This window comes from Parabacteroides sp. AM17-47, from assembly GCF_003434625.1.
Classification (GTDB): Bacteria; Bacteroidota; Bacteroidia; order Bacteroidales; family Tannerellaceae; genus Parabacteroides; species Parabacteroides distasonis.
Window position 1 is genome coordinate 1 of sequence record NZ_QTLI01000018.1, and the last position, 57,671, is coordinate 57,671.

Sequence of the window (57,671 nt, forward strand, 5' to 3'; positions counted from 1 at the left end):
TTTTGGTTTGGATAACTTTTACTCGCCACGCTTGCCTACAACGTGGGTCCATACCGGCTTTTGGGTAGCAAGACAATCCCCAAAAGCACCTTGATAAAGAAGTTGGAGGCTGGCGACAGGAACATCTACCATGAATATATTGCTTTTTGCAGTTACAAGGGAAAACGCCATGCCATGCTGCTCACACGGAGAAAGGTGGAGTTTGCGCTGCTGTATATCCCGTGATTGATGCAAAATTCGTAAAAAAAATAATTACCTCTGTTTTATAATTCAAGAGCAGGGGTAATTATGTATCACCTCAATATTACTTTAGTTGTATTATTTTATGATAACATTTTGTCATTCAGTATAAAATGCCTAATTTTGCGTCCAAAGACAGAACAATTATGAATAATAAATTAAATATAAAAATAGAACAATTAAAGAACATCAATAATATTGAGTTAAATCTACCAATAGAAACAGGACTTTATGCTATAACTGGAGCTAATGGAACAGGCAAAAGTACTATCATGACAGTCATTTCTAAGGTTGTACGTAACTCTGCATTCAATGTTTTTCAACCTCATGATTATTCATCTAATAGTAAAATCACAATATCCTATGATGGAAAAGAAAATTCTTGGACAAAAGCCAGTAGAGGATGGAGTTGTAGTTCAACTGATATAATATCTCTAAAAGGTTTTTATGAAGGTAGCATAATACATGGAATGCGTTTTATAGATGCAAATTATGATACATTACTAAAAGCTGAAAGAGTTAATAATACAATTTTAACTGATGCAGATTCGTTTGTTTCGCGCAATTTAAGTTATATTTTGCATGGAAATTATGATTTCTATACAAATCTTAAACGCATTAAAAATAGAACATTAGCACAACTTAAAGCGTTCAAAGGAATTCCATATTTCATTGAAGGAACTAATGGAATAGTTAATCAGTTTTGTATGAGTGCAGGAGAAAATATGTTGATTAGCTTATTGCATATGTTGAATGTTGTCATTGTTCGCCCTGCAAAGTCTGAAGATGTACGGCTTATATTGATAGATGAAATTGAATTAGCATTGCATCCATCTGCAATCATGAGGTTAGTTGATTTTTTGCAAAAATTGGCTACAGAGTATAATCTTGCTATATATTTTTCAAGTCATTCAATAGAATTACTTAGGAAAATAAAGCCTTCAAATATTTTTCATTTACAAAAGGAGTTGGATAATATCGCTATTGTAAATCCATGTTATCCATCATATGCAACACGAGATATTTATCAACATTCGGGATACGATTTTCTTATTTTAGTAGAGGATGTGTTGGCTAAATATATATTGGAGAATATAATTGATGAAAATGCCTTGTATAAAAGTAAATTGATTAATATTCTACCAAGTGGTGGTTGGGAGAATGTGTTAAAAATGCAAGATGATATTTGTAAGTCAAATTTAGCAGGGGTTGGAACAAAAGTATTAAGTGTTCTTGATGGTGATGTAAAACCGGATTTTGAACAACTATATAAGCAAAAGGGATTATATACTAATTTAACAATAAATTTTCTGCCAATACATAGTTTGGAAAAATACCTACATGAAAAAATTATTGTAAATAAAGATGCTGATTTTTTCAAGGAAATAGGTGACCGTTTTTTCAAAGTTAAATCACTAAAAGAAGTGGTGGATAGTTTAATCAAAAAGAATGACGACAAGGCGTTTTATAATTACCTCATTAAAAACTTAAAAGAACAAGGAATAGAAGAAAATGTATTTGTTCAAAAAGTTTGTGAAATGATATATCGAAAGGAAGATATGTCTAAACTACTAACATTCTTACAAAAAACATTTCAAAATTAAAATACTTAATGATTATTTCGGAAAAATCCGATGAAGCCGCCAACTTCATTGGATTTTCCGCTTTTCATACATTCGGGATTGTTCCCGTGTCTATCACGCCACCGTCCCTGCAATGCTCAATGCTACCGGGCGTAAACCCCATGCTCCCAATTGCGATGTGGCTAATATAGTCCGCATACTCCTGACCTTGAAAATTCCTTCCCGTAAGGTTTCTGAAAATCATCTTTATGCTTATGCCGTCGTTGCTGTGCAAGATGATTTTTCCGTTCTGTCTGATTGCTTCCATGATTAAAACTTGTTTTTGTAAATTGTATCACAGATTGGAACTTGGGCTTTTTGCTACTTTTGTGCCGCCCACTGCTCACTGACAAAAGTAGCGGGCGGCGATTTTACCGCCCGTTCCTCTTCTTAAAAGCGTGTGTAAAGTCCCGTCACCATCGTGAACATTTCCTCCAGCATATCAAAATAGATACCCTCGTGTACGGCAATGTCCTTCGTCCTGCACTCGAATGTCTTTTTGCTGAATGTCCTGCGGTAGAAGCGCATATTGTAGAGATCTGCCCCCGCATCATAGATGATGTCAAGGCGGTTGGCACTTGTCTTGTTCCTTGCAAGGCTCATCCGTAAGCCGTTGCCCATATTGATGTAATCTCGGCTACCTGTCATGGCGGTAAAGCGTTTTCCACCTATCTGCTGTAATATCGTCTGTGCTATCATATTCGTTGTTTTTAGGGTTTTAAGTGCTGGCGGTGCGGACACCGCCAACTTGTTCAAAATTCTCGCATCTCGGCAATGGGTGTCTGCCGTTGCAGCCACTCCTTCACACACTCCATATTGTACTCGCTCGTGATGACTGCCGTATGGCTGTCGGTGGCGGTGAAACGTGTGCTTTCGTAATCATCTATCCACCCTTTGAGGGTGTCCGTTCCCCACGCTTGGGCATCGTCAAAGATACCGTCCAATGCCGCGATAGGTTCGCTGAATTTGACTATCAGCGTTTGATAGGTCGTGTTCATCGGTTGCCCTCCTTTCCCTGCTTTGCGTTCAGCCACTTGTTCCTTGCGGTTCGGCACTCGTCCAATGTGGGTTTGACACAAGTGAACAGTTCTCCGTCCGTATGGCGGTAGTCGTACTGCACAAGTGTCCGCTTGCGTCTGCCGATACCCGATTGGAAACGCTCATATTTCTCCGTCCCTGCTTCCGTACAGGTGCTTACTCCGTTGATGGTCATTCGTGTTGCCATAATGTTGCTTTTTAGATGATTAAAAATGTACTGACAGAACTCTGTTCTTCATCACTATTTCGGGGTTGCTCGTGTAGCGTTGGTGCAGGTAGAAATGGTGAGAGCCGAAGCCGTAAAGGAAAAACTTGTCAAGTTCGTGCTTCTCGGCAAACTCCTTTACGCTCTTTCTTAATCCCTCCTCACTTGTTGAGAGAGTGAGGAGATTTACAAATTCAAGGAACAAGGTGGGGATTTTATCGTCCCACACACAAATCATGCTTTCGATTCTTACTTCCATATCAATGTTGTTTTAGGGTTTATGCTATGCCGCTTTCATCCGCTCACGGATAAGGTTGGCGTTCTTGTTCACAAGGTCTATGATGCGCTCGTGGTATTCGGTGTCTTGGTTGTACTTGCCGTGGCACTGCACCACCTTGAGTGTCCGCAAATCCACCTCTACGGTTTCAATTATCTCACCGCCAATCCTTGCCGAGAGTATGAGGGTGTCGGCTTTCTTGTAGTATTCACTGCCGAACACGCAGATGTTCTGTGCCTTGCCCTCGCTGTAATACTCGTCTATGCTTTCAAGTACCTTGACGATTATTTCCTCGTCAGTGATTACCAATCCGAAGAATTTGGATTTGTTGGCAATGAAATCCTCCGCATCTTTTTCCCTTTGCAGTTGCCGCTGTTGTTCACGCTCACGCCTTTCAATCTCCCAGCGGCGGCGTTGTTCGGCCCGTTCCTTCTCGTGTATGGCTTCAATCTTTCGAGTTGCGTTGTCGTGTGCCGCCATGAAATCTTCGGGGCAGATGTTCTTCGGGTTGCGGAGGTCTTGACCGAGTTTGTTGAGCATACGCAGATAGTCGCACCACATGGAGAAGTTGTCTATCCGATACTTGTGACGCTTGGCAATCAGATATGATGCCCAGCATTCATCGGCAGTACGGGCATTGAAAAGAAAGTGTTTCATGACCTCAATCTCATCGCCTTTCATAAGGGTTTCAATTCTTGGGTCTGAAAGCAAGGCTTTGAAAAGACGCACGGGGGAAATGCCGTGGAAATCGCCCTTGAAGCCGTTGCGTCTGAGTTGGGGTAATACCCTCATCTTAGGATATGCACAGCTTCTTGCCACAACATCATCGTATAGGCTGTTGTGCGGTCTTATCTCCATCGCGCTGCACAATGCCCATACATCGCAGTAATAGAATGTGAAGCCACGGAGCAACGCCATGTCCGTAACCTTACCGTCGGGTGAAATCCAACGCTGCACAACCTCGTGGCAATAGAAGTGCATCGGCTCGCCTTTCCTGCTCTCGCATCTGACCTGCGCCACACGGATTACCTGATAGCCTTTGCAGGTGGTTATCACGCTGAAATACTGCGTTTCCTTGTAGATACGTTTGCGTGTGTCCTGCACTTTGAGTTTGGCATAGCATTTGGGGCAGGTACAGCCTTCAAGGGTGTCGCACAGTACGCTGTTGCTGTACCACTCGTGACCGCAGTCGGAGCAGGTAATGTTCCCTTTCTTGGTGCGGTAGCCGATATGTTCAATACAGTGGCGGTATGCCCAATCTATTTGTGTCGCTGATATGGGGCGAAGGTTGGCTGAAAGTCTTGCCACCTTTTTCTGTATCTTGGTCTTCGGTTTCATAAGCCTAAATCAAATAATGAGGGTTGGGATTGGGTTACTTTTCTCGCTGGCGGTCTGTTGCGGTTTTGCAACTTGCGGAGTTCCTCCTCTTGGTATCTGCGAGCTGCGTTCTGACGTGCCTCCGCCTTTTCCTCTTCCGTGAGTTCCACAACATGGTTCACCACCACTTGGCAGTTCATAGGTTTGCCCACCTCTATCTCGTTTTCCTCATAGTAGTGGATGGCTTGCCCGAATATCTCTCCGTCCGTGAAGCCGCTGCAACCGCTTTTCTGCACATAGTTCAGAATGTGGGTCACGCACTCGTCTATGTTTTTGGCAGGGTTGCGGTACTTCTTCGCAAAGAGCGTATCTTCCTCCGCCCGCTGTTCCAGATACATTTGTATCGTTCTTTTGAAATGGTCTGTTCCTTTCATATCGCTGTCGTTTTTAGATTGTCTGTTTAAGTCTCTCTCTCCAATAGGTCGGCTCTACCTCGCTGAGAAGGAAGTCCATGAAGTCCCTCCGTGTGTCCTTGTTCAGTTCGTGGTACAATCTTCGGAAAGTTTCAAAATTACCGTTGATGTACGTTTCCACCATATACACGAAGATGTTGTCCACCTCGTAATATCTGCACTGCTGCGCTACCGTCTTGCTGTTTCTCTTTGCCATGTCGGTAAGGGTTAAAGGGTGAATAACCAAAGGATGAAGCCGAAGTAGGCAATGGTGGAAAGGATAGCCACGATTACACCTATCGCCACTCGGAACACTCCGTTTATAATCTCTCTGATGATGTCCCAAAGGATGCCGAACACCCCGAAGGCGGTGCGCATCATCAAGCCGCATATCGCCAACCCGATGTATTGCGCCACTTGTCTGAAATTTGCCGTTGCCGTCATATCTTCGCTGTTTTTGATTTTTTTGTTTTTTATGCGGATTCAAGAGCTGAGGGAGTTGAGTTTCAAACTATCTTATCTGCTTCTCGTTTATCCGACATTTTTTTTAATGCGTCTTTCTGTCGCATCGGTCGTTTTCGTTTCGGGTGCTTGAAAAGGTAGGGATTAGGGAATGCAAGGTTTTTCGGGGAAATACTACCCGAAGGGCTGGAGATTTCCGCAGAAAACAGGAGGCTTGACCTTGCTTTCCCGTCCAATCCCGGAATTACCTTTGCGCCCTGAACGAAAATGACTGACTGATGCGGCTCACTGAAAGGCGCAAAATGGAGGTAAACGAAACCAGAGGCAGATTGGGTAGAAAAAACTTCAGGGGAAAATCCGTAAAAAAGGAATCACCAAAAGGAAAAAGACATCACCGGAAGCGTGAAAAGGGCAAACCACAACAAAGGGAGTATGATTGTTTTCCGATCCGACGGGACTTGTCCAGCCGGGTGGCAACAATCATTCTTCCCGGATTGCCCGCTGTGTGTGGCCGCTTGTTTCATTTATGGGGCAGGCTGACACTCTCTGCATTCACTTTCCGCTTCCGGCACAAAAAACAGCTAAAAAAGAAAAATCATCTGGTAGCCCGTAAAAGCACCTCTTGGCATAGACGCAAAAGAAAGGGGCATTGCTTCATCAGTCTAAACATCGTTTAGGCGTGAGGCAATGCCCTTTTCTCTGGCTATGCGGTAGTCGGCACACGTTTGTTCTAAACTCGTTTTGGGCAATGGTGTTCCGACGAACAATACCGCTTTTACGGAAAAACTAATGAATGAGGTGATAAAAAATCCGGGAGTTTATATCAAAATCTCGGATAAAATAGCTACTTTTGCATACAAAGAGTTCTTTGAAGGTTACGCGACGCGCAGAAGGATAATGCAGTAGATAACTAACTAAATCGTAACCTATTACTATCAAGAGCAATTAACCTACGCTCATTTTCAATAAATTACACTCTTTTCGTAACTTCTTTTTGCAAAAATACAAAACAGTTGACAATTGACAGTTGGCAATTGACAATTATTTAGTTTTCTCTATTAATTTGTCAATTTACTTCTCTAACTGTCAATTGCCAACTACTAACGGTCAACTATTAAAACAAACTCCAAGCCACCGTCAATCCCGCCATCACGATCGCTACCATGCTCATCAGCTTGATAAGGATATTCAAACTCGGGCCGGAAGTGTCTTTGAACGGATCGCCAACCGTATCGCCGACAACGGTTGCCTTATGCGCCTCGCTACCCTTGCCGCCGTGGTTTCCTTCCTCGATGAATTTCTTCGCGTTATCCCATGCTCCTCCGGCGTTCGCCATGAATACGGCTAATACGAAGCCCGTGCTTAATCCACCGATCAATAATCCGACAACACCCGTCACACCAAATATGAGTCCGGTTAAGATGGGGGCGATAATAGCTAAAACGGAGGGAAGTACCATTTCGTGTTGCGCTCCTTTCGTCGAGATCTCAACGCAACGGGCATAATCCGGTTGTGCCTCTCCAGTCAGAATACCCTTGATTTCCTTGAACTGACGGCGAACTTCTTCCACCATGTGCCCGGCCGCACGCCCTACAGCATTCATCGTAAGGCCACAGAACATGAATGCCATCATGGAACCTAGGAACATTCCGGCTAAAACCTTAGGATTCATTAAGGTAACATCATAATATACCATAAAGTCCGAGAATGAGGCTTTAGATATTTCGATACTCCTGCCATCGGTAAAGTTCAGGACGGTCTCTCCTAAACGGAGCAAACCGATCTTGATCTCTTCTACATAAGAGGCCAACAGAGCCAAGCCGGTTAACGCGGCGGAACCGATAGCGAAACCTTTACCTGTAGCGGCAGTCGTATTTCCTAATGAATCCAATGCGTCTGTACGCTTGCGGACTTCTTTCCCTAGGTTACACATCTCGGCGTTGCCTCCGGCATTATCCGCTATGGGACCGTAAGCGTCTGTAGCCAACGTAATACCTAAGGTCGATAGCATACCTACGGCCGCTATACCGATTCCGTATAATCCCATGCCCACGTTCGTGAAGTCGAATCCGGAGGCGAACAAGAAGGAACAAATAATACCGACCACGACGGCAAGTACCGGGATGGCCGTAGAGAGCATCCCTAGTCCGAGACCGGAGATAATAACCGTTGCCGGGCCTGTCAGCCCCGATTCGGAAACCAGCCGGGTCGGCTTATAGGATTGGGAGGTATAATACTCCGTCGCTTGCCCGATCACGATTCCGACTAGCAGACCTACGATCACGGAACAACCGATCCAGAACCAATTCTCCATGCCTAATACATAAAGAATCCCGAACGTGGAGATAGCGATCAATACGGAACTCAAGTTCGTTCCTATGGCTAAGGCTTTCAATAGTTGCTTGATCGTTGCGTTCTCATTCGTACGGACGGCGAAAATACCAATAATAGATAAAATGATACCGACAGCGGCGATAAGCATTGGGGCGACAACCGCCTTATATTGTAATTCTACGCTTCCGGAAGAAACGAACGCGGCGGCTCCCAATGCGGCGGTCGCTAGGATAGAACCGCAATAAGATTCATATAGGTCGGCTCCCATACCGGCGACGTCACCTACATTGTCGCCTACGTTATCGGCGATTGTCGCCGGGTTACGAGGATCATCCTCCGGGATCCCAGCCTCAACTTTACCTACTAAATCCGCTCCGACATCGGCGGCTTTCGTATAGATTCCTCCTCCCACACGTGCGAACAAGGCTTGCGTGGAGGCACCCATTCCGAATGTAAGCATGGTTGTCGTGATAATGGTGAGTTTATGGGTCGGGTCCAAAGCCTCGTCTGGGATGAAAGCATTTAACAGGATATACCAGAATGAGATATCCAGCAATCCAAGTCCTACGACTACTAAGCCCATGACCGCCCCGCTTCGAAAAGCGACTTGTAAGCCTTTGTTCAAGGAAGTGCGGGCCGCGTTCGCCGTACGGGCCGAGGCATAAGTCGCTGTCTTCATGCCTAAGAAACCCGCTAATCCGGAAAAGAAACCTCCTGTCAGGAAGGCGATCGGGACCCATTCGTTTTGCACATGGAAGCCATAGGCCATAATAGAGAATAAGATTACTAGGACAACGAAAACCGAGGCGACTACTTTGTATTGCTGTTTCAGATACGACATCGCCCCTTCACGCACAAAGGAGGCGATCTTTTTCATCAACTCAGTTCCTTCACTCTCTTTCATCATCTGCCTGAAGAAGTACCAGGCAAATGCTAGCGCTAGGACAGACGCTAACGGAATAATCCAGAAAATACTCGTAATCATAACATGGTAGATTTAATGTTATACTTAAGAAAACAACGTGACAACACCTTTGCTTTCCGTGTAAATGTAGCAAAAATAAAAGAGGATGGAAACTTTTTCCCTAATAATAATGTTTCTAATTAAAAAAAACAGCATATTTGTTACCAGATTAAGAGACAAGAAATAAATGGCAGAAGAGACAAACCATAAACCCTATAGGTTGGGCTTGGCGCTTAGCGGAGGCGGAGCGAAAGGTTTTGCGCATATCGGAGTATTCCGGATGATGGAGGAATGCGGGCTGAAGCCGGATATCATAGCCGGTACCAGTGTCGGATCCTTAATGGGCACCTTGTTTGCCGATGGCTATTCGGCGGCGGAGATCCAAGAGCTTTTTACCGGACGTGAGTTCTCGGAATTCGCCCAGTTGCAGATTCCTAAGGCGGGTTTGTTCGATAGTAAGCGCTTTCGTTATTTCTTGAGGCGACACTTGCGGACCAAGAACATCGAGGACTTGCAGATTCCGATGGTGATTGTCGCGACTGATTTGGATAATGGCGAAAGCCATGAATTTAGGAGTGGTCCTATTGTTGAGGCGGTGACAGCTTCTTGTAGTATCCCGATTATTTTCAGTCCTGTAGTCATCAATGGCGTTCATTATGTGGATGGAGGATTATTTCACAACTTTCCGGTCTCCATCATCCGTGAGGAATGTGAGCGTATTATCGGGGTGAACGTAAGCCCGTTGATCCCGCAAAAATATAAGCAGACCATATTCCATATCGCCGAGCGCTCTTATCATTATATGTTCCGGGCAAATACGCTGGAGGATCGAGAGATGTGTGATGTCTTAATAGAGGCGGAGGAGTTTGGCTTATATAAGACATTCGATCTTGAGAATGTAGACGTGATTTGTAATATTGGCTATTCCGCCGCTGCCCGTTGCTTTGAGAAAGTGTTGGATGAGAATAAATATGAAACCTTGGTGAAAGCGATCGCGGCAAGAAAGAAAGGCCTGATGCCGTGACAAATCGTCTGTCTGGACAAAGCGCTTTCCCACAAAAACTTTATATATAGATGAACGCAATGGAACAAAAAAACAAGATGGTAATTTATCAGGTATTCCCGCGTTGGTTTGGGAATCTGCGACCATCTCCTGTAATGAATGGTAGTTTAGCCGAGAATGGAGTGGGTAAGTTTTCGGCTTTTACTCCTTTGGCTTTATCCAAAATCAAAGAACTAGGTGTTACTCATGTATGGTATACAGGGGTGATAGAGCACGCTACAAAAACCGATTACACCATGTTTGGCATCCGGAAAGACCATTCTGCCGTAGTAAAAGGTAAGGCCGGATCTCCATATGCTATAAAAGATTACTATGATATAGATCCGGATTTGGCGGATAATATCCAGAACCGTATGAGTGAGTTCGAGGATTTGGTGAAACGTACGCATGAGGCTGGGATGAAGGTTATTATCGATTTTGTACCCAACCATGTGGCACGTCAATATTTCTCGGACGCACGGGAACCTTTCGTGGAGGACTTAGGTCAAACGGATAATGTGTCCAAGGCTTTTGATGTGAATAATAACTTTTATTATCTTCCGGGACAGACCTTGACGCTTCGTTTTGATCCGCAGCGTGAGGAGGATTTTGCCTATAGTGAGTTTCCGGCGAAGGTGACCGGTAACAATCATTTCGATGCCTATCCAAGCCAGAACGATTGGTATGAGACGGTGAAGCTGAACTACGGCGTGGATTATATGCACGGTGGTGCTTGCCATTTCAATACCATTCCCAATACGTGGGAGAAAATGTTGGAGATCTTGTTGTTCTGGGCTGATAAGGGGGTGGATGGTTTTCGTTGTGATATGGCTGAGATGGTCCCGGTAGAGTTTTGGAACTGGGTGATTCCTCAGGTGAAGAAGGTGCGTGATGTGATCTTTATAGCGGAGGTGTATAATCCGGATGAGTATAGGAATTATATTTATACGGGACACTTTGATTATTTGTATGACAAGGTTGGTCTTTATGATACGGTTCGTGCGGTGATGTGCGGACAGGCTCCGGCTAGTAATATATCGCATTGTTGGCAATCGTTGGAGGGAATCCAGAAAAATATGTTGAATTTCTTGGAGAATCACGATGAACAGCGTGTCGCTTCTGATTTCTTTGCGGGGGATGCTCGTCCGGGTATTCCGGGCATGATTGTCTCCGCTGCCATGAATACGAATCCGGTTATGATCTATAGTGGTCAGGAACTTGGCGAAAGAGGAATGGACGCTGAAGGTTTCAGTGGACGTGATGGCCGTACGACCATCTTCGATTATTGGAGCGTCGAGAGTTTGCGAAACTGGAATAATAATGGACTCTTTGACGGGGCTAAATTAACGCCGGCAGAACGCTCGTTGCGTGAGATGTACGCTAAGTTATTGAATGTGGTACGATCCGAGCCGGTTATTGTCGAGGGAGCGTTTTATGATTTGATGTACGCGAACTCCGGTAATCCTTATTTCAATCCGAACCGTCAGTATGCGTTCTTGCGCAAATGGAAGAACGAGGTACTTCTGGTTGTCGTGAATTTCGACCGTGCCGACCAATGTGTATGGGTAAATATCCCGGTCGAGGCATTCAAGGCTCTTGATTTTGAGGATAACAAACCGGCTGAATTGACCGACTTGTTAACCGGGGAAACGACTATCAGTACGCTAACAGACGCTTATCCTTATCAAGTGAAACTCCCTGCTTATTCCGGTAAGATGCTAAAGTTCTCTTTTCTCCATAAATAAGAGCTTTCTTGAAAAGTTTAGGTGTGCTGTATAGATAATTCGTTGGTGGAGTTAGGTGGTTGATACGGGACATCTAGCTTCATCGGGCAAGTAACTTAAGTGAAATGGCAAAGTAACTTAACATACTTGCCCGATGAAGCTAGATGACTTTTTTCTTTGATTTAAATGAAAAGAAGGGAAGCCATATAATAAATGCCAGCTGCTAAAAGCCCACTTACCGGGATCGTAAGAACCCATGCGGTCATCAAGCTTTGAGTTACTCCCCAACGAACGGCTGAAAGACGTTTGGTCGCACCAACTCCGATAATAGCCCCTGTAATTGTATGCGTGGTACTGACTGGGATCTTCAGAAACTCCGTAAGGTACAAAGTGAAGGCACCGGCTGTCTCAGCGATAACCCCTTCCAAGGGGGTTACCTTCGTGATTTTAGTACCCATTGTCTTTACTATTTTCCAGCCACCGGACATGGTTCCAAGTGAGATAGCGGTGAAACAAGAGAACGCTACCCAGTCGGGTAAATCGGAAATACTATTTATCCCCATTCCCAATCCCTCGGAGTGGGCTGCGATTAGGGCCGCGGCGATAATACCCATCACTTTTTGGGAATCATTCAATCCATGCCCGATACTGAATAAGGCGGAAGATACGAGTTGGAGTTTCTTGAACCATACCTCTGCCGTATGAGGGTGCACTCTTTTGCACATATGAAGCACTAATAAGGTAAACCCGAAAGCGACAATCATGCCTATGAAGGGAGCAAGGAAAATGAAAGCCGCTATTTTTAGGATAATGTTCAATTGGATCGCTTCAAAGCCGTGTGCCATGATAGCCGCTCCGGCGAATCCTCCGATAAGGGTGTGGGAAGAAGAGGAAGGAATACCTTTCCACCAAGTGAACAGGTTCCATGCGATAGCGGCGATTACCCCGGACAGGATAATCGGTAATGTGATATACTGCTCTACTACGGTTTTTGATACGGTATTGGCGATACCGAATCCCCCGATTATATACTTAGCGATGAAAAATGCGACGAAATTAAAGAATGCTGCCCATATTACAGCCTGAAAAGGGGTAAGGACCTTGGTCGATACAATGGTCGCTATCGAATTTGCCGCATCATGAAAGCCATTGATATAATCGAATATCAGAGACAGAATGATGATAATCACTAATAATTCCATAATATAGCCCTGTTTTATGCGTACTTTACGATCAAGTTCCTTAATATTTTACCGACATGTTCGGCGGCATCCGTTGTCTTTTCCAACTCATGCATGATTTCTTTGATTTTGATAAGCTCTATACTATCTTTTTCTTCCTCGAAAAGCTTCGTGATAAAAAGCTCATATACGTCGTCCGCTTGGTTTTCTATGTCATGTAGCTTGGTACAGTAATCACGTAACGTAGTCGGTTTCTTGCGAAAAGTCTCGAGTTCATCCATCGCTTTGCTGATATAGTGCGCCTCTTGTTGAATGAGTAAACTCAATTCTTTTCCGCTATCAGAGATGGGGCGTGGGTTATAGATGGTAATACGTTTGGCGGAACTGTTTATTCCATCAATAACATCATCTATGGATGAGGCTAAGTCGTGAATGTCTTCCCGATCGAAGGGGGTTATAAATGTCGTTCCTAGTTCATCAAAGATCAGATGGGTCAGTTTGTCCCCCTCCCGTTCCTTATCCTTGATTAGCTTATAATAATTAGCTCTTTCCGTAGGAGAATCATGTCGTAAGCTTTCTACCAGAATGCTGGAAGAGGCGGATAATATTTCAGACAATTGCTTTAAGAGTGGAAAGAACTTGGGTTCTTTGGGGGTGAATCGACTAAAAAAAGAATTTTTCATACATGTATATATTAAATCGTTTTTAAATACTTGGTTGTTGAATGAAAGTTTGTTATCTCTGTTTCCGTGCTTTTAGTTTTGCCCGTACTACCTCTATTACGGCAGGAAGTATGGATATGAATATAATTGCTATGATCAATAGCTTGAGGTTCTGCTGTACGAAAGGAAGATCTCCGAAAAAGTATCCTGCATAGCAGAAAAGCAGTACCCAGAAAGCGCCGCCTATCAGGTTGTAGATCATGAAATAGTAATAGTGCATTTTACCCATTCCGGCTACAAAGGGAGCGAAAGTACGGACAATCGGTACGAATCGGGCGATGATTATGGTTTTGCCTCCATATTTTTTGTAGAACTCATGCGTTTTGTCCAAATGGCTTTTCTTGAATATCTTGGAGTTGGGATTGTTAAATAGTTTACGACCAAAAAAATGACCTATCATATAATTACAGGAGTCTCCCAATACTGCCGCCGCGAATAATATCAAGGCTAAAAGATTTATCTCTAAAGGCATACCGGGTAACGCTGTTATCGCTCCGGCGACGAACAAGAGGGAATCCCCGGGCAAGAATGGGGTGGCTACCAATCCCGTTTCACAAAAAATGATTAGGAATAATATCGCGTAGGCCCAAGTATGATATTCTTGTACGATCTCGATCATATGCTGATCGATATGTAAGATGAAGTCTAATAAAAATTCCATTTTAGATTGATTATTAATTGATAAGAACTATCCTATATGACCCAATAAGAAAACAAAATAGATGTTTATTCTATTCCCTTTGAGAAATCTAGAAAATAAGAATAGTGAGAATGCAGACATTAAAGTGCTATCTTCTACTTTTTTGATGGAAATAAGGGGGAAAGAGAGTTTAAATGAGAATACGTCTTAGAGTATAGATATAGTACCCATAGGAGAACTTAAGGGGATTTATACAAAATGAAATGAATGTTTGTCTTTCTTTAGGATATTGAGTTTTTATAAACCGTACGATCCTTTCCGCGGATGAGGATAGGTTTGTCCTTGAGTTTTTTGATGTGGAGATGTTGCGGAATAGTGAAGCCCTGATATAGCCATCTTCCATCTTATAGCTTTGTTTTCCGTTGTATAGCTCTTTTTCGTATCGTTCGATATCTGCTTGGGGGATATTGTATTCCGTCTTGTCTTCATTCGGAGAGTACATGGTGTAAATATCGTTGTATTTCTGTTGGTTCTCGGGAGTTGATGAAGAACCCGAAGTCAGAAATACACTTACCAATACGAAGAAATAGAGTAAATACTTCATCATTGCGGTTGCAAATATAGAAAGTTTTCCAAATATAAAGAGGTTATTGTAAATAAGTTTTGTACTTTTGCGGCACAATTTAAATCTATTCACTTTAAGATAAATATTCGGAATAATGAGTGCACAAACTCCTTTCTTGGTGTTTTCGGGAACGAACTCCCGGTATCTTGCAGAGAAAATTTGCAACAGTTTAGGTTGTCCTCTGGGACAGATGAATATCCAGCACTTTGCCGATGGTGAGTTCTCTGTTTCTTATGAAGAGTCTATCCGCGGTAGAGATGTATTCTTAGTACAATCTACATTCCCTAATTCAGACAATCTGATGGAGTTGCTTCTGATGATTGACGCGGCTAAACGTGCTTCCGCACATTCAATCATCGCTGTAGTCCCTTACTTCGGTTGGGCTCGTCAGGATAGAAAGGATAAGCCTCGTGTTTCTATTGGCGCTAAGTTGATCGCTGATATGTTGAGTACGGCAGGTATCAATCGTTTGATTACGATGGACCTTCATGCGGATCAGATCCAAGGATTCTTTAATGTTCCGGTGGATCACTTATATGCTTCTTCCGTATTCTTGGATTATATCAAGACGTCTTTGCCTTTGGATAACTTGTGTATCGCGACTCCGGATGTTGGTGGTACGAAACGTGCCAGCAGCTATTCTAAGTATTTAGGCTTGCCGATGGTCATTTGCCACAAATCTCGTTTGCGTGCCAATGAGGTGGCCGAGATGCGTATTATCGGTGATGTGACGGGCTTGGATGTCCTTTTGGTTGATGACATGGTGGATACGGCCGGAACAATTACGAAAGCCGCGAACTTGATGTTGGAGAATGGCGCTAAGTCTGTTCGTGCTATCGCCAGCCACGCTGTGATGTCTGATCCGGCTTCTACTCGTGTAGATCAGTCCGCTTTAGCGGAAATGATCTTTACGGATTCTATTCCTTACGCTAAGAAATGCGAGAAAGTAAAGGTATTATCTGTCGCTGACATGTTCGCTGAGGCGATCCGTCGTGTATGTAGTGGAGAGTCTATCAGCTCTTTGTATGCTATTTAATAGAATAAGATAGAAAAATAAAAACGGTCGCTTCCTTTTGAGGCGACCGTTTTTTATTTAGAATAAATCTGAATATGCGTTACTTGGTCTCATCAATAATCATGCCGCTGCCCAGACATAAGTGATGGTCTTTGTCGTAGATTACACTGTATTGGCCGGGAGCGATACCTTGAATCTTTTCGTCGGATTCTACACGATATAGATCTCCGATACGACGGATGTAGCCATGCGTAAATTCCGGGGTATGACGGATCTTGAAAGTGATTTCTTTCTCACCCTCAAATTCTCCCCATGGATCTTCCGTGATGAAATCGAAACCTTGCATATTAATCACCTTGCCATATTGCGTTTCCGGGTCGTAGCCGTTGGAGACATAAATGATATTTCGCTTAATGTCTTTTTGGATAACGAACCAAGGGCCGCCACTTAATCCCAATCCCTTACGTTGGCCGATCGTATGGAACCAATATCCATTGTGTTTACCCAAGACCTTACCCGTCTCTAGTTCCACGATTTTTCCCGGGCGTTTCCCTAAATAACGCTCTATAAAGTCGTTGTAGTTAATCTTGCCTAAGAAGCAAATGCCTTGGCTATCTTTACGCTTGGCGCTCGGCAATTTCTGGGCCTCGGCGATGGCACGTACCTCACTTTTCATTAAATGCCCGATCGGAAACATGAGTTTCTGTATCTGTAGGCGGGTGATTTGCCCTAAGAAATCAGTCTGATCTTTTACCGGGTCCTTGGCGGTAGAAAGCCATATCTTGCCGTCTATCTCCGTGGTCGTGGCATAATGACCGGTAGCGATCTTATCGAAATCCTTGCCCCATTTTTCCTCGAAACAACCGAACTTGATATATTTATTACACATCATATCCGGGTTAGGGGTAAGACCGCGTTTGACAGATTCGATCGTATAGCTTACCACCCGATCCCAATACTCGTCGTGTAGGGAGACGATCTCGAACCGGCATCCATACTTGCGGGCGATATATGAGGTGATCTCGATATCCTCTTCCGCCGGGCAATCGATATAGCCATCCTTGTCTTCCATACCGATACGGATATAGAAGATGGTCGGATCGTATCCTGCCTCTTTGAGTTGATGCACTACGACAGAGCTGTCTACTCCTCCTGAAACTAATGCCGCTATTTCCATTCTCTTTTTTGTCTTTGCTTTTGAACTTACAAAAGTAGAGAAAAAATCTCAAACCTTTGATATTGACTGTATATTCTCTATCTTTGCAGTTGGCCCTTATTGGAATGCGGGCCTTCAAACTATGTACTTTAGATGTAATATATTATAGGAAAAGCAAATCGTAGTAAGTATGAAAGAAATAATGTTATCGCTTATGACAGCTATGGTTATGACGGCTTGTACAGGCCAACAGTCGGATACGGCATCTCAAAATTCCGATAAGGAGTTCAATTATGTAGTGGATCAGTTCGCTGATCTGGAGATTCTTCGTTATAAAGTTCCGGGTTTCGAATCCCTGTCCTTGCGACAAAAGCAACTATTATATCATCTTTCCGAAGCGGCCTTGATGGGACGTGATATATTCTTCGATCAGAATGGACGCTATAATCTGGCGATCCGCAGGACATTGGAGGCTATTTATACGAATTATAAGGGAGATCGGGAGGACCCTCAATTCAAGGCTTTGGAAACCTATTTGAAACGGGTGTGGTTCTCCAGTGGTATCCATCATCATTATGCGTTGGACAAGTTTGCCCCGGGGTTTTCTCCTGAGTTCTTGATGGATTGTATTCACCAAATCGACGCTAAGAAGTTACCTCTTCGTGAGAATCAAAACGTGGATCAATTCATGATCGAGATCGCTCCGGTAATCTTTGATCCGGGCGTTATGCCAAAGCGTAGCGTACAAAGCGGTGACGGTGATCTGATCAAAGCTTCTTCTAATAATTATTACGGGGGAGGCATCAGTCAAAAAGAGGTAGAGGACTTCTATGCGCAAATGAAAATGGGAAAGGATACCATTTCCCCGATTTCTTACGGGTTGAATAGCCGTTTGGTAAAAGAGAACGGTACGGTCGTTGAAAAGGTTTGGAAAGTAGGAGGGCTTTATTCCGCCGCGATAGAAAAAATCGTAGATCAATTGCGACAAGCCTTGCCTTTCGCCGAGAATGATACGCAGAAAGCGATCATCGGGAAATTGATCGAATATTATCAAACGGGCGATTTGAAGACTTTCGATGCTTATTCGATCCTTTGGGTAGAGGATACAGCTTCGGAGGTGGATTTTGTGAATGGCTTTATCGAGACTTATGGGGATCCGTTAGGAATGAAAGCAAGCTGGGAGTCTACCGTGAATTTTACGAATAAGGAGGCGACTAAGCGTACAAAAATCATCAGTGATAATGCGCAATGGTTTGAGGATCATTCTCCGGTAGATAAGCGTTTCAAGAAAGAGAAGGTGAAAGGAGTTAGCGCTAAGGTAATCACGGTATCTATGTTGGGAGGTGATTGCTATCCGGCTACCCCGATCGGTATCAATTTGCCAAATGCGGATTGGATTCGTAGGGATCATGGCTCGAAGTCTGTTACGATAGAGAATATCACGGAGGCTTATGATAAGGCGTCTCAAGGAAATGGCTTTAGCGAAGAGTTTGTTTGGAGTGACGTGGAGCGGAACGGTATGAGGCAGTACGGTTTCTTAACGGATAATCTACATACGGATTTACATGAGTGTCTGGGACATGGTTCCGGTAAATTGCTGGAAAATACGGACCCGGATGCGCTGAAAGCCTATAGCTCTACACTGGAGGAAACCCGTGCGGATTTGTTTGGCCTGTATTATTTGGCAGATCCAAAGCTGGTGGAACTGGGATTGCTTCCGGACGGCGAGGCTTATAAATCGGAATACTATAAATATATAATGAATGGCTTGATGACCCAGTTGGTTCGCATCGAGCTAGGCAAGAATGTAGAAGAGGCGCATATGCGTAACCGTCAGTTGATCGCTAAGTGGGCTTACGAGAAAGGGAAGGAAGCGAATGTGATCGAACTGAAAAAACGGGATGGCAAGACCTATGTGGTTGTGAATGACTATCCGAGGTTACGTGAGTTGTTTGGGACATTGCTTGCTGAGATTCAACGTATCAAGAGTGAGGGTGACTATGCGGCCGGAAAGAATCTTGTTGAAGGATACGGCGTGAAAGTAGATCCGGAGCTGCATGCGGAGGTCTTGGAGCGCTATGCTAAGTTAAACTTGGCTCCCTATAAAGGTTTTGTCAATCCTGTGATGAAAGAGGTAAAGAACTCTAACGGTGAGGTTACTGATATTGTCTTGGACTACACGGAAGGTTATACAGATCAGATGCTTCGTTATGGCCGTGATTATTCTTTCTTGCCGACTTATAATAATTAATAGATGGAAAGTTTACAAGACGAGATAAGGGAGATCCGTAAGGAACTTCGTTTGGCGATGAACGGGGTGATTTCTACGAGTATGCGTGAGAAAGGTATCGTATATAAGTTAAATTTCGGGGTTCCGTACCCCGAAATAAAGGGAATCGCCCGTAAGCATAAACCGAATGGAGAGCTAGCGGCGGCTTTATGGAAAGAAGACATCCGTGAGTTTAAGATATTGGCGACCTTTCTCCAACCCGCCGAGACGTTGCCTTTGGATGAGGCGAAACGTTGGGTCAAGGAGATTCCTTATTTAGAGATCGCGGAGCATTGTTGCCGGAACTTGTTCGTTCATCTGCCTTATATGGAGGACTTCACGTCTGATCTGGTTGCTGATAAGAAAAATGAGTTCGCTCGCACGGTCGCCTTTCTTACTTGGGCCGAGAATTTCAAGCGAGGTGGCAGCTTATCTTCTGTGGTTTTAGGATCTTTCTTGGCAGAAACCTTAAGTAGTCTAGCGGAGACTAAGGATTTTAAATCTACGCTGAAAGAGAAACAAGCGTCTATTCAAGCCATGAAGTTTTATGGGCGTCAATCCGAGGGGAATGCGGAAAGGATCCTAGACGGTTTCAAGGAATTTCAGGAGGCTGCGGGAAACACGCCGGAATTACAAGAAATCTATAATGAATTAAAATTCGAGTTTGAATATTATCGGTAAGGCTTTGCGTTTAAAATAAATGCGCTAACTTTGTCGTTTGTGCGGTCTTTAGGAGATGGAAGCGAAAGTTTATACGGAAATACGTGCGTTGTTTACCGAATATCTAACGGAGAAGAAACTGCGGAAAACCGAGGAGAGATATGCTATATTCAAGGAGATATGTGCTTTTCCCGGTCATTTTGATGTGTGTATGCTTTCGGATCGGTTGGAGCAAGACAACTTCCATGTCAGTAAGGCAACACTCTATAATACGTTGGATGTACTGGTTGATGCCGGTTTGGTGGTGCGTCATCAAATAACCGTCCAGTCGGTGCAATATGAGTTGAGGATTTATGCTGATACGCATTTGCATTTGGTTTGTACGAGATGCGGGACCATGCGGGAGCTGCGAAATAGTGCGTTGAAAGCGGATATGAGAAACTTGAAAGTCTCTCGTTTTACGCCGGAGTATTATTGTTTGTACATTTATGGCCTGTGCAGTAAATGCAAGTTTAAGCAGCAAAGGTCAGTTAAATAAGAATATTAATAGCCTATAATAAATATAGAAAAGATGAAAGTAGACGTTTTGTTAGGATTGCAATGGGGCGACGAGGGCAAAGGCAAGGTTGTCGATGTGCTGACTCCGAATTACGATGTGGTAACTCGTTTTCAAGGAGGCCCTAATGCCGGACATACATTGGAGTTTAACGGGGAAAAGTATGTGTTACGTTCGATTCCTTCCGGTATTTTCCAAGGTGGAAAAATAAACGTAATCGGTAACGGTGTCGTTCTGGACCCGTTATTGTTCAAGCAGGAAGCGGAATCATTGGCAGCGAGTGGTCACGATATCACCAAGCAGCTTTATATCTCTAAGAAAGCTCACCTAATTTTACCTACTCACCGGATCTTGGATGCCGCTTATGAGGCCGCAAAAGGTTCCGGAAAGATCGGTACGACAGGAAAGGGTATCGGCCCGACTTATACGGATAAGATTAGCCGTAACGGTGTTCGTGTGGGCGATTTATTGCATAACTTCGAAGAGAAATATGCGGCCGCTAAAGCAAAACATGAAGCGATCTTGCGTTCATTGAACTATGAATATGATATAACCGAGATGGAGGCTCAATGGATGGAGGCCTTGAACTACCTCAAACAATTCAAATTGATTGATAGCGAGCATGTCATCAATAACTATTTGAAGGAAGGTAAGTCGGTCTTGGCGGAAGGCGCTCAAGGTACGATGCTGGATATAGACTTCGGTTCTTATCCATTCGTGACTTCCTCTAACACGATCTGTGCCGGATGTTGTACGGGACTGGGGGTTTCTCCCCGGAATATCGGTGAGGTATATGGAATCTTCAAGGCTTATTGTACACGTGTAGGTAGCGGTCCGTTCCCGACCGAGTTGTTTGATGAGGTGGGAGATAAGATCGGTCAATTAGGCCATGAGTTCGGTGCGGTTACGGGACGTAAACGTCGTTGTGGCTGGATTGATTTGGTAGCCTTGAAATATGCCGTGATGATCAACGGTGTAAGCCAATTGATCATGATGAAGAGTGATGTGTTGGATACCTTCGATACGATCAAGGCTTGCGTGGCTTATAAGATGAATGGTGTCGAGACTAATGAGTTCCCGTATGAGATCGATGATACGATCGAACCTGTATACGTGGAGTTACCGGGTTGGAAGACGGACATGACGAAGATGCAGAGCGAGGACGAGTTCCCGGAGGAGTTCAACGCTTACCTTTCTTTCTTGGAGGAAGAACTGGGTGTGCCTGTGAAGATCGTTTCCGTAGGACCGGATCGTGAACAGACGATTGTCAGATATACAGAAGAATAAACTCGTTATAAATCGTACAAAATGGCAGAAGACCACATTCCTCAAGGGGTGTCTCCTGCCATTTTTGTCTTTGGCAAACTTTTTGTCGTTGTTTTATAAAACTAAATAAGATAGAAATTTATGAGTATGTATTGGATTATATTTATTGGATTTGCGCTATTGAGTTGGCTGGTGTCATCCCGCCTTCAGGGCAAGTTTGAGAAGTATTCGAAAATCCCTATGCCGAATGGCATGACAGGAAAAGATGTCGCTGAGAAGATGTTGCATGACAATGGTATCTATGATGTAAAGGTGATTTCTACACCCGGACATCTGACGGACCATTACAATCCCGCTAACCAGACGGTGAACTTGAGTGAGTCGGTTTATTATAGCAATAGTATCGCCGCCGCTGCGGTTGCCGCCCATGAGTGCGGTCACGCCGTGCAGCATGCTACCGCTTACGCTCCGTTACGGATGCGTTCGGCTTTGGTTCCGGTTGTTAGTTTCGCCTCTAATATCATGACATGGGTGTTGCTGGGTGGTATGTTATTATTGCATACGTTTCCTCAGCTATTGTTATTCGGTATAATCTTGTTCGCTACGACTACGCTATTTAGCTTTATCACGCTTCCGGTCGAGATCAATGCCAGCCAACGTGCTTTAGCGTGGTTGAGCAATGCCGGTATAACAAATGCTTATACGCATGATAAGGCAGAGGACGCTTTACGTTCCGCCGCTTATACGTACGTGGTCGCAGCGTTAGGTTCGCTTGCTACATTATTATATTATATAATGATATTCTTGGGGGGAAGAAGCAGGGATTGATAAGTCTCGGAGGAGGCTTTCCTCGAATGCCCATTATAAAGATGTTAGAATGCCCATTGTAAGATGCTTATAACTGCGATTGTAAGCTCCTTACAGTGGGCATTGTTATTTTCTTATTTATTTCGAGCAAAAACATTACCTTTGCGGACAGAATAATCATTTAAAACATAAGATCATGCAAAAACCTTCCATACCCAAAGGTACCCGGGATTTTTCGCCGGAGGAAATGGCGAAACGTAATTATATATTCAACACGATCCGTGAAGTATTTCACTTGTATGGCTTCCAGCAAATAGAGACTCCTGCCATGGAAAACCTTTCTACATTGATGGGGAAATATGGTGAGGAAGGGGATAAGCTCCTTTTCAAGATATTGAATTCCGGAGATTGTTTCGCGGGCATCTCAGATGAGGAGTTAATGGAAAAGAACCCGTTGAGATTTGCTGCTAAGGCTTGTGAGAAAGGCTTGCGTTATGATTTGACCGTTCCGTTCGCTCGTTACGTGGTACAACATCGTAATGAGATCAGTTTTCCGTTCAAACGTTACCAGATCCAACCGGTTTGGCGTGCAGATCGTCCGCAAAAGGGACGTTACCGGGAGTTCTACCAATGTGATGGCGACGTTGTGGGGTCTGATTCCTTGATCAATGAGGTGGAGCTGATCCAGATTATGGACGAGGTGTTCCATCGCTTTGGCATTCGTGTGTGTATCAAGATGAACAATCGTAAGATCCTTTCCGGTATTGCCGAAATCATAGGCGAGGCGGATAAGATCGTAGATATTACGGTAGCTATCGACAAATTGGATAAGATTGGCTTGGACAATGTGAATGAAGAGCTTCGTTCTAAGGGGTTGCCCGAAGAAGCGATCGAACGTTTGCAGCCAATCATTATGTTGCAGGGTTCAAATCAAGAAAAGATCGCTACCTTGAAAGAGGTATTATCTGCGTCTGAGACTGGTTTGAAAGGTGTAGCCGAATTGGATTTTATCTTGGAGCGCATCTCTCATACGCCAATCCGTGCGGAATTAGAGCTTGATCTGACATTGGCTCGTGGCTTAAACTATTATACAGGTGCGATTTTCGAGGTGAAAGCCTTGGACGTACAGATCGGTAGTATCACAGGTGGTGGTCGCTATGACAACCTGACAGGGGTATTTGGCATGGAAGGCGTATCTGGTGTCGGTTTCTCTTTCGGCGCTGATCGTATCTTTGATGTATTGAACCAATTGGATTTATATCCGGAAGGGTCTTTGAAGACTACACAGCTTCTATTCGTGAACTTCGGACAGAAAGAGGAGATTCATTTATTGCCGCTGATCGCTAAGGTTCGCAAGGCCGGTATTCGTACGGAGCTATATCCGGAGCCTGCTAAGATGAAAAAGCAAATGGGATATGCGGACGCTAAGAAAATCCCGTTCGTCGCGATAGTCGGAGAGAATGAGATGGCCGAGAATAAAATCAACTTAAAGAATATGCTCACGGGTGAGCAAACCCTTGTGACTATCGAGGAGTTGATAGAACGCTTTTAGAGAATAGTGGATTATGGAACACGGACTACACGGATGACACGGAACACACGGATAAATACTAATACCGTGTGTTCCGTGTCATCCGTGTAGTCCGTGTTCAAATGGTTCTAAACTTATAAATTAATGAAACGACCATGAAAATACCTGTTTTTATACTCTCAATATCTTTATACTTTTCTTCCTGCTCTTTCACCCCCCGTGCCGAGTGGGTAACGACAACCGAGAATACCCCTTGGGCTGAGCAACCCGATCTGATCTCCGCCCTTGCGGATACGATACCTAATATTGATATAACAATTCTAACAGAAAAGCATCAACAACAAATTGATGGTTTCGGAGCCTGTTTTAATGAATTAGGTTGGCTTTCCTTGAGTAAGCTGGAGCCAAGTGTACGTGAGGAAATCATGGAAGAGCTTTTCTTCCCCGGAGTCGGAGCCAACTTCACGATTTGCCGGATGCCTGTAGGAGCAAATGATTTCTCCCGTGATTGGTATTCGTATGACGAGGTAGATGGTGATTTCACGATGGAACATTTTACCATCGCCAATGACCAACAAACCTTGATCCCTTTTATCAAGAACGCCCAAAAGTATCAACCAGATTTACGCTTGTGGGCTTCTCCGTGGTGCCCTCCCGCTTGGATGAAATATAACAAACACTATGCCTCTGCCTATACGGGTGAGAATTATGACGAGAAGTATCGAAATGGTTTGCCGGCCGATAAGGTCGGCCATGAAGGTACGGATATGTTTATCCAAGACCCTCTTTACCTGAAAGCCTATGCCCTCTATTTCTCTAAATTTATCGAGGCCTATAAGAAACAAGGAATTCCAATCTTTGCCGTAATGCCCCAAAACGAGTTCAACTCTGCGCAAATATTCCCGAGTTGTTGTTGGACATCGGCTTCTTTGGCTAATTTTATCGGTAATTATCTCGGGCCGGCCATGCAGGTTCAAGGAGTGGAAATTATGTTCGGCACGATGGAACGTGCGAATGAGTCGCTTGTTGATACGGTATTGACAGATCCTGTTAGTGGTAAATATGTAAAAGGTGTCGGTTTCCAATGGGCGGGGAAGGGAGCTATCACCGGAATCCACAAACGTTATCCCGGGTTGAAGCTTTACCAAACCGAGCAAGAATGTGGAGATGGCAAGAACGATTGGAAGGGTGCCATGTATTCTTGGGGGTTGATGCGACATTTTCTGGATAATGGCGTTTCTGCCTATATGTATTGGAATATATCTTTGGAAAATGGAGGGATCAGTCGTTGGGGATGGGAGCAAAACTCATTGGTTGTCGTAGATCCGCAAACCAAGAGCTATCGATATACTCCGGAATACTACGTGATGAAACATGTCAGCCATTATGTCCAGCCCGGTGCGTATAAATTAGAAACGGAAGGAGCTTATACGAATCTGCTGGCATTCCGTAACCCGGATAACAGTATCGCCTTGATTATCGCCAATGAGACCAGTGATGATCATTCTCTTTCCATTCGCATCGGCGATCGAGTCTATACTCCGATCGTAAAAGCATATTCCATGAATACGCTGCTGGTCGATTGATTATCCTTTTGAGAGATGCAAAAAGACAAGTTGTCAGTTATCTCTTCGGATATTTGTCCATTTCGTCCGAAATATTGTCAGTCGAACCCGGGTGAATTCGTTTGGCACACTATTCGCATAGGCTTAGGCGTGAACATAAAGTTCATAACTAAAAAAGTAATATTATTAACATTTAAAATACCAAGAAAATGAACATTAGACCATTAGCAGACCGCGTGCTGATTAAGCCGGCCGCTGCGGAAGAGAAAACATTAGGTGGAATTATTATTCCTGACTCAGCAAAGGAAAAACCTTTAAAGGGTGAGATTGTAGCCGTAGGTAACGGAACGAAAGACGAGGAGATGGTTGTAAAGGTTGGTGATAACGTATTGTATGGTAAGTATGCAGGTACGGAAATCGAACTAGACGGTGAGAAATACTTGATCATGCGCCAAGCAGACGTTTTAGCTATTATCTAATTCATTTTTATAAACAACAATATTAAAAAGAGATACAATCATGGCAAAAGAGATTAAATACGATATGGATGCCCGCGACCTTTTGAAGAAAGGTGTGGATGAGTTGGCTAATGCTGTTAAGGTAACATTAGGCCCGAAAGGTCGTAACGTAATTATCGAGAAGAAATTCGGAGCTCCTCACATCACGAAAGATGGTGTAACGGTTGCTAAAGAAGTTGAGTTGACTTGCCCGTTCGAGAACATGGGTGCTCAATTAGTTAAGGAAGTGGCTTCCAAGACAAACGATAACGCCGGTGACGGTACGACTACAGCTACGGTTTTGGCTCAGTCTATCATTGGTGTCGGTTTAAAGAACGTTACTGCCGGAGCGAACCCGATGGATTTGAAACGTGGTATCGACAAGGCTGTCGCTAAGGTTGTAGAGAGCATCGCTAACCAAGCTGAGGCTGTAGGTGATAAGTTCGAGAAGATCGAGCATGTAGCGAAGATCTCCGCAAATGGTGACGAGGCTATCGGTAAGTTGATCGCGGAGGCTATGCAACGTGTGAAGACTGAAGGTGTTATCACGGTTGAGGAAGCTAAAGGTACTGAAACTACAGTTGACGTAGTTGAGGGTATGCAGTTCGACCGCGGTTATATCTCTCCGTACTTCGTAACGGATACAGAGAAGATGGAGTGCCAGATGGAGAATCCGTATATCTTGATCTATGACAAGAAGATCTCCGTATTAAAAGACCTTCTTCCTATCCTTGAGCCGACCGTACAGAGCGGACGTCCTCTTTTGATCATCGCTGAGGATATCGACAGCGAGGCTTTGGCTACATTGGTAGTGAATCGTCTGCGTGGTTCCTTGAAGATCTGCGCTGTTAAGGCTCCGGGCTTCGGCGACCGTCGTAAGGCTATGTTGGAAGATATCGCTGTATTGACAGGCGGTACGGTTATCTCTGAGGAGAAAGGTTTGAAATTGGAAGGTGCTACAATGGATATGCTAGGTACCGCTGAGAAGATCACGGTAGACAAAGATACCACTACCATTGTAAATGGTGCTGGTGACAAGGAGGCTATCCAAGCTCGTATCGGCCAGATCAAGATCCAGATGGAGAATACGACATCTGATTATGATAAAGAGAAATTGCAAGAGCGTTTGGCTAAGATGGCCGGCGGTGTAGCTGTTCTTTACGTAGGTGCTCCTTCTGAGGTTGAGATGAAAGAGAAGAAAGACCGTGTGGATGACGCATTACACGCAACTCGTGCCGCTATCGAAGAAGGTACGGTGCCCGGTGGTGGTGTTGCCTATATCCGTGCTATCGATGCATTGGAAGGTATGAAGGGCGACAACGAGGACGAGACTACAGGTATCGAGATCGTTAAGCGCGCTATCGAGGAGCCGCTTCGCCAGATCGTAGCTAACGCTGGTAAGGAAGGTGCCGTTATCGTTCAGAAAGTGAAGGAAGGCAAGGGCGACTTCGGTTACAACGCTCGTAAGGACTGTTTCGAGAATTTGTGCGAGGCTGGTGTAATCGACCCAGCTAAGGTAACTCGCGTAGCATTGGAGAACGCTGCTTCTATCGCAGGTATGTTCTTGACTACTGAGTGCGTGATCGCTGAGAAAAAAGAAGAGACTCCTGCTATGCCTCCGATGAATCCGGGTATGGGCGGCGGAATGGGTGGTATGATGTAATCGACTCCCGTGATTAATGATATGGGCGGCCGTTCCGGAAGGGACGGTCGCTTTTTTTATTTTCATTTGCTTGCTAATTGGAAAAAACGATTACCTTTGTATGCGCAATACCGATAGGTTGCGCTTCAGAATGATTAAAAAAAGCCCAGGTGGCGGAATTGGTAGACGCGCTCGTTTCAGGTGCGAGTGGTTTTGCGATCGTGCAGGTTCGAGTCCTGTTCTGGGCACTTCCCAAAATAGAAAAAATGCAATCCTATACAGAAGACGAAATTGTAGTACAGCTCCGGGACCCGGCCCGACAACGTGAGGCCTTTGCCAAGGTCGTAAGCTTGTATGGCGAGAAGTTGTATTGGCATATACGAAAGATGGTACTGGATCATGAGGATGCGAACGACTTACTCCAAAATACATTTTTGAAAGCTTGGACGAACATCGAGCTTTTTCGTGGTGAGGCCAAATTATCTACATGGCTTTATAAGATCGCGATCAACGAGTGCATTACTTTCCTGAATAAACAGCGAAATATGAATAACGTATCTATCGACGATGCGGATACCTTTTTGCTGGATCGTTTGAAAGGTGATGAATACTTCGATGGTGACGAGATACAGGTAAGATTGCAAAACGCTATTCTTACCTTGCCGGAGAAACAACGCTTGGTTTTCAATATGAAGTATAACGAGGAGATGAAGTACGAGGAGATGTCCGAGATACTAGGTACCTCTGTCGGGGCTTTGAAGGCCTCGTATCATCATGCGGTGAAAAAAATCGAGGAGTTTTTAACAAAAGAGGTTTAAACCTTTTGCCCGAATCGCTGTCAAAGCAATATAAAAAGAGAAAAAGTATGAAAAAAGAAGAAAACAACCTAGATCGCTTGAAAGGAACTAATCCTTTCACTGTACCGGAAGGGTATATGGAAGGGCTTACGGAGCGGATCATGAGTCAGCTCCCCGAGAAGCAGGAGGAGAGGGCGAAACGGATTTCCTTGATGGATCGTGTTCGTCCGTGGTTGTACATGGCTGCGGTATTCGCTGGTCTTGGTTTGTTTTTCAAGGCTATCGTGGGAATAAACGGTTCCGATGGTAGTACTGCGTCTGATTCTTTACTGGTCCGGACGGAAGTCCCGACAACGGCTTTAGACGCTATTGAAGCGGAAGAAGATGAGGAGTATTTGGAGTATTTGGAAGTTCAGTACGCCAATTATCTCTTAGATGAGGAACTTTCCTATTCTGAATAAAGTTTAAAATAGTAATTTTATCGAAGATTTTTGTAATAATACTTGTATGAATAAAATATTTTTCATTACATTTGTAGCGATTTCGGTTCTACTCTCTTTCAATGCTACGGCACAAGAGAAGAAAGAGCAAAGACATTTTGATAGAGAAGCATTCGAAGCAAGGCGGAATGCTTTTATTACGGCTGAAGTTGGCCTTACACCTGAGGAAGCTGCACAATTTATTCCTTTATGCAATGAGTTGCGACAGAAAAAATTTGAGGTAGGTCGTGAATGTCGTAAGTTATCAAAAGAAATTCGACATAAGGAGAATCCGACAGATGCTGATTATAACAAAGTGATAGACGAATGTCTGGATGTTGAGATAAAAGAGGCACAGTTGGAAAAAGAGTATTTTGAGAGATTCAAGAAGATACTTTCTCCCGAAAAGGTCTATAAGTACCGAAATGCGGAATATAAGTTTGTCCGGAATTTTATGAAGAGTGGTCGGGACAACAAGAAGGAAGAAAAACAGAAAAAGTAAAATATTATCATTATTTGTGTTTTTTGTTTAGATTTAGTTTTGGCGTTTAAGTTAAGGGAGGGGTGGCGACGTGATGTCGGTTCCCCTTTTGTTTTGCCCTTATCCTAGCTTTATAAGCCTTTGGCCTTGGCCTCATTCCATAGTTGGTCCATTTCCTCCAATGTCATATCTTTCAAGGAACGACCTTCTTGGATCGTATGTTCCTCCAGATAATTAAAACGGCGGATAAACTTCTGGTTCGTGCGTTCCAATGCGTTGTCCGGATTTATTTTGTATAGGCGGGCAGCGTTGATCAAGCTAAAGAAGAGATCTCCGAACTCAGCTTCCATCTTATCTGCGTCCATCCTGTCTATCTCGGTTTTCAACTCATTAAATTCCTCCTGTACCTTATCCCATACTTGATCCCGTTGTTCCCAGTCGAAACCTACGTTACGGGCCTTATCTTGGATACGATGCGCTTTTACTACGGATGGGAGGGAAGCGGGAACACCTTCCAGCACGGTTTTGTTACCCCCCTTTTCTTTTAATTTAAGCTGCTCCCAGCTTTGCTCTACCTTTTGGGCGGTATCGGCGGAGGTATCTCCGAATACGTGTGGATGGCGGTAAATCAGTTTCTGGCAAAGGCTGTCGCAGACATCCTTGATATCGAAAGCTTCTTTTTCCTCGCCGATCTTGGAGTAAAAGACGATGTGCAATAACAGGTCTCCTAATTCCTTTTTTATGTTTGTGTTATCCTCACGCATCAGGGCCTCGCATAATTCATAGGTTTCCTCGATCGTATTCGTGCGGAGGCTCTCGTTTGTCTGTTTACGATCCCATGGGCATTTTACTCGTAATTCATCCAGAATGTCGAGTAATTGCCCGAAGGCTTCCATCTTCTCTTCTCTAGTTGCCATATTATTTACTTATTCGATAATGATTGTAAAAGAAAGAGGGCCGGGTTCTACCCTGCCCTCTGTATGTGTTTTATTGTTGTTCTTTCTTGAATTCTTTCAATCCGTTTTGAAGGAACTGGATGTATTTGGAAACATCCTCATTGAATGCGTATGAAGGTCCGAGCGGCTGTCCCTCGTCATTCAATAAGATGTAGAATGGCTGGGCGTTAGAACCGAACTTGCTTCGTTGCAAATAACTCCATTTATCACCGATCGTCTTCAACTTACGAGTCTTTCCGTTCTCTTGGATCTCGATGGGTTGCGGGAGTTTCGTTTTATCGTCTACCATGAGAGTGATTAGCACGTAATCATTTTCTAGCATTTGCTTCACCTTAGGATCCGTCCAAACGGAAGCCTCCATCTTACGGCAGTTTACGCAACCGAAACCGGAGAAGTCGATCATGACGGGTTTATTTACCTTCTTGGCATAAGCCATACCGGATTCATAATCGTCGAATGCGGCGTGTACCTCGTTTTTGTATAGATTGAAATCTTGTGTATACAACGGGGGAGCGAATGCGCTGATCGCCTTTAACGGAGCGCCCCAAAGTCCCGGAACCATGTAAATGGCGAAAGCGAAAGAGATAATCGCCATAAACAGACGAGGAACAGATACATATTTTACTTCGCTATCATGGCTAAACTTGATCTTTCCTAATAAATAAACACCCAATAAGCTGAAGATCACGATCCAAAGCACGATAAAAGCCTCACGGTCTAGTAAACGCCAACCATACGCTAAGTCCGCTACGGAAAGGAACTTCAAAGCCAATGCCAACTCCAAGAAGCCCAATACGACCTTCACTGAATTCAACCATCCGCCGGATTTCGGCATACTTTGCAGCATATTCGGGAAGATGGCGAAGACGCTGAACGGGATGGATAAAGCCAAGGCGAAACCGAACATACCGATAGCCGGTCCTACCGCCGTACCCATAGAAGCTGCCTGTACCAACAAGGTTCCGATAATCGGACCCGTACAAGAGAAAGATACCAATACCAACGTAAACGACATAAAGAAAATACTCAATATACCGGTCGTTGAATCGGCCTTGCTATCCAATTTACTGGTCCATGACGCAGGTAATACCAGCTCGAAGGCTCCGAAGAAGGAGACTGCGAATACTACCAACAGCAAGAAGAACAGGATATTAAAGATCGCGTTCGTTGATAAATCATTCAATGCACTCGCTCCGAAGATGCCGGTAATCAACAAGCCCATAACCAAATAGATTACGATAATAGATAATCCATAGGTGATAGCGTCGCGAATCGCTTTCTTACGATCTTTCGTACGTTTCAGGAAGAAGCTAACCGTCATAGGGATCATCGGCCAAACGCAAGGAGTCAATAAGGCGATCAAACCACCTAAGAAACCTGCGAAGAAGATGAATAACCAAGAGGTATCTGCCGCCGATACCGTAGAATCACCGAACGCTTTCAATTGGTCGATCACCGGAGACCAAAGATTCGGGCTGTCGGTTAAGCTGTCGGATGCTTTAGGAGATGTCGTAGCCGGTGTCTCTTTAGCGGTAGGGTCCGGAGTGTTCAACTCGCTAGCATCTTCCGCTACGACCTGCGTATCCGGCTGTACGGTCGTGGCGTCCTCTTTATCCACCTCTGTAGTCGAGCTATTAGCTGCCAGAGCTGGATCTACATGGATACTTTTCTTATCGAAAGAGAAAGGTATTTGATCTGGGGGAAGGCAAGTCTCGTCATTACAAGCCATAAATTCCACCTCGCCCTCTACCTTGAATTTAGCGGGATCGGTAACCTTTAGTTTTTGGATGAACGATACCGTACCCGGATACCAACGAAGGTTCATGGCGAATTGCTCGTCGTAAACCGTGGTCGGCTTTACAGAAGGAACCGGTTGGCCAATCAGTTCAGCTCCATTCAATGTCTCGAATGTGAAAGATGTAGATACAGGACCTCCTTCCGGCAGGTTCATGTCATACAGGTGCCAACCTTTGTCCGCCGTGGCGGTAAAGACGATCTCTTTCTCGGGTGCGCCCCCCTTGTCGTCTAGTTTAATTTTCCATTTGACAGGCGTAAGTATTTGTGCCTGCGCTACCAGCGCTATTAGCGCCAGCATGATTGAACTGATGAGCTTCTTCATTGTTTTGTCCTTTATTGATAGATTACTTTGCTGTCGATGTGAATTTCTCCGGGATCCGTGTCTCGAAGCGCATCTCCTCGCCTGTTACCGGGTGGATGAAACAGAGCCTGCGGGCATGGAGCATCAAGCGTCCGGCGGGATTTGTCTCCGCCCCGTATTTAGAGTCTCCGGCTATCGGATGGCCGATGGATTGCATCTGCGCACGGATTTGGTTCTTGCGTCCCGTCTCCAGATCGAGTTCCACGAGCGAATAGCGATTGTTCGTTTGCAGGAGGCGGTAGCGTGTGATCGCTTCCTTCCCGTCACCATCTTGTGTCACGTACACTTGCATATGCTTGTTCTCCACGAGGTTGGATACGATCAAATCCGTGTCTTTCTCCGGTCGTCCCTCTATCACGGCCACGTAGGTCCGTTGCGTGATAGCCTCGCTCCAGTTGGACTGTAGTTGCTCTTTTACCTTCTGGTTCTTGGCGAACATCATGATACCCGATGTGTCTCGGTCCAGACGGTGCAAGACGAATATCTTGTTGCGAGGGTCGCATTCTTTCACGTAATCGCTCAGTATACGGTAGGCCGTACGCTCCTTGATACGATCGGTAGATACGGATAGCAAACCTTCCCGCTTGTTGATCACGATGAGGTCGTCGTCTTCCCAAACAATTCTAAGTAACGGGTTGTTGAATTCCACCTTCCCTCTTCCATAGTTGATTCCGACCGTATCGTTAGGGTTCAGCGGGGCATCGAACTGCCGGGTGACTTTCCCGTTTACCGAGATCTGTCCCCTGCTCAATAATCCTTTCACGGATGAACGGCTCTGTTCTTTTAATAACTCGAACAGGAAAGGTAGCAAAGTGTTACTTTCACCCACCGTTACCCGTCGTTCTTTAGAGGGTTTACGTCGATTATCCCCTCCTTTATACTCAGATCGCTTTCTCATATCTATTTTTTATAGTACGCGAAGATACAGGCATTTACGCGAAACTGCAATAGCGCGGAATAGAAAAACCGTTATAAATAGTTTGCTTGTTATAGGAATAAACCTTCAAATCCCCGGATGTAAAAGTAATTGCCATTCACTCTATTTTCAAAATAGTGGCGTGGTCCTTATAAATCACGTCGTGATCTGTACAATCCACGGCTTGGTCTGTATAAACCACGTCGTGGTTTGTAGAATAGTGGCGTGTCCGACAGGGAATGCCTATTGTCTCGGCCGACTATATTTCCCGATGCTCAGCGTTTTTTGTCTATATTTTTTGTACTTTCGCGGATCGAGAAATGTGTAAAGACTAATTAGTTATAAAAATATGGAAATCGCTAGTAAGTACAATCCCGCTGAAGTAGAGGGGAAGTGGTATCAGTATTGGTTGGATAACGGCTTCTTTAAGTCAAAGCCAGACGGCCGTGAGCCGTATACGATTGTAATCCCGCCCCCTAACGTCACCGGCGTATTGCACATGGGACATATGCTTAACAATACGATCCAAGATATCTTGGTTCGCCGTGCCCGTATGATGGGTAAGAACGCTTGTTGGGTACCGGGTACGGACCATGCTTCGATCGCAACGGAGGCGAAAGTGGTGAATCGTTTGGCTGGGCAAGGAATCAAGAAGACCGATCTGACTCGCGACGAGTTTTTGCGGCATGCTTGGGAATGGAAAGAAGAGCATGGCGGCATTATCTTGAAGCAGCTTCGTAAATTGGGTGCTTCCTGCGATTGGGATCGTACGGCGTTCACGATGGACGAGAAACGTTCGGAGAGCGTTATCAAGGTTTTTGTCGATCTATATAAGAAAGGTTTGATCTACCGGGGTGTCCGTATGGTGAATTGGGACCCGAAGGCGTTGACGGCCCTGTCCGATGAGGAGGTTATCTATAAGGAAGAGCATAGTAAGTTGTACTATCTTCGCTATAAGATCGTAGGCGAGGAGGGATACGCCATTGTCGCCACTACCCGTCCGGAGACGATTATGGGAGATACGGCGATGTGTATCAACCCGAACGACCCGAAGAACCAACATCTGAGAGGAAAGAAAGTGATCGTTCCGCTGGTAGGCCGTGAGATTCCGGTGATCGAGGATGATTACGTAGATATAGAGTTCGGTACGGGCTGTTTGAAAGTGACCCCGGCACACGATGTAAACGACTATATGTTGGGCGAGAAATATAATTTGCCTTCTATCGATATATTCAACGATAACGGTACGCTGAGCGAGGCCGCTGGCCTGTACGTGGGCATGGATCGTTTTGATGTCCGCAAGCAAATCGAGGAAGACTTGCGTAACGCTGACCTTTTGGAGAAGGTAGAGGCTTACGAGAACAAGGTGGGTTTCTCGGAGCGTACGAACGTGCCTATCGAACCGAAATTGTCTATGCAATGGTTCTTGAAGATGGAACATCTAGCCCAGATCGCCTTGGAGCCGGTCATGAACGACGATATCAAGTTCTATCCGCCGAAATTCAAGAATACCTATCGCCATTGGATGGAGAATATCAAGGACTGGTGTATCAGCCGTCAGCTTTGGTGGGGGCACCGTATCCCGGCTTACTTCTTGCCGGAAGGCGGTTACGTGGTAGCCGAGACGGAAGAGAAAGCTTTGGAACTGGCGAAAGAGAAATGCGGTAACCCGAATCTGACCATGTCTGATTTGCGTCAGGACGAGGACGTATTGGACACTTGGTTCTCTTCTTGGCTGTGGCCGATCTCCCTGTTCGACGGTATCAATAACCCGGATAATGAGGAAATCAATTATTACTATCCGACCAGTGATTTGGTAACCGGACCGGATATTATTTTCTTCTGGGTAGCCCGTATGATTATGGCCGGCTATGAGTACAGAGGGAAAATGCCGTTTAAGAGCGTTTACTTTACGGGTATCGTTCGCGATAAGCTGGGACGTAAGATGTCCAAATCTTTAGGAAACTCTCCCGATCCGTTGCAATTGATCGAGCAATACGGTGCGGACGGCGTACGTATGGGCTTGATGCTCGCGGCTCCTGCCGGAAATGATATTCCTTTCGATGATGCTTTGTGCGAGCAAGGACGTAACTTCAATAATAAGATATGGAACGCTTTCCGCTTGGTGAAGGGCTGGACGGTAGACGATACGATCGCCCAGCCGGAGGCTTCCGCTATCGCCGTGAAATGGTTCAAGATGCAGCTGGATAAGACAATCGCCGAGGTAGACGATTCTTTCAGTAAATATCGTCTGAGCGAGGCGATGATGGCTGTCTATAAATTGTTCTGGGATGAGTTCTCCTCATGGTATCTGGAGATGGTAAAACCGGGGTATCAGCAGCCGATCGACAAGGCTACTTATGAGGCTACACTCGGTTTCTTCGATGCCTTGCTTCGTTTGCTTCATCCTTTCATGCCGTTTATTACCGAGGAATTATGGCAAGCCCTTGAGCCTCGTAAGGAAGGTGAGAGCTTGATGGTTGCCCAAATGCCGGAAGTAGCTGTTGCGGATAGCGCTTATTTGGATGCTTTCGAGATCGTGAAAGAGATCGTTGGCGGTGTCCGTACAATTCGTTTGCAAAAGAATATACCGAATAAGGATGCGCTGGAATTGCAGATCGTGGGTGAGCACAATGAGGCATTCAACGCTGTGATCGCTAAGATGTGTAACCTCTCTTCCATCTCCAAGGTAGAGGAGAAAGCGGCCGGCGCTGTATCGTTCTTGGTACGTACGACTGAATATGCCGTACCTTTAGGCAATCTGATCAATGTGGAAGAAGAGTTGGCTAAGCTTCAAGAAGAATTGAAATACCAAAAAGGTTTCTTGACTTCTGTCATGAAGAAATTAGGCAATGAGAATTTCGTAAGCAAAGCCCCGGCGAAAGTAATCGAGATGGAGAAGAAAAAGCAGGCCGATGCCGAATCGAAGATTAAGTCTATCGAGGAAAGTATCGCCGCCTTGACAAAATAAAGAGAACAGCTGTTTCTTTGAAATAAGAGCCTATATCAATCTTTCTTTGATTGATATAGGCTTTTTTGTTGATTGAGTTGAAAATTATAATATTAAACTTGTAAATAATGATACGCCGTTGTCTAAATTTTACTAACTTGCCACACATTAACTAATTGATGTCTATTTTGTAAACTTTAAATGCGAAACATACTGTTAATAATATATTTATCTCTTACCCCAATATTTGTAGCTACTGCGGCCACTGATATCGATAGCATGGAATGTGTGCTGGCAAAAATGCCTTCGGGTGACAGGCTTGTGAAGTTGGATGAACTTGCTAGTGATAAAGGACAAGGGCTGGATTATAAATATTATGCGGATAGATTGCTCAAGGAGGCGGAGTTGAGTAAGGATGATACTTATAAAGGCAACGCTTTGTTCCAGATCATCCGGTATTATTATTCCCGGAATATAGACAGTATGCATTTTTTCATAAAGAAAGCCGAGCCTATTTATTTAGCCCAAAAACGTTATGAGGATCTTTGCCGAGTTAAGGGATGGTATATTTACGCTTTATCGAGTAATGGCGAGAAGGAAAGGGTGCTAGAGAATGTACAGGCATTGAAAGATCTATCCAGCGAACTTGATTTTCCGGATGGTATCGATATGGCGAATCAAGCCCTGGCGGATTTTTACTTCAGTACGGGATTTGACGCGGAGGGAATCGCCTTGTATGAGGAGGTTTTCCTGGATATGGAGAAAAGGGATTCCCCATTGGCCAAAAGGATTACCGTTATCCGGCATTTACAAAATGAAAATATCCAAGCATCGAAGAGACTGTTTTATTTAAAGAAATTGAAAGAGTATATCGTGGAATGCGAAGAAAAAGGAATAGAGGAATTAGACGAAGATACTCCTTTATATTATGTTAAATACCTCTATCACCGTAGTTACGCCTTGCTGGGTATTGATAAGAAAGATGTCGCCCTCACATCTTACCTTCTAGTTCGTGCAGAGAAGTTGGTTAAAGACTGTAACATGAGGGATGAATATCTCTCGATTTCTAATATCCGTTTACTCTATTATCGGATATCGGGCGATTATGAGCGGGGGAAAGCATTGGCTAATGAGTTAATTGATTATTGCTTACAACGTAAGAGGGCGGTATCCGTATTGGGATTGATGAAGGATAAGGCCATAATATGCTATAATTCAGGCCATGGAATGGAGGCTGCGGATGCGTATCGCGAGTATATCAGTTTGAAGGATTCAGTGACTAATGCTGCATTTTATAATGATTTAGCGAATTTACGAGCTCGTCATGACGTGGATAAATTGGAATTGGCAAATAAGAAGATGGAATTGGAGGCGGCTCATTCACGTACGAAATTATTGGTGATGGGTGGAGGGCTTGTTCTATTGTTGCTGGTTTGTTGCTCTTTGGGGTATATTTCTTATTCACGGCATAAATATGGATTGCAATTGAAACAGGCAAAAGATAAGGCGGAGGAAGCCGATCGTCTGAAATCGGCTTTCCTTGCCAATATGAATCATGAGATACGTACTCCATTAAATGCCATTGTCGGTTTCTCACAAGTATTGGTTGATGAGGAGGATCGGGAAACAAGACAAGAGTTCGCGGACATTATCCAGAATAATAACGAGCTGTTGCAGCGGTTAATCGCGGATGTCCTGGACCTATCCAAGATCGAGTCAAATTCGATGCCTCTCATTTATAAGGACCAAGATATCCCTACCTTGATGAAAGAGATTTATAGCATGATCCTATTGCGTATGCATGAGGGGGTGGAGCTTGAATTATATGATTGTGAGGAGCTGGTTATGGAGACTGACCGGAATCGTCTGACTCAAATCCTGACAAATCTGTTGACGAATGCGATCAAGCATACACAAGAGGGATCTATTCGTTTCGGATATAAGAGATCGGCTTTATCCGTGGAGTTCTTCGTGCAAGATAGTGGAGAAGGAATACCGGAAGATAAGATCGATACGATATTCAGCCGTTTCGTGCAATTGGATAACTGGAGTAAGGGGGTTGGCTTGGGGCTCGCTATTTGCCAAGGCTTGGTTGAACAGATGGGTGGAAATATCCGGGTTACTTCGAGGGTAGGTGAAGGCTCTGTCTTCTATGTGACTTTGCCATTGATACGGCCGAGGATAAGCTCGTAGTGATAATTATTATAATCTTGCGGTATGAGACAACTACGTATTATTTTCCTATTCCTGCTTTTACTGTCATCCGTTCGTATATTGGCGGCGGGGAGTGATAGCTTGCGCCGGCAGGAGGCGGACGAATTGTATAGGCTAATTCGCTATTACTATTCGAAAAATACGGATAGTATGCGCTATTTCATACAAAAGGCGGAGCCTGTGTTTTTGGAGGTAGGACGTATTGAGGACCTGTTTCGGGTAAAAGGCTGGAATATCTATACCATGACGAGCCGCCGGGAGGATGATGGGGTTCTGCGGGAGGTGAATGCGTTGAAGGCCCTTTCTAAAGAATTGAATTTCCCGGAGGGTGCCGATATGGCGAACCAAGCGTTAGCGGACTTTTATATCGAGACGGGATTCATGAGTGAAGGTATCGCCTTATACGAAGAGGTGCTTCAGGGAATGGAGGAGCGTGACACCCCTTTGCCCAAGCGGATTTATATCATTCGCCAGATATTGAACAAAGGGAGGACGGTCGAGACAAGGAAACGCTATCTGGAGAAGTTGAAAGCCTATATCGACTATTGTGACGGGAATGGGATTACGGAATTGAATGAAGAGATGTCGGTGAATTACCTTAAATATCTCTATCACCGTTCGTATGCGGTTCAAGGTATCGAGATGAATGATGCCAAATTAGCCCATTCGCATTTAATATTGACCAAACGTTGTGTGGAAGAGGCGAATTTAGTTAGAGAGACTCAAACGGTCATGAACTTGGAGCTGGACTATTCTATATTTATAAAAGACTATGACAGGGCTTTAACCTTTGTCGATACGTTACTCTCTATCGTTAGCTCTGAAAAGAAGAATACCCAAATACTATTGATGCTGGCGAAAAAGGCGGATATCCTTTTACAGAAAGGGGAAGGGGTAAAATCCGCTAAGACCTATCAAATATATACGCATTTGAAAGACTCGCTTATGAGCGCCGAATTTTATGCGGATTTGGCTATGCTGAGGAACTAGCATGATGTGGATAAACTGGAATTGGCAAATAAGAAGATGGAGCTGGACGCGAGCCATCTACGTGCTAATTTATTGACAATGGGAGGAGGTCTTGCGATTTTGATGATCATCTGTTGCTTCTTGGGATATATCTCGTATTCCCGGCATCGGTACGGATTGAGGCTGGAGAGGGCTAAGGAAAAGGCGGAGGAAGCCGATCGCCTGAAGTCCGCGTTTTTAGCGAACATGAATCATGAGATACGGACACCTTTGAACGCTATCGTAGGTTTCTCGCAAGTATTGGTGGATGAGGAAGACCGGGAGACAAGGCTTGAGTTCTCAAATATCATCCAGAGTAATAATGAGTTGTTGCAGCGGTTGATCGGGGATGTGCTCGATCTATCCAAGATCGAGTCAAATTCCATGCCTCTGATTTATAAGGAGCTGGATATTGGTTTGCTGATGAAAGAGATTTATAGCATGATCTTGTTGCGTATGCCGTCGGGCATAGAGTTGCGACTGAACGACTGCGAGGCCTTGGTGATGGAGGCTGATAAGAACCGCTTGACACAAATCCTTACGAATTTGCTCACGAATTCGATCAAGCATACCGAGAAGGGGTTCATCCGTTTTGGATATAAGAGAACGGCGGCTTCTGTCGAGTTTTTCGTGGAGGATAGCGGAGAGGGAATACCGAGAGATAAGATCGATTCCATATTCAGCCGTTTTGTCCAATTGGACAGTTGGAGCAAAGGCGTTGGACTGGGATTGGCTATCTGTCGGGGATTGGTAGAGCAAATGGGAGGAAAGATATGGGTTACCTCTGAGCTGGGAAAAGGCTCGATCTTTTATGTAACTTTGCCACTGATTCGTCCGAATGCTGGCTCGTAAAGATCTTTTTATTATCTTGCGGGGTGAAAACTGTTTATGATGATAGTATACATTATTATATATAATATAAACCATGAAACACTCAAGACGTTTATTTTTTAAGCAAGGATTGGCCGGGGCTCTCTTGTTGGGAACTTCCGCTATCGCTAAGGCCGGTTTGCCGGACCCTGTAAAACCAAAGGCTCCGAAGGCCGTAAATCCATTCCATCTGGGAATGGCGGGATATACTTTCGTTAATTTTGATTTAGATACGACGTTGAAGACGTTGGAACGATTAGATATCCATTATCTTTGCGTCAAGGATTTCCATTTGCCGTTGAATAGTACGGATGAGCAGATTCGGGCTTTTCATGATAAATGCGCTGCCCATAAAGTGACGGGATATGCCGTAGGTCCTATTTATATGAAGAGCGAGGAAGAGATAGACCGTGCGTTTGATTATGCGAAGCGGGTAGGAGTGAAGTTGATCGTCGGTGTCCCGAATTACGAGCTTTTACCCTATGTGGATAAAAAAGTGAAGGAGTATGATTTCCATTACGCCATCCACTTGCACGGTCCTGATATTAAGACGTATCCCGACGCTACGGACGTTTGGGAGCATACGAAGGATTTAGACCCCCGTATCGGTATGTGTCTGGATGTCGGGCATGACTTGCGAAACGGCTGTGATCCTGTGGCCGACTTGAAGAAATACCATACCCGGGTGTTCGATATGCACATCAAGGACGTGACGGATTCTTCGAAGGCGGGAGTCGGCATCGAGATCGGTCGTGGAAAGATCGACTTCCCTGCGTTGATCCGTATGATGCGGGAAGTTAATTACACGGGAATGTGCAGCTTGGAATACGAGAAAGACATGAAAGACCCATTCTTGGGGATCGCGGAGTCTATCGGCTATTTCAAGGCTGTGAGTGATTTGACATAATGTGGGGGCGTAAATCGCCCCCTTTTAAATAGATGAAGATGAGAAGCATTCTTTTTATAGGCATAGCGGGTTTGTTGTCCGCTTGTAGCACGATTAATTATGTAGGTATCGAGACGTATAATCCTGCGGAGGTGACGTTTCCTGAGAATGTCGCCAAGGTACTTATCGTAAACAATGCCGTTCCCCAACCGGAGGATGCGGGTTACGAATACACCTTGCAGGGAGAAAAGCAGGATACTTGCAAAGCGAAAGCGGATAGTGCGCTGTTTGACGCTTGCCGTACTTTAGGGGAGGCTATCGTGGAGGCTTCTTATTTTAACGACGTATTGCTTTACCATGATGCGGTTCGAAAAGATAATCAGGCGTTTCTGGATACGAAACTTACCCAAGGGCAAGTAGTGTCGCTATGCGATGAGACTGGTGCCGATGCGGTTATCTCCATCGACCGCTTGCTGTTCGATATGAAGAAAAGCGTAGGTACCTTGGGCGAAGGGTATGTAATGGGAATGATCGACGTGCAGATGGCTGGCGTGATACGCAGTTACGTTCCCGATCGTGAGGCTCCACTGGCGACGGTACATATGAAAGATAGTATTTATTGGGCGGAAAGTGCGGATTATATGCCGATCTTGGATAAGGTATTGCCCTCTCCGGAGAATGCTTTGCGTGGGGCCGGTAAATATTTCGGGGCGAAGGTCTACGCTAATTTTGTTCCTCATTGGGAGAAGGAGACTCGTTGGTACTTTACCGGAATGGGTTCACGTTGGAAAGAGGCTTCCGCTTATGCGGCTAATGAGAAATGGGATATGGCGGAAGATCGTTGGTCCGGGCTTTACCGGGGTACGGAAAACTGGAAAAGCCGGGCGAAGGCGGCCTCTAATCTGGCCCTATGCCATGAGATGAGAGGAGATTTAAAAGAAGCCTATGAGTGGGCTCATAAATCATACGATTTATTCAAGCGTAATAGTGGTGATAATGATAAGAGTACCAAATTATTGGAACTCTATGTGCAGGCGTTGGCCGAACGAATTCGTTCCGATAAGAAACTAAATGTGCAATTTGGTGAGGATTAACGGCGTTATTCGGTGAATTATTATTACTTTTGACGCATATTCGAATAAAGGAGAATTAATATATGAACGCAAATATAGCAAAGGTTCAATCCCTCATCGAGAATGCTTTTACGTCGGCTATTGAAAAGCTGGCCAAGGATGAGTCCGGTAATTTTATAAGCGACTTATATGTGCAGGCCGATGCGGAAAGCGGGGAACTGCAAATTTATGATGATGATGAGCATTTGGTCGAAAAGATCGTTATCTTCGATTGGGTGAACTCGAACGAGGAGGAGAACGCATTCAATAAGCGGGTTGCCGCTTCGGTGAAGGCGGTCCTTACGATCTTATCCACCAAGAATATTTTTGACGCTCCCCGGTTCATGAAACCTCTTTCTGTTAGCTTGACTGATGAAGATTTTGTTGTGATAGAGGAACTTCTCTTCATAGACGATGATGTGCTTCGTCTGGACGATCCTCTATTAAAAGATTTAGATGCGGATTTAGATGATTTTTTAGCGAATCTTCTTGCAGATGTCAAATAAACCCTGTATCTTTGCGCCCGAAATAAAGAAACAAATGTTGCCGAAATAGCTCAGCTGGTAGAGCAACGCATTCGTAATGCGTAGGTCGCCGGTTCAAGTCCGGCTTTCGGCTCGCAATAAAAGGCAGTTATCTAAAAGATAGCTGCCTTTTTTTATGGTTTGTTTAAAATTGAACACGTATCATTTGTATCAAATGAATAAGAGGATATGGAATCAACAGCTGAATATATGAATATCTTGCGTGATTATATGGCGAAGAATGCTTCTAAATATAGCATTATCCGTATGGGAATATTCGGCTCTGTTGCCAGAGGGGAGCAAACAGAAGATAGTGACGTTGATGTTTATTTGGAAACCTCAAAGCCTAATATGTTCGCATTGGTACATATAAAGGAAGATCTGCAAACTCTGTTTGGTTGTAATGTCGATATCGTCCGATTACGGGATCACATGGATTCACTTTTGAGAAACCGAATTGAAAAAGAAGGTATTTATATGTGATACAGAATTAGTCCATTCCTCTTTGATGAAGATACAAACAACTATTGATAAGATGTTATTTGATGGGACTATCGATTTATTACTATATTTGAAAACTGGATTCAAGTATGAAACCTAAATCCTAAAGTTTTCTATTTACACAAAATGCTGGACGGTGTCAAAAAAGATCTACGCTTTTCCTTCTAGCTCTTTGATGCGCTTTTCTAATGTCTTTACTCGTTCTTTCTCTTCCTTTAGGAGACGTTCGTATAACTCTACGATCTTGTCGAGGGGATTGGTGTTATATGTTTGTGTGTATTCTCCAATACTATCACCGACACTTCCAATGTTTGATGAATCGGATATTGTGTTATTATTTTCAATATAAACGCTCATCGGTTCCTCAATCGTCTTTAAATCTTCTACGGAAACGCCGGTTGCCTCGGATACCTTCTCTAGTATCTCGTCCTTGACTACCCGCTGGTTCTCTAGTTGGGACAGCCTTTGTTGGGATATACCGAGCATATCAGCCAAAGCAGCTTGCTTCAAACCTTTTCTATTTCGTGCTATAGAGATGTTGAATCCGTGGTGTACCCGGCTTTTTGTAACTTTACTTATTTCTTCCATGCTCGTTATTTTTAATTTCCAACAAATATACGAAGGATATATTTATTGCCATGCGAAAGGATATTGTTTTTTGTAGATGACGCTCATCGTATCAATATTGGCAAACTCAACGAGATCGTGGAAATAGAAGAATATAAAAACGCACTTAGGTTCGGGTTGTATTAAAATAAAGGTATCAGAAAAGTAAGTTAACTTCGATGACCAAGTAAGTTAACTTAAATGACCAAGTAAGTTAACTCCATGTGCCGATGAAGTTGGCTCCTTTTTACCCATCTGATTTTAATTGTCGGCCGGGAATAATAATGAAGGCAAGCGTTATCGCTTTTCTCGGCGTGAATCATTTCTTTTCGTATATTTGGGAAGTGAAACAAGGAGTCGTATTGCAATAATAGAATGCGAATTATAAAGTATGGAATGACATGGAACATATAAACGGACAGAACAACGAGCTTACATTAATTTTCCCGCATGGTAGAGTCAATTGTATTTCTGCCCCGAATGAGAGATTCGCTAAGGTTGTCAATCGGGCCAACATAACGATCGCAGGAAATAATAATCAGGTCTCAATGTGTTTTGAATCAGAAGATAAGGCGGAGGAATTATTGCTTAGTGATGGCTTTCTCTTGATCGTAAAAGGGGATAATAACATCGTAAATGTGGGAACGATTATCTTACGATACTCTTCGATATTGGGTATGACGGGATTAAAGCTCATCATTGGGCAGTTGCCGGGATTGGGTGCGGGTGTTTCGAGGGTCGCTAATAATTGCCGGGTAGATATAGGGGATCGTGTAGTAATCAATGGCGTTACGTTATACTTGCAGGAAAATGACTCGCGTGTCAGCATTGGTGATGATAGTCAGTTAAGCTGGGGTGTCGATATCTGGTGTACCGATGCGCATACGATAACGGATTTGGAGGGTGCGCCGATTAATTTTGCGAAGTACATAGAGATAGGCAAACATGTGTGGATCGGAAAAGACGCTAAGATCGGTAAGAATGTAAAAATATCTGATAACAGTATTGTAGGCTGGGGCAGTGTCGTAACGAAGGAATTTAATGAGCCGAATGTGATCCTTGCGGGAATTCCTGCGAAAATCGTAAGACGGGGTATCAATTGGGATCGTAGGTGTATCGATAAATATCTAAAAGGATAGGAAGGCTCATTCATGTAAATAATGGATGGCTAAGTAACTTTTATGGAATATGTGGCTGAGGTTTCGGATATTTATTATACCTTTGTTCTTGAACTACTTTTCACTCACGGCGGGTCATATACCTGCCACCTTCCTATGGCGGGCATTTTTATGCCCGTCCATAGTATTCTATATGGCGGCTTCGTACCCCCGTGTGGAGTGTTAATGCACCCACTGCCGTGAGTGGTGTAGTTCAACGGGAAAGGCGGAGCCGTTCATTTTATAGAGAATAGCCGTCTACAATACTTAATACTAGTAACGTATGAACAACCAAGAAGCATCTCAGCAGGTAGTCGGTGGCTTCGAGCTACTACAGAAAACCCTATTCCATGTATCGGACGAGAATTTAAAAGATTATTTCTTGAAAGAAGCTGTCTTGTTAATGCCGGACGCATGTACGCCCAATCGAACAGAAAAGGAAATATTGATTATGTTTTATAAGAAGTTGAAGCTTTCCGTAGACTTTTTAGGATCATTGGTCGCTGTCCCTTGGGATTTGGCGATTCCTAACTTACATGAGGTTTGCATACCCTACTTGATGCGACAGGATATTCCGGTAAATGAGCGTAATCACGTAAGTCATAAACTTACGGAACACTTACGCTTCCTGTCCCGCTTGAACGGGAAAAAGCAGATAGCGAAAGACTTGTTTAATTATTATCGCAACCAAAGCGAAAACTTAAAAAGAGTACTGGATAAGAACTTTGCGGATTGGGAAAAAGAAGCCGTATAGGTTACCTTCTGGCTTCTAAACAAGCCAAAAGGATATTATGACGGAAAAATAATAAAGCCCGCTGTGGTGGATTACTTTAACGGGCTTGACTCAACGAGAAAAGATATGAATCCGCATTTAACTTTGCTTAAGTACGGTTGTTTGGCAATAATTTTGGCCCTGCTTTATTTTAAAGTGGGGCTTTCTTGTTTTTCTCGTAAAGTTTCCTCATTTTTATATCGCCAAATATTATTTGCTTGGTGTTGTAAGCCAATTACAATTGGCATTGAATTTATTGGGCTAGGATTAATAATATATTGTAGTTTCCCTTAAAAATAACCTTTATGCAAAACTATACACAACAGCCTTCTGTTTCAAGAGTTATTCCTCCTTCACGAAAAATAAATAAATGTGTGGGTATAGAAGAATTTTTACAAAGATCGAAACAACCCAATTTTTCGATGAGAGTAGCGCAGTTAGGGAAGGGAGATACCGTAACCCCTGATAAAGAAGACTCAAAAGTAACAGAGGGTGCCCTCGGACATCAAGTAGATAAGGCTCATATAAATGTAAAACAAAATCGAAAACTTAATCGAATATGCGGAGCTTTAAATCCGGATGTTTATCCTCCAATAGGGCCAGTGAGACAGAGTCTTTTTACTGTGATTGCTCAGATTAATCAAGGAGAGAAAATAGATGGAACATTGCAGGGGAGCTTGACAGGGTTAATGTGTGCTTCTATTGATGCTGCTATACTAGGACCAATATATCCGATGCAATATGACATGGTTGTTATTATGGCCCCTCTAAGCTATTGGCTGAATTACCCAGAATCTGCTGATATTGGTGTTTTATCTAGGCTAAGAACATTACGCTTACAAATGGCTCTACGTGATCGGTTATCTATTATAGCGCATCGTGGTATGGGAGCTACGAACCGTTCATTTGGAGGATTGATTCGAGATGATGATCCCGCAAGACAGCGCCCCATTGAAAATTCGCCATTAGCATTTGATATGGCATTACAAAATGCCGCTAGTCAATCTAATCCAGAAGGTATTGATGGCATAGAATGCGATGTTTTTTTGTCACAAGATGGTCTACCTATAATAAGTCACGATAGTAATATTTATGACCAAATGACAGCCGTACGTCGTGATTTATTTGGAAAGAAGAGAATGTCAATAAGAGATATGAGTTCTAGAGATTTGATTAAGACTAGTAGAAGTGATCCTAAAGGTGGAAGGAATGACCTATCAACGGCTTTTTTATGTCTAACAGATTTGCTATCAATGGTACTTCCTGTGGCTGTTGAATATGCTCATTTTTGTGGAAAAGCTTTTAGGTTTGAAATCGAAATGAAAGGAATGGAAAAGGAAAGAGATTTGGTTGCTGCCACAGCTAGAGCTGTTAATCATTTTAAGAAAACTAATCCAAATGCCGCATGTCTTGAGATAATAATGTTTAATGGAACTCCACAGGATATTCTACGGTTTGCTGAAACTAGAGTCCAAAAAACAAGGATGGGAGGAATGCTCGTTGGTTTGGGTAAATCTCCTCTGGAGCAGGCAGTGGGAGCTATAGATGAAGATAGATCTAAGGTTGTACCTTCTAGCTTAATTGATATAACTCATAATCGGATTTTGTTGCCTAGTGTTCAAGGTCGGGAAACAATGGTTTGGGATATAGATGAATATAGAGAATCTCTCGCCCTTCGAAGTAAGGAGGATCCTTTACTGTCTTCTCCTGATTATATTAGAACTTATGTATTACCAGCAGAGATGCCTTTATTTAATCCGGAGGGAAAAGTTCAATGTCTGGAATTTTCAAGAAAGGATATCGATTGCTATTTACCTTTATTTAAAACTTGTCTAGATAAAAGCGATCCATCAGATCTTTTCAAGAAAGTTTGTGCTGATGCAGATGAACTGAGAGCAGATGCAGATCGACTGATAAAGGATGCGGATCGGCTGATAGAGGATGATCAGTATGATCAACTGGATGTAGCTGCAAGTTTACTGAACATATATTTCCGGCTGAAGATGCATGCAAGTGAGCTGGAAGCAAAAGCCGAACGTCTAGTTAAGGGTGTTGAATGGCGTTGGAATATTGAATATGGTAGACGGCATTATATTGGTGATTTTGATAGTCAATTAGGTGAATTGATAGAATCTCGAACGGTGCATGTATTAACTGATTTTCCTGAAAGAGTGGGTGAAACAAGAGCTAGGCTTCAATCTAGTGCTCTATCTGTTAAATCTTAATGCAAGTGCCAATAATAAAGTTTGGAACGACTTAAGATTAAGTCAGAAGAATATGCGAAAGGCATATTTATTAGGCTTTAAAATTGCCGCTTCTGAAGCTGTTCCTTTGAATGACCTGCCAGAAGGTTGGTAATAAATATCAAGTTACGCATTGCTAATTCAAAAACTTTTGCCATATTCACATCGCCTAAACATTGTTGAACCTTATTGAGCTCTCTTTTATAGTGTAATCCGTAGATCGGGTTCCGATATTAACAATCGGTGGGCACACGATATGAGAGGGTTCGCTAATTTATATCATGGACTATAAACCTTTCTCTGGAATTGATTTAGACAATTCTTTTTTTGACTCACTAAAAGCTGATTACAAAGAGTTCGAAACATGGTTTAAGAAAAAGCAAACTGATGGCTCAAAAGCTTATATTGAAATAGATAAATCCACGAATAAGATGGTTGGCTTTCTCTACGTTAAAGTTGAAGATGGGGAGATTAATGATGTTGTTCCTGTGCTATCTGCTAAGCGAAGAATAAAGGCAGGAACATTTAAGGTAGATGCTCATGGTACGAAATATGGAGAGCGCTTCATAAAGAAAATAATGGATTATGCGGTTGCAGAAAATGCGGAAGAAGTGTATTTAACAGTGTTCTCAAAACATACTGGACTAATTTCTTTAATATCTAGATATGGTTTTATTCCCAAGGCAACGAAAATAACTCAAAATGGAACCGAACAAGTTTACGTCAAGGATATGAAATTATATACAGGCAATGTTTTACTTGATTATCCGCTTATCAAAAAAGCAGGCTGCAAAAAGTATTTACTATCCATCTATCCAAAATATCATACTCGTTTATTTCCGGATTCGATATTAAATAATGAAAGCTATGATGTCGTTCAAGATATAGCGCCAACTAACAGCATTCATAAAATCTATATATGTTATATGTATGGATGTGCTAATCTGAAGCCTAAAGATTTGTTACTTATATACCGGACGAGTGATGGAAAAGGTCCGGCAAAATACAGGAGTGTTGTTACATCGGTGTGTGAAGTTCAAGAGATAAAAACAAGACGTAGTTTTAAAAACGTGGAGGAGTTCACGAAATATAGCTCGGCTTATAGTATCTTTGCGGAAAAGGAGTTGAAGGAAATCTGGGAACAAGTAGATCCTAAAACAAATAGGCCTAAGCAGTTATATGTTATAAAGATGACATATAATGCTGCATTAGGTAAACGTGTTATCAATGATGATTTAAAAAGCAAATATGGAATTGGTATTGCACTTGACACGTATTGGGGGTTTATTCCGTTGACTGACGATCAATTTCAAAATGTATTAAAAGGAGGAAACGTAAATGAAAATATTGTTGTCGATTAAGCCGGAGTTTGTGGAAGAGATATTCTCCGGAAGAAAGAAATTTGAATATAGGAAGGCTATTTTTACAAACAAGAAGGTTACTTCTGTAATAGTCTATTCTACTATGCCTGTTGGTAAAATAGTGGGCGAGTTTACCATTGAAGAGGTTTTGGTGGATGAACCTCAGTCGATTTGGAGGAAAACCAGAAAGTTCTCTGGCATAACAAAAAGGTTCTTTGACGATTATTTTACAGGAAAGCATCAGGCATATGCGATAAAGGTTGGAACATTGTTACCCTATGAAAAACCTATTGATCCTTACGAAAAGTGGGATTCATTTGTAGCCCCCCAATCCTTTAGATATATAGATGATTTTATTAATGAGCCAGAATTAGAATTTGCTTATTAAATAAGACATGAAACACCTAATCTGTATCCTATTTGCAGCTATGATTAGCATAATTCTACTGCAGAAACATAAAGGACTTCAGAAAAAGTTTGATAACAACTCATGGGAAGATATTAAGATTAAGCCTCTGAAGCTACTTCTTTAAATGATTCGGAAGATGGGGTATAAATATCAAGTTATACATTGCGAATCCAAAAACATTTGCCATATTCATGTCGCCCAAACATTGTTGAACCTTATATGTATCCTCTCTCATTGCGTAAGGATGGAAAATCTGATTGAGTAGGCATAAAATAACAAAAGGGAATATCCAGCAATGGGTATTCCCTAAATGTTTGATATATGTTAAACAGTGGAGCATATCGGACTCGAACCGATCACCTACAGACTGCCAGTCTGTCGCTCTAGCCAGATGAGCTAATGCCCCGTCTTGTTAATTCATGTGCAAATATAAGGCTTTTCTTGATATATGCGCTATCTTTGTATAAGAAATTTCAAGAGAAAGGAAAGAAGATGATAGTTTATAATACGACTTTTCATATCCATAAGGATATCGTGGATGAGTGTCTGGAATATTTGAAGAATAGTTATATACCGAAAGCCTCCGAGAGCGGTATCCTTTATAGTCCTTATTTGAGACGGATCTTGGATTCGCGGAATGAGGAAGGTGAAAGTTTTTCCGTACAGTTTCATACGAGGGATATCGATTCGTTGAATGAGTGGGTGCGTAAGGAAGGCGGAGCCTTGCAGCAAGATTTGATAGGACGTTATAAAGAGAAAATCGCAGGATTCTCTACCCTGTTGGAAGATATAGAGCTACCTAAATGATCAAGGACCGTATTATATTAGGCATAGACCCCGGTACGATCGTGATGGGATACGGAATCTTGAAGATCGAGGGGAATAAACCGAAGCTGGAAGCTATGGGAATCCTGCAATTGAATAAATATGAGGATCATTATCTCCGTCTGCGTAAGATATTCGAACGGGTCTTGGCCTTGATCGATCAATACCATCCGGATGAGTTGGCTATCGAGGCGCCTTTCTTCGGGAAGAACGTACAGAGTATGTTGAAACTCGGAAGGGCACAAGGAGTAGCGATGGCGGCGGCCTTGGAGCGGGATATCCCGATCTTCGAGTACGCCCCTCTAAAAATCAAGCTCTCGATCACGGGGAATGGAAATGCGGCGAAAGAACAAGTGGCCGGCATGCTACAACGCTATCTGAAGATACCGGATGAGTCTATGCTTCCGCAATTGGACGCTACGGATGGGTTGGCGGCGGCTGTTTGTCATTATTTCCAAACCAATAATCCGATCTCGGAAAAGAAGTATACGGGATGGAAGGATTTTATCGCTAAGAACCCCGGGAAAGTCCGCTGATATGAGCTTAAAAAACATAGTTATGAAATTCTCAAACCATAACTAAGGTTCAAAGAATTCATAACTATGTTTTTATTTAGCCTAAACTGACCTTATTCTTATACGATACCTTGAGCCATCATAGCTTTCGCTACTTTCATGAAGCCTGCGATATTTGCGCCTTTTACATAATTGATATATTCGCCATCTTTACCGTGAGCTACGCATTGTTCGTGGATTGCGCTCATGATCTGATGTAATTTAGCGTCTACCTCGGCGGCAGTCCATGAGATATGCATAGCGTTCTGGGTCATCTCCAATCCGGAAGTAGCCACACCACCGGCGTTGACAGCCTTACCCGGAGCGAATAATTGCTTATGCTCGATGAACAAGTCTACAGCCTCAGCCGTACAACCCATGTTAGAAACCTCAGCTACGCACAAAGTCTTGTTCTCGATCAACTTACGAGCGTCAGCCTCGTTCAACTCATTCTGGGTAGCGCATGGCAAGGCTATATCTACTTTTTGTTCCCAAGGTTTCTTGCCGGGATAGAAGGTAGAGCCCGGGAATTCGTCTGCGTAAGGAGCTACGATATCATTTCCGGAATTACGCAATTCCAACATATAGTCGATCTTCTCGCCGGAGATACCCGCCGGATCATAGATATATCCGTCAGGACCGGAGATAGTAACCACTTTAGCGCCCAACTCGGTTGCCTTTGTAGCGGCACCCCAAGCCACGTTGCCGAAACCGGAGATGGCGACCGTCTTGTCCTTGATATCGATTCCGTGAGTCTCCAGCATTTGATGTACGAAATAAAGAGCGCCGAAGCCGGTAGCTTCCGGACGAAGGATAGAACCTCCGAACTCCATGCCCTTACCCGTGAACGTACCTGTGTTCTCGCGAGCCAATTTCTTGTACATACCGTACATATAACCAACCTCACGGCCACCTACGCCTATATCGCCAGCCGGAACATCCCTGTCCGGACCAAGATTACGCCATAATTCAAGAATAAACGCTTGGCAGAAACGCATGATCTCGGCATCGCTCTTTCCTCTCGGAGCGAAATCGGAACCACCTTTGCCACCACCCATCGGAAGGGTTGTCAAAGCGTTTTTAAATGTTTGCTCGAATCCTAAGAATTTCAAGATAGACAAGTTAACGGACGGGTGGAAACGGATGCCTCCCTTGTACGGGCCGATTGCGTTGTTGAACTGAACACGGTATCCCAAGTTAACTTGTATCTCACCTTTATCATCTACCCAAGGCACACGGAAAGTGAAAATACGTTCCGGCTCAACTAGGCGTTCAATGATTTTCGCTTTCTCAAATTCCGGATGTTGGTTGTACACTTCCTCAATTGATAAAAGCACTTCTTTTACTGCTTGCAAATACTCCTTTTCTCCCGGATGTTTTGCCTCTAGCGCTGATAAAATAACTTCAGTCTTCATAGCATTTATATTCTTTAAAAGGATAACATTCTGTTGGCAAATGTAGGTAATTCTTTGGAATGACCAAGAGTTTCGCTTACTTTTTATCAGTGAAAACCTAAAAATCTTCAGTTAGAGTCAGAATGCGTACTTTCATGTTTCAATAGTTATTATTTTTCCTTACATTTGACTCGAATAATTCTATCAGAATCTATTATGAGCGGTATACCGAACTTAAAAGACTTGGTGTTCAGAGACACCCCGTTTGCCAATCTAATGAATAAGCGTATATATAATGTATTGCTTATCGCTACGAAATATGATTCCTTCATGCTGGAAGATGACGGGCGTGTAGATGAGCAGATATTTAACGAATATACTTCCTTAAGCCTCCGTTACCCACCCCGGTTTACGCAGGTGACTACCGAGGAGGAGGCTTTGAATGAGTTGAAGAACCGGAACTTCGAATTGATCATTTGCATGCCGAATATGGATAACCGGGATATATTCGCTGCGGCGAGCGAGATAAAGGTGCATTATCCGAATATCCCGATCGTTGTATTGACTCCTTTCTCGAAAGAGGTGTCTAAGCGGATCGCCAACGAGGATCTGAGCGCTATCGATTATGTGTTCAGCTGGTTGGGTAACTCGGAGTTGTTACTGGCGATTATCAAGTTGATCGAGGATAAGATGAACGCTCCGGACGATACGGCCAGCGTGGGCGTACAGATCATCTTGTTGGTGGAGGATTCCATTCGTTTCTATTCGTCCGCTTTGCCTCATTTATATAAGTTCGTGCTGGAGCAGAGCCAAATGTTCGCGAAGGAGGCGTTGAACGATCACCAGCGTACGTTGCGTATGCGGGGTCGTCCGAAGATCAAATTGGCCCGGAATTACGAGGAGGCGGTACGTATTTTTGATCAGTATCGGGATAATATGTTGGGTATTATCTCGGATATGAGTTTTATGCACAATGGCGTGAAAGATCCGTATGCCGGTTATAAGTTCGGACAGTATGTACGGAAAACGGGTTTGATCATTCCTTTCGTGCTGGAATCTTCGGAGGCCAGCAACCATGTGTACGCGAAGGAACTGAACGCCTCGTTTATCGATAAGAATTCCAAGAGTTACCCGCAGGATTTGAAAAAGAAGATCATGCAGCGTTTCGGCTTCGGCGATTTCGTGATCCTGAATCCGCATACGAAAGAGGAGATCATGCGCATCAAGGATTTGAAAGACCTTCAAAAGAAAGTCTTCCAGATTCCCGACGATTCGTTGGTTTACCATCTCTCCCGGAATCATTTCTCCCGTTTCTTTTATTCCCGTGCCATGTTTCCGCCCGCCGAGGTTTTGAAGCATGTGGACGTGAGTGACTATAAGGATATGGATGAGGCTCGGAAATTGATTTTCGACTTGATCGTGCAATATCGCCGGATGAAGAACACGGGTGTCGTGGCGGTTTATCAGAAGGATCGTTTTGATGAGTATAGTAATTTTGCCCGTATCGGTGACGGTTCGCTGGGAGGTAAGGGTAGAGGTCTTGCCTTTATCGGTGCGATGGTGAAGCGATACCCTAAGCTGGAGAGTGATAATTTTGCCGTGAATATCCCGAAGACGGTCGTGATCTGTACCGATATCTTCGACGAGTTCATGGAGACGAACGAGTTGTATCCGGTAGCGCTGGGCGATGCGGACGACGAGACGATCCTCCGGTATTTCTTGCGGGCCAGCTTGCCCTCCCGTTTAATCGAGGACTTGATGGCTTTCTTCGATGTGGTGAAAAGCCCGATCGCCGTGCGTTCCTCCAGCCTGCTGGAAGATTCGCATTATCAACCTTTCGCCGGGATCTATTCTACGTATATGGTACCTAAGATCGAGGAGAAATACGATATGCTCCGTACGGTGAGCGACGCTATCAAGGCGGTGTATGCCTCTGTCTTTTATAAGGACAGTAAGGCGTATATGACGGCTACCTCGAACTTGATCGATCAGGAGAAGATGGCTATCGTCTTGCAAGAAGTGGTGGGCTCCCGTTATAATGATCATTTCTATCCGACGATGTCGGGCGTGGCCCGTTCCTTGAATTTCTATCCGATCGGTAACGAGAAGGCGGAAGATGGGATCGCGAATATCGCCTTGGGATTGGGTAAGTATATCGTCGACGGCGGGCAAACCTTGCGTTTCTCTCCCCGACATCCCCATAGTATCTTGCAGATGAGTACGATGGATTTCGCTCTTAGGGAAACGCAGACTCGTTTCTATGCCTTGGATTTGAAGAATATGGCGGAGGCTTTCTCGGTGGATGATGCCTTTAACTTGGTGAAGCTGGGTTTGAAGGACGCTGACGCTGAAGGTTCCTTGAAATATATTGTCTCTACATACGATCCGTACGATCAGATTATCCGTGACGGTTATTATCCGGGCGGTCGTAAGATCCTTTCTTTCGTGAATATCCTACAGCATGACGTATTCCCGCTGGCGGATACGTTGGATCAGATCTTACGGATCGGGCAGCAGGAAATGGGTCGTCCGGTCGAGATTGAGTTCGCTGTCAACATGGACCCTTCGGATCATACAAGGGCGACTTTCTATCTGTTGCAAATCCGTCCGATCGTAGATAATAAAGAGATTATGGACGAGGATCTGAGCTTGGTGAAGAACGAGGAAACCATCCTTTCTTCTACCAGTGTTTTGGGGCATGGTATCGTTGGCGACGTACAGGATATTATCTATGTGAAGACGGGCGCTTTTAATTCATCCAATAATCAGTTGATCGCTTATGAGATCGAGAAGATGAACCGTTCGTTCACCGATCAGGAGAAAGGATACGTATTAGTCGGCCCCGGCCGATGGGGGAGCAGCGACTCTTGGTTGGGTATTCCGGTGAAATGGCCGCATATCAGTAACGCACGGGTGATCGTGGAGTGCGGATTGGAGAATTATCGGGTAGACCCGAGTCAAGGTACCCATTTCTTCCAGAACCTGACTTCGTTCGGAGTGGGCTATTTTACGGTTAATCCATTTAAGGGAGATGGTTGGTTCGATGAGGCGTTCTTGAATGCGCAACCTGCCGTAGAGGAGACGGAATATCTTCGTCATGTACGTTTTGATGCTCCGATTACGATTAAGATGGATGGGAAGAAAAGTCTTGGCGTGGTATTGAAACCATAAAAAGATAGCGTTTCAAGAGAAGATAGTTGTTTGTGGATTTGCGAGACGAGCCGGTAAGACGGGGCTCGCGAATCCATTTTTTATTTCAAGTGGAAAGTGGCAAGAACCGCTTTGTGGTCGGTAGGCCAGATTCCAAGGGGAGTCATGATCGGGTCGGAGGTCTCTTCCGTCTCTCTTTGCCCACGGAGGATGTCACCTTTCGGACCGATGATACATACATCTGTAAGCGTTAATCCCTCGAATGGAGCGTAATGGATGAAATCGATGCGATCTCTATCGTCCGCTTTCGGCGACCAAACTAATTTCTCTAAAGCGATATCCTTACAGTCCGCCGGGCAGGTAAGTCCCGGATGAGTTACAGGGTTCGGGAAGATCTCACGGTACGTATCTTTGAAGCCGTCTTTCTCCAGCATGACGGATACGTGCCAAGGAACAACCAATCCTTGGTGGTCTCTCATCTCTTTGGTCGCCTCGGTCCAGTCCAGATGGGAAGGCTCGTTAAAGTCCCCTCCGAGGATAACGATCCGTCCAGCTTCCCGATCCTTTTTCGCCTCTTTTAGGAAGCAAGCGATAGCGTCGTCACGGACAGATTGTTCGTTCAACCATAGGAGTGTATCCAGATTGGTGACAGGAGGTTCCTCGTCCCATGTATTTCCGTCGTATCCACGGGCATCGTAATAAGCGCAATTGCGATAATCCAGATGGGCGGTGTAAAGAGCTACCTCGGTATCGCCGATGTGGGTAATGGCCTTGTACATACTACCCCTGTCATCGTTCAAGGGATAGACGGTCGTGCTATCTGTGATCGGGTAGCGGCTTAACAGACCGGAATCCTCGGTGTAGAAAGAATAGTACGTTTGTCCTCTTTGCTGCAACGCTTCCACGATCCGGTCGCAAAAACGGGTCTGATGATAATTACGTACCTCGCTTAACGTAACGAAATCAGCGTTACTTCTTACGATCTCGTCAGCGATAGCGTCAAAGCCTCCTTTTACGACAGCGCCTTCCTGCCAGATGTTGAATTGAAGAACCTTGAAAGTCTTCTCTTGCTGGCAAGAGCTGAGGCCCAGCGCGATCAACAAGAGTAAGTAGATAAAACTAGTTTTTTTCATGTGTGAAATATTTTGTTAGATGTTTTGTCGTAGCCATTCCTCGGCGGCGGCCAAGGTTTCCGGCTTGCCGATATCCAATAGTTTTAGGTTATCCGCCATATAAGCCCTGATATCGGTTTTGGCGCAAATAGCCAGATAGAAGTTAATGATAGAGAACTTTCCGGTCCATTCTTCCATCAGCTCCAATATCTTGGGCGAGAGTACGTGGATTCCGCTAAAGGCGTACTCGTTGTGTTGATCCGGGTCAAAATAGGGATAGTAAGATTTTACCTCGCCGGTCTCATGATTACGCCAACCACACAGTCTATTCTCCTTATTAAATAATAGATAACGTGAGGTATTGCGCTGGCTGACGAGTAAGGTAGCCAACGGGTTCGTTTGTACATGGGTATCGTATAGTTTCTTG

The 57,671-nt window shown here is 44.0% G+C and carries 53 protein-coding genes, 3 tRNA genes and 2 pseudogenes (1 of these 58 running past the window's edge); 36 read left to right on the forward strand and 22 right to left on the reverse strand.

Annotation, left to right across the window (positions count from 1 at the left end; genetic code table 11):
• Positions 1–15: 15 nt before the first annotated feature.
• Both DW205_RS14915 and DW205_RS14920 read left to right on the forward strand, forming a co-directional pair.
• Positions 16–225 (forward strand): annotated as a pseudogene (locus tag DW205_RS14915) (lysozyme); the annotation flags it as partial.
• 161 nt (positions 226–386) lie between these two features.
• A complete protein-coding gene (locus DW205_RS14920; protein ID WP_002560968.1) occupies positions 387–1,844 on the forward strand; it encodes an ATP-dependent endonuclease in 1,458 nt (485 codons plus the stop codon).
• Positions 1,845–1,908: 64 nt separating this feature from the next.
• Here the strand turns inward: DW205_RS14920 and DW205_RS14925 are convergent, their stop codons facing one another.
• From DW205_RS14925 to DW205_RS14965, 9 genes are all read right to left on the reverse strand, one after another.
• Positions 1,909–2,130: a hypothetical protein gene (locus tag DW205_RS14925; RefSeq protein ID WP_004356138.1), complete on the reverse strand. Its 222-nt coding sequence runs from the start codon at positions 2,128–2,130 to the stop codon at positions 1,909–1,911.
• Positions 2,131–2,252: 122 nt separating this feature from the next.
• Positions 2,253–2,561: a hypothetical protein gene (locus DW205_RS14930; protein ID WP_002560966.1), complete on the reverse strand. Its 309-nt coding sequence runs from the start codon at positions 2,559–2,561 to the stop codon at positions 2,253–2,255.
• Between the two features lie 53 nt (positions 2,562–2,614).
• Positions 2,615–2,917 carry a hypothetical protein gene (locus DW205_RS14935; RefSeq protein WP_306425397.1) on the reverse strand — a complete coding sequence of 101 codons (303 nt, stop codon included), beginning with the start codon at positions 2,915–2,917 and terminating at the stop codon, positions 2,615–2,617.
• On the reverse strand, positions 2,857–3,087 hold the full coding sequence (locus DW205_RS14940) for a DUF3873 domain-containing protein (RefSeq protein ID WP_002560964.1): 231 nt from the start codon (positions 3,085–3,087) through the stop codon (positions 2,857–2,859). The genes DW205_RS14935 and DW205_RS14940 overlap by 61 nt, the downstream gene beginning before the upstream one ends.
• A 19-nt stretch (positions 3,088–3,106) precedes the next feature.
• Positions 3,107–3,364 carry a hypothetical protein gene (locus DW205_RS14945; protein ID WP_002560963.1) on the reverse strand — a complete coding sequence of 86 codons (258 nt, stop codon included), beginning with the start codon at positions 3,362–3,364 and terminating at the stop codon, positions 3,107–3,109.
• Between the two features lie 24 nt (positions 3,365–3,388).
• Entirely contained in the window at positions 3,389–4,720 is a 1,332-nt protein-coding gene (locus DW205_RS14950; RefSeq protein ID WP_002560962.1) for a PcfJ domain-containing protein, read from the reverse strand.
• A complete protein-coding gene (locus DW205_RS14955; protein WP_002560961.1) occupies positions 4,717–5,133 on the reverse strand; it encodes a PcfK-like family protein in 417 nt (138 codons plus the stop codon). The genes DW205_RS14950 and DW205_RS14955 overlap by 4 nt, the downstream gene beginning before the upstream one ends.
• Positions 5,134–5,146: 13 nt before the next feature.
• On the reverse strand, positions 5,147–5,368 hold the full coding sequence (locus DW205_RS14960; protein ID WP_002560960.1) for a hypothetical protein: 222 nt from the start codon (positions 5,366–5,368) through the stop codon (positions 5,147–5,149).
• Positions 5,369–5,379: 11 nt separating this feature from the next.
• Positions 5,380–5,595 carry a hypothetical protein gene (locus tag DW205_RS14965; RefSeq protein WP_002560959.1) on the reverse strand — a complete coding sequence of 72 codons (216 nt, stop codon included), beginning with the start codon at positions 5,593–5,595 and terminating at the stop codon, positions 5,380–5,382.
• A 667-nt stretch (positions 5,596–6,262) separates the two neighbouring features.
• Here DW205_RS14965 and DW205_RS22855 point away from each other — a divergent pair.
• A pseudogene (locus DW205_RS22855) lies at positions 6,263–6,452 on the forward strand (hypothetical protein).
• A 275-nt stretch (positions 6,453–6,727) separates the two neighbouring features.
• Here the strand turns inward: DW205_RS22855 and DW205_RS14985 are convergent.
• Positions 6,728–8,932 (reverse strand): sodium-translocating pyrophosphatase, encoded by a 2,205-nt coding sequence (locus DW205_RS14985; RefSeq protein WP_005868481.1) that lies wholly within the window; start codon positions 8,930–8,932, stop codon positions 6,728–6,730.
• Positions 8,933–9,098: 166 nt separating this feature from the next.
• Between DW205_RS14985 and DW205_RS14990 the strand changes: the two genes are divergently transcribed.
• Together DW205_RS14990 and DW205_RS14995 are read left to right on the forward strand one after the other, a co-directional pair.
• Complete coding sequence (locus tag DW205_RS14990; protein WP_005868483.1) at positions 9,099–9,935, forward strand: patatin-like phospholipase family protein; 837 nt, start codon at positions 9,099–9,101, stop codon at positions 9,933–9,935.
• A gap of 59 nt (positions 9,936–9,994) precedes the next feature.
• The gene (locus tag DW205_RS14995; RefSeq protein ID WP_008777935.1) at positions 9,995–11,698 is read left to right on the forward strand and encodes an alpha-amylase family glycosyl hydrolase; all 1,704 of its coding nucleotides are present in this window, start codon (positions 9,995–9,997) and stop codon (positions 11,696–11,698) included.
• A gap of 161 nt (positions 11,699–11,859) precedes the next feature.
• On the opposite strand, the gene DW205_RS15000 is transcribed toward DW205_RS14995, so the two are convergent.
• From DW205_RS15000 to DW205_RS15010, 3 genes are read right to left on the reverse strand one after another with little or no spacing between them, the layout of a single operon-like run.
• Positions 11,860–12,879 carry an inorganic phosphate transporter gene (locus DW205_RS15000; protein WP_005868484.1) on the reverse strand — a complete coding sequence of 340 codons (1,020 nt, stop codon included), beginning with the start codon at positions 12,877–12,879 and terminating at the stop codon, positions 11,860–11,862.
• A 14-nt stretch (positions 12,880–12,893) separates the two neighbouring features.
• Positions 12,894–13,541, reverse strand: coding sequence for a DUF47 domain-containing protein (locus DW205_RS15005; RefSeq protein ID WP_005868485.1), 648 nt, complete (start codon positions 13,539–13,541; stop codon positions 12,894–12,896).
• Positions 13,542–13,593: 52 nt separating this feature from the next.
• Positions 13,594–14,241: a DedA family protein gene (locus DW205_RS15010; protein WP_005868486.1), complete on the reverse strand. Its 648-nt coding sequence runs from the start codon at positions 14,239–14,241 to the stop codon at positions 13,594–13,596.
• Between the two features lie 698 nt (positions 14,242–14,939).
• Here DW205_RS15010 and DW205_RS15020 point away from each other — a divergent pair.
• Entirely contained in the window at positions 14,940–15,881 is a 942-nt protein-coding gene (locus DW205_RS15020; RefSeq protein ID WP_005858805.1) for a ribose-phosphate pyrophosphokinase, read from the forward strand.
• A 79-nt stretch (positions 15,882–15,960) separates the two neighbouring features.
• On the opposite strand, the gene mnmA is transcribed toward DW205_RS15020, so the two are convergent.
• Complete coding sequence (mnmA, locus tag DW205_RS15025) at positions 15,961–17,037, reverse strand: tRNA 2-thiouridine(34) synthase MnmA (RefSeq protein WP_005868490.1); 1,077 nt, start codon at positions 17,035–17,037, stop codon at positions 15,961–15,963.
• A gap of 169 nt (positions 17,038–17,206) precedes the next feature.
• Between mnmA and DW205_RS15030 the strand changes: the two genes are divergently transcribed.
• From DW205_RS15030 to DW205_RS15090, 13 genes are all read left to right on the forward strand, one after another.
• Positions 17,207–19,267: a dihydrofolate reductase gene (locus tag DW205_RS15030; protein ID WP_008777937.1), complete on the forward strand. Its 2,061-nt coding sequence runs from the start codon at positions 17,207–17,209 to the stop codon at positions 19,265–19,267.
• 3 nt (positions 19,268–19,270) lie between these two features.
• The gene (locus DW205_RS15035; RefSeq protein WP_005858799.1) at positions 19,271–19,966 is read left to right on the forward strand and encodes a DNA alkylation repair protein; all 696 of its coding nucleotides are present in this window, start codon (positions 19,271–19,273) and stop codon (positions 19,964–19,966) included.
• A gap of 55 nt (positions 19,967–20,021) precedes the next feature.
• A complete protein-coding gene (locus tag DW205_RS15040; protein ID WP_005858797.1) occupies positions 20,022–20,483 on the forward strand; it encodes a Fur family transcriptional regulator in 462 nt (153 codons plus the stop codon).
• Between the two features lie 33 nt (positions 20,484–20,516).
• Positions 20,517–21,788, forward strand: a complete 1,272-nt coding sequence (locus DW205_RS15045; protein WP_005858796.1) for an adenylosuccinate synthase — start codon at positions 20,517–20,519, stop codon at positions 21,786–21,788.
• Between the two features lie 120 nt (positions 21,789–21,908).
• On the forward strand, positions 21,909–22,595 hold the full coding sequence (locus DW205_RS15050; protein ID WP_005868492.1) for a zinc metallopeptidase: 687 nt from the start codon (positions 21,909–21,911) through the stop codon (positions 22,593–22,595).
• A 175-nt stretch (positions 22,596–22,770) separates the two neighbouring features.
• A complete protein-coding gene (gene hisS, locus DW205_RS15055) occupies positions 22,771–24,126 on the forward strand; it encodes a histidine--tRNA ligase (protein ID WP_005868495.1) in 1,356 nt (451 codons plus the stop codon).
• Between the two features lie 134 nt (positions 24,127–24,260).
• Positions 24,261–25,691, forward strand: coding sequence for a glycoside hydrolase family 30 beta sandwich domain-containing protein (locus DW205_RS15060; protein ID WP_005868497.1), 1,431 nt, complete (start codon positions 24,261–24,263; stop codon positions 25,689–25,691).
• 188 nt (positions 25,692–25,879) lie between these two features.
• Complete coding sequence (locus DW205_RS15065) at positions 25,880–26,149, forward strand: co-chaperone GroES (protein ID WP_005858788.1); 270 nt, start codon at positions 25,880–25,882, stop codon at positions 26,147–26,149.
• 40 nt (positions 26,150–26,189) lie between these two features.
• The gene (gene groL / locus DW205_RS15070) at positions 26,190–27,830 is read left to right on the forward strand and encodes a chaperonin GroEL (protein ID WP_005858786.1); all 1,641 of its coding nucleotides are present in this window, start codon (positions 26,190–26,192) and stop codon (positions 27,828–27,830) included.
• A gap of 143 nt (positions 27,831–27,973) precedes the next feature.
• Positions 27,974–28,057, forward strand: a tRNA-Leu gene (locus DW205_RS15075).
• Between the two features lie 18 nt (positions 28,058–28,075).
• A complete protein-coding gene (locus DW205_RS15080; RefSeq protein ID WP_008777938.1) occupies positions 28,076–28,627 on the forward strand; it encodes an RNA polymerase sigma factor in 552 nt (183 codons plus the stop codon).
• 47 nt (positions 28,628–28,674) lie between these two features.
• A complete protein-coding gene (locus tag DW205_RS15085; protein WP_005868500.1) occupies positions 28,675–29,067 on the forward strand; it encodes a hypothetical protein in 393 nt (130 codons plus the stop codon).
• A gap of 46 nt (positions 29,068–29,113) precedes the next feature.
• Positions 29,114–29,587 carry a hypothetical protein gene (locus tag DW205_RS15090; RefSeq protein WP_005858783.1) on the forward strand — a complete coding sequence of 158 codons (474 nt, stop codon included), beginning with the start codon at positions 29,114–29,116 and terminating at the stop codon, positions 29,585–29,587.
• Between the two features lie 110 nt (positions 29,588–29,697).
• Here the strand turns inward: DW205_RS15090 and mazG are convergent, their stop codons facing one another.
• The 3 genes from mazG to DW205_RS15105 form a co-directional block, all read right to left on the reverse strand.
• Positions 29,698–30,483 (reverse strand): nucleoside triphosphate pyrophosphohydrolase, encoded by a 786-nt coding sequence (gene mazG, locus DW205_RS15095; protein WP_005858781.1) that lies wholly within the window; start codon positions 30,481–30,483, stop codon positions 29,698–29,700.
• A gap of 70 nt (positions 30,484–30,553) precedes the next feature.
• Positions 30,554–32,641, reverse strand: a complete 2,088-nt coding sequence (locus DW205_RS15100; protein ID WP_005868503.1) for a cytochrome c biogenesis protein CcdA — start codon at positions 32,639–32,641, stop codon at positions 30,554–30,556.
• A 22-nt stretch (positions 32,642–32,663) separates the two neighbouring features.
• Positions 32,664–33,578, reverse strand: a complete 915-nt coding sequence (locus DW205_RS15105; protein WP_005868506.1) for an RluA family pseudouridine synthase — start codon at positions 33,576–33,578, stop codon at positions 32,664–32,666.
• A 367-nt stretch (positions 33,579–33,945) separates the two neighbouring features.
• Between DW205_RS15105 and DW205_RS15110 the strand changes: the two genes are divergently transcribed.
• The 9 genes from DW205_RS15110 (at position 33,946) to DW205_RS15145 (ending at position 43,643) form a co-directional block, all read left to right on the forward strand.
• On the forward strand, positions 33,946–36,567 hold the full coding sequence (locus DW205_RS15110) for a valine--tRNA ligase (protein ID WP_005868508.1): 2,622 nt from the start codon (positions 33,946–33,948) through the stop codon (positions 36,565–36,567).
• A gap of 258 nt (positions 36,568–36,825) precedes the next feature.
• Positions 36,826–38,739, forward strand: a complete 1,914-nt coding sequence (locus DW205_RS15115) for a sensor histidine kinase KdpD (protein WP_121963117.1) — start codon at positions 36,826–36,828, stop codon at positions 38,737–38,739.
• A gap of 24 nt (positions 38,740–38,763) precedes the next feature.
• Positions 38,764–39,750, forward strand: coding sequence for a hypothetical protein (locus DW205_RS22555; protein ID WP_005868512.1), 987 nt, complete (start codon positions 38,764–38,766; stop codon positions 39,748–39,750).
• A gap of 6 nt (positions 39,751–39,756) precedes the next feature.
• Complete coding sequence (locus DW205_RS22560; protein ID WP_008777940.1) at positions 39,757–40,620, forward strand: sensor histidine kinase KdpD; 864 nt, start codon at positions 39,757–39,759, stop codon at positions 40,618–40,620.
• A 73-nt stretch (positions 40,621–40,693) separates the two neighbouring features.
• Positions 40,694–41,545, forward strand: coding sequence for a sugar phosphate isomerase/epimerase (locus DW205_RS15125; protein WP_005868517.1), 852 nt, complete (start codon positions 40,694–40,696; stop codon positions 41,543–41,545).
• A 38-nt stretch (positions 41,546–41,583) separates the two neighbouring features.
• Entirely contained in the window at positions 41,584–42,618 is a 1,035-nt protein-coding gene (locus DW205_RS15130; protein ID WP_005868521.1) for a DUF6340 family protein, read from the forward strand.
• Positions 42,619–42,680: 62 nt separating this feature from the next.
• Positions 42,681–43,142: a hypothetical protein gene (locus tag DW205_RS15135; RefSeq protein ID WP_005868523.1), complete on the forward strand. Its 462-nt coding sequence runs from the start codon at positions 42,681–42,683 to the stop codon at positions 43,140–43,142.
• Between the two features lie 39 nt (positions 43,143–43,181).
• A tRNA-Thr gene (locus tag DW205_RS15140) sits at positions 43,182–43,254 on the forward strand.
• Between the two features lie 95 nt (positions 43,255–43,349).
• Entirely contained in the window at positions 43,350–43,643 is a 294-nt protein-coding gene (locus tag DW205_RS15145; RefSeq protein WP_005868525.1) for a nucleotidyltransferase family protein, read from the forward strand.
• Positions 43,644–43,811: 168 nt separating this feature from the next.
• Here the strand turns inward: DW205_RS15145 and DW205_RS15150 are convergent, their stop codons facing one another.
• Positions 43,812–44,249 (reverse strand): helix-turn-helix domain-containing protein, encoded by a 438-nt coding sequence (locus DW205_RS15150; protein ID WP_005868527.1) that lies wholly within the window; start codon positions 44,247–44,249, stop codon positions 43,812–43,814.
• 419 nt (positions 44,250–44,668) lie between these two features.
• On the opposite strand from DW205_RS15150, the gene DW205_RS15155 reads away from it, so the two are divergent.
• From DW205_RS15155 to DW205_RS15175, 5 genes are all read left to right on the forward strand, one after another.
• Complete coding sequence (locus DW205_RS15155; protein ID WP_005868529.1) at positions 44,669–45,406, forward strand: acyltransferase; 738 nt, start codon at positions 44,669–44,671, stop codon at positions 45,404–45,406.
• A gap of 301 nt (positions 45,407–45,707) precedes the next feature.
• Positions 45,708–46,178 carry a hypothetical protein gene (locus DW205_RS15160; RefSeq protein WP_005868531.1) on the forward strand — a complete coding sequence of 157 codons (471 nt, stop codon included), beginning with the start codon at positions 45,708–45,710 and terminating at the stop codon, positions 46,176–46,178.
• Positions 46,179–46,501: 323 nt separating this feature from the next.
• Positions 46,502–48,421 carry a glycerophosphodiester phosphodiesterase family protein gene (locus DW205_RS15165; protein WP_005868532.1) on the forward strand — a complete coding sequence of 640 codons (1,920 nt, stop codon included), beginning with the start codon at positions 46,502–46,504 and terminating at the stop codon, positions 48,419–48,421.
• 299 nt (positions 48,422–48,720) lie between these two features.
• A complete protein-coding gene (locus tag DW205_RS15170; RefSeq protein ID WP_005868533.1) occupies positions 48,721–49,800 on the forward strand; it encodes a hypothetical protein in 1,080 nt (359 codons plus the stop codon).
• A 10-nt stretch (positions 49,801–49,810) separates the two neighbouring features.
• On the forward strand, positions 49,811–50,188 hold the full coding sequence (locus tag DW205_RS15175) for a hypothetical protein (protein WP_233523154.1): 378 nt from the start codon (positions 49,811–49,813) through the stop codon (positions 50,186–50,188).
• A 353-nt stretch (positions 50,189–50,541) separates the two neighbouring features.
• Here the strand turns inward: DW205_RS15175 and DW205_RS15180 are convergent.
• Positions 50,542–50,615 (reverse strand) — tRNA-Ala (locus DW205_RS15180).
• Positions 50,616–50,701: 86 nt separating this feature from the next.
• Between DW205_RS15180 and DW205_RS15185 the strand changes: the two genes are divergently transcribed.
• Positions 50,702–51,016 carry a DUF4286 family protein gene (locus DW205_RS15185; protein WP_005868538.1) on the forward strand — a complete coding sequence of 105 codons (315 nt, stop codon included), beginning with the start codon at positions 50,702–50,704 and terminating at the stop codon, positions 51,014–51,016.
• Positions 51,013–51,570 (forward strand): crossover junction endodeoxyribonuclease RuvC, encoded by a 558-nt coding sequence (ruvC, locus tag DW205_RS15190; protein ID WP_005858764.1) that lies wholly within the window; start codon positions 51,013–51,015, stop codon positions 51,568–51,570. The genes DW205_RS15185 and ruvC overlap by 4 nt, the downstream gene beginning before the upstream one ends.
• Positions 51,571–51,668: 98 nt before the next feature.
• Here the strand turns inward: ruvC and gdhA are convergent, their stop codons facing one another.
• The gene (gdhA, locus tag DW205_RS15195; protein ID WP_005868539.1) at positions 51,669–53,003 is read right to left on the reverse strand and encodes an NADP-specific glutamate dehydrogenase; all 1,335 of its coding nucleotides are present in this window, start codon (positions 53,001–53,003) and stop codon (positions 51,669–51,671) included.
• Between the two features lie 195 nt (positions 53,004–53,198).
• On the opposite strand from gdhA, the gene DW205_RS15200 reads away from it, so the two are divergent.
• Positions 53,199–56,153 carry a PEP/pyruvate-binding domain-containing protein gene (locus tag DW205_RS15200; protein ID WP_005868540.1) on the forward strand — a complete coding sequence of 985 codons (2,955 nt, stop codon included), beginning with the start codon at positions 53,199–53,201 and terminating at the stop codon, positions 56,151–56,153.
• 80 nt (positions 56,154–56,233) lie between these two features.
• Here DW205_RS15200 and DW205_RS15205 read toward each other — a convergent pair whose 3' ends face one another.
• Complete coding sequence (locus tag DW205_RS15205) at positions 56,234–57,265, reverse strand: endonuclease/exonuclease/phosphatase family protein (RefSeq protein ID WP_005868542.1); 1,032 nt, start codon at positions 57,263–57,265, stop codon at positions 56,234–56,236.
• A gap of 15 nt (positions 57,266–57,280) precedes the next feature.
• On the reverse strand, positions 57,281–57,671 hold the 3' portion of the coding sequence (locus DW205_RS15210) for a nucleotidyltransferase family protein (protein ID WP_005858756.1). 347 nt of this gene lie beyond the right edge of the window; only the last 391 of its 738 coding nucleotides appear in the window; the start codon falls outside the window, past its right edge; its stop codon occupies positions 57,281–57,283.

What these genes read in the sequence shown, in the direction of transcription:
- DW205_RS14920 (WP_002560968.1), top strand. Translation starts at nt 387, where the DNA reads ATGAATAATAAATTAAATATAAAAATAGAACAATTAAAGAACATCAAT.
- DW205_RS14925 (WP_004356138.1), bottom strand. Translation starts at nt 2,130, where the DNA reads ATGGAAGCAATCAGACAGAACGGAAAAATCATCTTGCACAGCAACGAC.
- DW205_RS14930 (WP_002560966.1), bottom strand. Translation starts at nt 2,561, where the DNA reads ATGATAGCACAGACGATATTACAGCAGATAGGTGGAAAACGCTTTACC.
- DW205_RS14940 (WP_002560964.1), bottom strand. Translation starts at nt 3,087, where the DNA reads ATGGCAACACGAATGACCATCAACGGAGTAAGCACCTGTACGGAAGCA.
- DW205_RS14945 (WP_002560963.1), bottom strand. Translation starts at nt 3,364, where the DNA reads ATGGAAGTAAGAATCGAAAGCATGATTTGTGTGTGGGACGATAAAATC.
- DW205_RS14950 (WP_002560962.1), bottom strand. Translation starts at nt 4,720, where the DNA reads ATGAAACCGAAGACCAAGATACAGAAAAAGGTGGCAAGACTTTCAGCC.
- DW205_RS14955 (WP_002560961.1), bottom strand. Translation starts at nt 5,133, where the DNA reads ATGAAAGGAACAGACCATTTCAAAAGAACGATACAAATGTATCTGGAA.
- DW205_RS14960 (WP_002560960.1), bottom strand. Translation starts at nt 5,368, where the DNA reads ATGGCAAAGAGAAACAGCAAGACGGTAGCGCAGCAGTGCAGATATTAC.
- DW205_RS14965 (WP_002560959.1), bottom strand. Translation starts at nt 5,595, where the DNA reads ATGACGGCAACGGCAAATTTCAGACAAGTGGCGCAATACATCGGGTTG.
- DW205_RS14985 (WP_005868481.1), bottom strand. Translation starts at nt 8,932, where the DNA reads ATGATTACGAGTATTTTCTGGATTATTCCGTTAGCGTCTGTCCTAGCG.
- DW205_RS14990 (WP_005868483.1), top strand. Translation starts at nt 9,099, where the DNA reads ATGGCAGAAGAGACAAACCATAAACCCTATAGGTTGGGCTTGGCGCTT.
- DW205_RS14995 (WP_008777935.1), top strand. Translation starts at nt 9,995, where the DNA reads ATGGAACAAAAAAACAAGATGGTAATTTATCAGGTATTCCCGCGTTGG.
- DW205_RS15000 (WP_005868484.1), bottom strand. Translation starts at nt 12,879, where the DNA reads ATGGAATTATTAGTGATTATCATCATTCTGTCTCTGATATTCGATTAT.
- DW205_RS15005 (WP_005868485.1), bottom strand. Translation starts at nt 13,541, where the DNA reads ATGAAAAATTCTTTTTTTAGTCGATTCACCCCCAAAGAACCCAAGTTC.
- DW205_RS15010 (WP_005868486.1), bottom strand. Translation starts at nt 14,241, where the DNA reads ATGGAATTTTTATTAGACTTCATCTTACATATCGATCAGCATATGATC.
- DW205_RS15020 (WP_005858805.1), top strand. Translation starts at nt 14,940, where the DNA reads ATGAGTGCACAAACTCCTTTCTTGGTGTTTTCGGGAACGAACTCCCGG.
- mnmA (WP_005868490.1), bottom strand. Translation starts at nt 17,037, where the DNA reads ATGGAAATAGCGGCATTAGTTTCAGGAGGAGTAGACAGCTCTGTCGTA.
- DW205_RS15030 (WP_008777937.1), top strand. Translation starts at nt 17,207, where the DNA reads ATGAAAGAAATAATGTTATCGCTTATGACAGCTATGGTTATGACGGCT.
- DW205_RS15035 (WP_005858799.1), top strand. Translation starts at nt 19,271, where the DNA reads ATGGAAAGTTTACAAGACGAGATAAGGGAGATCCGTAAGGAACTTCGT.
- DW205_RS15040 (WP_005858797.1), top strand. Translation starts at nt 20,022, where the DNA reads ATGGAAGCGAAAGTTTATACGGAAATACGTGCGTTGTTTACCGAATAT.
- DW205_RS15045 (WP_005858796.1), top strand. Translation starts at nt 20,517, where the DNA reads ATGAAAGTAGACGTTTTGTTAGGATTGCAATGGGGCGACGAGGGCAAA.
- DW205_RS15050 (WP_005868492.1), top strand. Translation starts at nt 21,909, where the DNA reads ATGAGTATGTATTGGATTATATTTATTGGATTTGCGCTATTGAGTTGG.
- hisS (WP_005868495.1), top strand. Translation starts at nt 22,771, where the DNA reads ATGCAAAAACCTTCCATACCCAAAGGTACCCGGGATTTTTCGCCGGAG.
- DW205_RS15060 (WP_005868497.1), top strand. Translation starts at nt 24,261, where the DNA reads ATGAAAATACCTGTTTTTATACTCTCAATATCTTTATACTTTTCTTCC.
- DW205_RS15065 (WP_005858788.1), top strand. Translation starts at nt 25,880, where the DNA reads ATGAACATTAGACCATTAGCAGACCGCGTGCTGATTAAGCCGGCCGCT.
- groL (WP_005858786.1), top strand. Translation starts at nt 26,190, where the DNA reads ATGGCAAAAGAGATTAAATACGATATGGATGCCCGCGACCTTTTGAAG.
- DW205_RS15080 (WP_008777938.1), top strand. Translation starts at nt 28,076, where the DNA reads ATGCAATCCTATACAGAAGACGAAATTGTAGTACAGCTCCGGGACCCG.
- DW205_RS15085 (WP_005868500.1), top strand. Translation starts at nt 28,675, where the DNA reads ATGAAAAAAGAAGAAAACAACCTAGATCGCTTGAAAGGAACTAATCCT.
- DW205_RS15090 (WP_005858783.1), top strand. Translation starts at nt 29,114, where the DNA reads ATGAATAAAATATTTTTCATTACATTTGTAGCGATTTCGGTTCTACTC.
- mazG (WP_005858781.1), bottom strand. Translation starts at nt 30,483, where the DNA reads ATGGCAACTAGAGAAGAGAAGATGGAAGCCTTCGGGCAATTACTCGAC.
- DW205_RS15100 (WP_005868503.1), bottom strand. Translation starts at nt 32,641, where the DNA reads ATGAAGAAGCTCATCAGTTCAATCATGCTGGCGCTAATAGCGCTGGTA.
- DW205_RS15105 (WP_005868506.1), bottom strand. Translation starts at nt 33,578, where the DNA reads ATGAGAAAGCGATCTGAGTATAAAGGAGGGGATAATCGACGTAAACCC.
- DW205_RS15110 (WP_005868508.1), top strand. Translation starts at nt 33,946, where the DNA reads ATGGAAATCGCTAGTAAGTACAATCCCGCTGAAGTAGAGGGGAAGTGG.
- DW205_RS15115 (WP_121963117.1), top strand. Translation starts at nt 36,826, where the DNA reads ATGGAATGTGTGCTGGCAAAAATGCCTTCGGGTGACAGGCTTGTGAAG.
- DW205_RS22555 (WP_005868512.1), top strand. Translation starts at nt 38,764, where the DNA reads ATGAGACAACTACGTATTATTTTCCTATTCCTGCTTTTACTGTCATCC.
- DW205_RS15125 (WP_005868517.1), top strand. Translation starts at nt 40,694, where the DNA reads ATGAAACACTCAAGACGTTTATTTTTTAAGCAAGGATTGGCCGGGGCT.
- DW205_RS15130 (WP_005868521.1), top strand. Translation starts at nt 41,584, where the DNA reads ATGAGAAGCATTCTTTTTATAGGCATAGCGGGTTTGTTGTCCGCTTGT.
- DW205_RS15135 (WP_005868523.1), top strand. Translation starts at nt 42,681, where the DNA reads ATGAACGCAAATATAGCAAAGGTTCAATCCCTCATCGAGAATGCTTTT.
- DW205_RS15145 (WP_005868525.1), top strand. Translation starts at nt 43,350, where the DNA reads ATGGAATCAACAGCTGAATATATGAATATCTTGCGTGATTATATGGCG.
- DW205_RS15150 (WP_005868527.1), bottom strand. Translation starts at nt 44,249, where the DNA reads ATGGAAGAAATAAGTAAAGTTACAAAAAGCCGGGTACACCACGGATTC.
- DW205_RS15155 (WP_005868529.1), top strand. Translation starts at nt 44,669, where the DNA reads ATGGAACATATAAACGGACAGAACAACGAGCTTACATTAATTTTCCCG.
- DW205_RS15160 (WP_005868531.1), top strand. Translation starts at nt 45,708, where the DNA reads ATGAACAACCAAGAAGCATCTCAGCAGGTAGTCGGTGGCTTCGAGCTA.
- DW205_RS15165 (WP_005868532.1), top strand. Translation starts at nt 46,502, where the DNA reads ATGCAAAACTATACACAACAGCCTTCTGTTTCAAGAGTTATTCCTCCT.
- DW205_RS15170 (WP_005868533.1), top strand. Translation starts at nt 48,721, where the DNA reads ATGGACTATAAACCTTTCTCTGGAATTGATTTAGACAATTCTTTTTTT.
- DW205_RS15185 (WP_005868538.1), top strand. Translation starts at nt 50,702, where the DNA reads ATGATAGTTTATAATACGACTTTTCATATCCATAAGGATATCGTGGAT.
- ruvC (WP_005858764.1), top strand. Translation starts at nt 51,013, where the DNA reads ATGATCAAGGACCGTATTATATTAGGCATAGACCCCGGTACGATCGTG.
- gdhA (WP_005868539.1), bottom strand. Translation starts at nt 53,003, where the DNA reads ATGAAGACTGAAGTTATTTTATCAGCGCTAGAGGCAAAACATCCGGGA.
- DW205_RS15200 (WP_005868540.1), top strand. Translation starts at nt 53,199, where the DNA reads ATGAGCGGTATACCGAACTTAAAAGACTTGGTGTTCAGAGACACCCCG.
- DW205_RS15205 (WP_005868542.1), bottom strand. Translation starts at nt 57,265, where the DNA reads ATGAAAAAAACTAGTTTTATCTACTTACTCTTGTTGATCGCGCTGGGC.